Origin of the sequence: Cupriavidus necator (assembly GCF_013141915.1) — a bacterium.
Lineage (GTDB): Bacteria > Pseudomonadota > Gammaproteobacteria > Burkholderiales > Burkholderiaceae > Cupriavidus > Cupriavidus necator_B.
Genome location: NZ_SROX01000017.1, coordinates 57,227 through 113,821, shown reverse-complemented (window position 1 = coordinate 113,821; position 56,595 = coordinate 57,227). Strand labels below are relative to the sequence as shown.

Genomic DNA, 56,595 nt, shown 5'->3' with positions numbered 1-56,595 from the left:
CGAAGGCGATGCCCACCGGGATCTGCGCCACGGCGAAGGCCAGGAAGAACGAAGAGGACAGCGCGCCGAAGCCCGCCGGCGACAAGCCGAAATCGTGCTGCAACTCGGGTGCCATCACCGCCAGGCACGAGCGGAAGAACTGGCTGAGCGCGAACGCGAAGGTCAGGATGGCGATGCCGCGCACGGCATACGTCGCCGGGGCGCGCGCGGGCAGGGCGCTGGCGCCGGGAGGCGATCCGGAAGGGGGGATATTGCTGGGGGTCACGGCGTCAGTGGCGCTATCTCTGCAGCGAGTGTAGGGCCTGCGCGCGTTGCCGGATCAACGGTTGGCCGGTGTTCGCCCAGATTGCGCGGGCTTAGCGTATCCGCGCTGATGGGGTGCTCCCTCGCCCGCTTGCGGGAGAGGGTTGGGGAGAGGGCGGGAATATCCACGAAGCGCAGGCCAGTGGTATGCCTGGCGCCTGCCCTCTCCCCCAGCCCCTCTCCCGCAAGCGGGAGAGGGGAGCAAGCCGTCGCGGGATTTACCGCATCACCCGGGCAGCGCGTCGTACGTCAGCAAAAACACCTGCTCATCGCCCGCGCTGACCGGCAGCCACACGATCTCCAGCTCCGGGAAGGCGGCCTCCACGTTGGCATGCTCGTTGCCGATCTCCACCACCAGCACGCCGCCCGGATTCAGCCGCGCCTTGGCGCCGGCGATGATCCGCCGCACCACATCCATGCCGTCGTCGCCGCCGGCCAGGGCGATGCGCGGCTCGGCCAGGTATTCCGGCGGCAGCGCCTGCATCGAGCCTTCATTGACGTAGGGCGGGTTGGTCAGGATCACGTCGTAGGTGGCGCCGTGCGGCAACGGCGCGTACAGGTCGCCTTCATAGAGCCGGATGCGGTCGTCCAGCTTGTAGTCGGCCACATTGCGGCGGGCCACGGCGAGCGCGTCGGGCGAGATGTCGACGGCGTCGATCTTCGCATGCGGCCAGACGTGCGCCACCACGATCGGCAGGCAGCCGGAGCCGGTGCACAGCTCCAGCACCGGGCCGATGCTGTCGGTCTCGCCGACCCACGGCTCCAGCCCTTCCTGCAGCAGTTCGCCGATAAAGCTGCGCGGCACGATCACGCGCGAGTCGACGTAGAAGCGCAGGCCGTGCATGTAGGCTTCGTGCGTGATGTAGGCGGCCGGCACGCGCTCGTTGACGCGGCGGTCGATGACCTTCAGCACCGCTTCGACTTCGTCGGGCAGCAGGCGCGCATCAAGGAAGGGGTCGAGCGTATCGAGCGGCAGGTTCAGCGTATGCAGCACCAGGTAGGCCGCCTCGTCATAGGCGTTGGCGCTGCCGTGGCCGAAGGACAGGCGCGCGGCGGTAAAGCGCGACACGGCCAGGCGCAGCAGGTCGCGCACGGTGCGCAGGGGAGAGGGCGTTGCCATGGAGGGTGTTCTTTCGGAAATAATCAGGCGATCAGGCGTTCGAGCACGCCGCGGTAAACGTTCTTCAGCGGCTCGATAAAGCGCACTTCGACGTGCTCGTCGATCTTGTGGATGCTGGCGTTGGGCGGGCCGAACTCGATCACCTGCGGGCAGATCCTGGCGATGAAGCGGCCGTCGGAGGTGCCGCCGGTGGTCGACAGCTCGGTGTCGAAGCCGGTCTCGGCCTTGATCGCCGACGACAGTGCCTCGGACAAGTCGCCGCGCGGGGTCAGGAAGGGCTCGCCGCCAAGCGTCCAGTCGAGCGTGTATTCGAGGCTGTGGCGGTCCAGGATCGCATGCACGCGCGCCTTCAGCTCTTCGGGCGTGCTGGCCGTCGAGAAGCGGAAGTTGAAGTCGATGGTGACATGGCCCGGGATCACGTTGGTGGCGCCGGTGCCGCCGTGGATGTTCGACATCTGCCAGCTGGTCGGCGGAAAGTACTCGTTGCCTTCGTCCCACACTTCGGCGGCCAGTGCGGCCAGCGCCGGGGCGGCGTCATGGATCGGGTTGCGGCCCAGGTGGGGGTAGGCGATATGGCACTGGATGCCCTTCACCGTGAGCTTGCCCGACAGCGAGCCGCGGCGGCCGTTCTTGACCATGTCGCCGAGCGCGTTGACCGAGGTGGGCTCGCCGATCACGCAGTAGTCCAGCCGCTCGCCGCGCGCGGCCAGCGCCTCGACCACCTTGATGGTGCCGTCGTGCGCCGGGCCTTCCTCGTCGCTGGTGATCAGGAAGCCGATCGAGCCGGCGTGCGCGGGGTGGGCCTTGATGAATTCCTCGACCGCCACCACGAAGCCGGCGATCGAGGTCTTCATGTCGGCGGCGCCGCGGCCGTACAGCTTGCCGTCGCGGTGGGTCGGCTCGAACGGGTCCGAGTGCCACTGCTCCAGCGGGCCGGTCGGCACCACGTCGGTATGGCCGGCGAATACCAGCAGCTTGCCGTCCTTGCCCTGGGTGCCGCGCTTCACCGCCCACAGGTTGGTCACGCGGAAATCGTCGGGGCCGCTGACCAGCGCTTCGCAATCGAAGCCGAGCGCCTTCAGGCGGGTTTCCAGGATGGCCTGGCAGCCTTCGTCGGCGGGCGTGACGGAGCGGCGGCGGATCAGGTCTTCAGTGAGGGCGAGGGTGGGGTTCATCGGACGGCGGAATGGGGAAATCAGAACTGGCTGGCGTACTGGTCGGCGGAGAAGCCGACCATCACCTTGCCATCGTGGGCCAGCACCGGGCGCTTGATCAGCGACGGGCTCTGCTGCATCAGCGCGATCGCGCCGGCTTCTTCGTCGGCGCGGGCCTTGTCGGCGTCGGACAGCGCGCGCCACGTGGTGCCCTTGCGGTTGAGCAGCGTGGCCAGCGGCACGTGCCGCAGCCAGCCGCGCAGCATGGCCTCATCCACGCCCTGTTTCTTGAAGTCGTGGAAGGTATAGGCCACGCCGTTGGCATCCAGCCAGGTGCGGGCTTTCTTGACGGTGTCGCAGTTGGGAATGCCGTAGAGCAGGACGGTCATGGCAAGTCTTGAGGAAAGGCGAGAAATTCAGCGCAACAGCAGGTTCAGCGCGATCACCAGGCCGCCCAGGCCCAGCGCCACGCCGCCCATCGCCACCGCGGTCATCAGGCGCAGGCGGCGGTCGAGCCGGGCAGCTTCCTTGCGCAGCGCATCGATGGTGATGGCGTGCTGCTCGGCCAGCAGCTTGACGGCCTCGGCCTGCTGCACCACCACGGCTTCCAGCTCGGCGATGCGGGCCGCGGGATCGCGCGCGTCGGCCACCGCGCCTTCGGGGGTACCGTCCTTGCGCTTGTTCTTCTTCAGCTTCTCGAGGGTCTTGTTGGCCTGCTCGAGAATGGTGGGCAGCAGGGAGAGCACGGTGCTGACGGTGGTGGGGTCCAGGGCCATGAGTCGCTTGCGGAGGGAGGGCATGTTCAGCCTGGCCAGGCGGGGGGCAGCGGCAAGACTGCCCCGGGGCCCGGCCCCGGGGCGGCGCAGCCGGTGCGGGCTGCGCCAGGCGCGCTCAGTCGCCGCGCAGCAGGTCGTTCAGGCTGGTCTTGGCGCGGGTCTGGGCGTCGACCTTCTTTACGATCACGGCGCAGTACAGGCTGTACTTGCCGTCCTTGGACGGCAGGTTGCCCGCCACCACCACCGAGCCGGCCGGCACGCGGCCATAGTGGATCTCGCCGGTTTCGCGGTCGTAGATCTTGGTCGACTGGCCCAGGTACACGCCCATCGAGATCACCGAGTTTTCTTCGACGATCACGCCCTCGACCACTTCCGAGCGCGCGCCGATGAAGCAGTTGTCTTCGATGATCACGGGGTTGGCCTGCAGCGGCTCCAGCACGCCGCCGATGCCCACGCCGCCCGACAGGTGGACGTTCTTGCCGATCTGCGCGCACGAACCGACCGTGGCCCAGGTGTCGACCATGGTGCCTTCATCGACATAGGCGCCGATGTTGACGTACGACGGCATCAGCACCGCGTTCTTCGCGATGAACGAACCACGGCGCGCCACGGCGGGCGGCACCACGCGGAAGCCGGCCTTGGCGAAGTCGTCGCCGCTCCAGTTGGCGAACTTGGTCGGGACCTTGTCGTAGAACTGGGCAAAGCCGCCGGCGCTCATCGGCGCGTTGTCTTCCAGGCGGAACGACAGCAGCACGGCCTTCTTGACCCACTGGTTGACGATCCAGTCCTTGCCTTGCTTCTCGGCCACGCGCAGGGCGCCCGAATCGAGCTGGCCGATGACGTTGGCGACGGCCTCGCGGATGTCGTTGGGGGCGGACTTCGGCGACAGGCTGGTGCGGTCTTCCCAGGCCTGGTCGATCAGGGCTTGCAGAGCTTGCGTCATGTTTGGTTTCTCAGGTGGTGAATGTTGATATTCGGCCAATTGTGTTCTCCCTCTCCCCTTAGCGGGAGAGGGGAGCAAACAGTGGCCAAGGCCAAAGCCTCAGGCCAGCGATTTGCAAAATTCCACGATCCGTCGCGCTCCCTCCAGGCATTCCTCGGGCGTAGCCACCAGCGCCATGCGCACGCGGTTGGCGCCGGGATTGATGCCATCGGCCTCGCGGGCCAGGTAGCTGCCGGGCAGCACGGTGACGTTCTGCTCCGCCAGCAGCCGCGCGGCGAATTCCGTATCGGAGAGGCCGGTGCGGGAAACGTCGGCCCACAGGTAGAAGCCGGCATCGGGCAGCGCCACGTCGAGCACCTCGGCCAGCATCGGCGTGACTTCGCTGAACTTGCGCACATAGGCGGCGCGGTTCTCGCGCACATGCGACTCGTCGTTCCACGCGGCAATGCTGGCGCTCTGCACCGCCGGGTTCATGGCGCCGCCGTGGTAGGTGCGGTAGAGCAGGAACTGCTTGAGCAGCGCGGCGTCGCCCGCGACGAAGCCCGAGCGCAGGCCCGGCACGTTGGAGCGCTTGGACAGGCTCGAGAACATCACCAGCCGCTCAAAGCCGCGGCCGAGCTTGTGCGCGGCCTCCAGCGCACCCAGCGGCGCGCGGCCTTCGTCGAAATAGATTTCGGAATAGCACTCGTCCGAGGCGATCACGAAGCCATAGCGGTCGGACAGCGCAAACAGCTGCTGCCAGTCTTCCAGCGACAGCACCGCACCGGTCGGGTTGCCGGGCGTGCAGACAAAGAGCAACTGCACCTTCTGCCAGACCGCGTCGGCAATGCGGTCGAACGCCGGCGCGAAATTGCGGGCCGGGTCGCTGTTGGCGAACACCGGGGTCGCGCCGGCCAGCAGCGCCGCGCCTTCATAGATCTGGTAGAACGGGTTGGGGCACAGCACCAGCGCGCCCGGCCGGGTGCCGTCGACCACGGTCTGGGCAAAGGCGAAGAGCGCCTCGCGCGAGCCGGTCACGGGCAGCACTTCGGTGGCGGCGTTGACCGTGGGCAGGCCGTAGCGGCGCTCCAGCCAGCTCGCGATGCACTGCCGCAGTGCCTCGGAACCGGCCGTTGTGGGATAATTCGCCAGCCCCGCAAGCGACTCTGCCAGCGCTTGCTTGATGAAGGCAGGCGTCGGATGCTTGGGTTCGCCGATGCCGAAGCTGATGGCCGGCTTGTCGGCCGCCTTTACTTGCGCAAAGAGCACCCGCAGTTTCTCGAACGGGTAGGGCTGGAGCAGGTCGAGGCGCGGATTCACGGTGTCAGTCGGGGCCGGTTAAAACGACGCATTATAGAGGAACGGCGCGGGATTCCGTGCGCGCTCCCGGCCCGCCAGGCGGTCTTTGGCGAGGTTGGGCCGGCACGGATGGCGGGCATCACGCCATGGTGATGCCGCCGGCGCCGTCCGGACGCTGCCTGCCGCGCCTGGCGGGCGGCCGGCTCGCCTCGCACCGATTCCCTTTATGAGCACAAATATCGTGACGGCGCCGCTGGCGCCGGCCGACCGGCATGCGGTCAAGGCATCGCTTTCCATCCTGATCGGCGCCTCGGTGTGGGGCATCGCCTGGTTCCCATACCGTGTGCTGGCCGGCTGGGGCCTGGGCGGCATGCATGCCGCGGCGCTGGTCAGCGCGGTCGCGGCGGTGCTGTCGCTGCTGGCCTTCCGCCGCCACCTGACCGGACTGCGGCCGCACTGGTTGTTCGTCGCGATCGGCCTGGCGGCGGGCGTGACCAACGCCGGCTTTGTCTGGGGCAGCGTCAACGGGCATGTGATGCGCGTGCTGCTGCTGTTCTACCTGACCCCGGTCTGGACCGCGCTGTTCGCGCGGCTGTTCCTGGGCGAGCGCTTGTCCGCAGCCGGCCTGTCGCTGGTGGGGCTGGCGCTGTTCGGCGCCGGGCTGATGCTGTGGACCCCCGCGGTCGGCGTGCCGCTGCCGGGCTCCGCCGCGGAATGGTCGGGGCTGATCGGCGGCATGGGCTTTGCCGTCAACAACGTGCTGTCGCGCCGCGCCGGACAGCGCTTTCCGGACACCGACGCACGCGTGCGCACGGTGGTGGTCTATCTCGGCTGCACCGTGGTGGGCGTGCCCGCCGCGCTGCTGCTCGATGGCCCGTCGGTGGCCATCGTCCCCGGTGCGCAGGTCAGCGCGGCCATGCTGGTGCTGGGGCTGGCGGCGGTGCTGGTGGTCAGCAACTCGGTGGTCCAGTACGGGCTGCAGCGGCTGCCGGCCAACCGCGTGTCGCTGCTGATGCTGTTCGAGATCGTTATCGCCGCGGTGTCGTCGTGGTGGCTGGCGACCGAAATGCTGAGCTGGAAGGAGGCTGCGGGCGGCCTGTGCATCATCGCGGCCGGGGCCTTGTCCGGGCTGGTGCACCGCAGCCGCGCCGCGCCCGCGGCGGCCGGCGCCGAGGCGGCGGCTTGCCCTTAGCCCGGCGCGGGTCAGTGCAGCATGACCCGCGACACCATCGCCACCAGCGGCGCCCGCACCGCAAGCTCGACGCCGCGGTGCAGGTGCAGCGGCCGCAGCAGCATCTTCACCGTCATCTCGATGGGGATGTTGCGGCGGATCACGCCTGACACGCGCGTATTGAGCGCGCGCACTTCCGCCTCCGAGACCGACTCGACGCCGCGTTCCATGCGCAGCACATTGCGCAGCGCGATCGCCGCGTCCTCGTTCTTGATCTCCAGCAGCCGGCGCGCCAGGGCGCCCAGCACGCGCAGCCGGCCCACGCGCTCGGCTGCGGCGAAGCGGTTGAAGAAGCGGAAGAAGTGCTTGTAGTGCCGCACCTCGTCGTTGGAGATGCGCCGCGTCAGGTCGCGCAGCACCGGTTCGTCGCTGGCCTGCTCGAGCGCGCGGTAGTAGGCCGCGGTGCCGGTCTCCACCACGCAGCGGGCCGCCATCTCCAGCGCCTCGGTGGGCTCGAACTGGTCGATCGAGCAGGTCTTGCTGTACTCGTCGAAGAAGCGCGCATAGCCGCGCGCCCAGTCGAATTCGGGCCAGACCTGCTCGACATAGCGCCGCAGCGCCAGCCCGTGCTGCAGTTCCTCGGCTTCCCAGTGCTCGGCCAGCCAGCCGGCCGCGTCCGGCTCGCCGGCGTAGTAGGTGGCGAGGTTGCCGGCATAGGTGTCGGAGCCGCTCTCGATGAACGAGGCCGACACCAGCAGGTAGAACAGGTCGCGATCGCCGCGCACGCGTTCGACGTCGATCGCCTCGTAGTTGATGTCGCTGACAGACCACGGCCGGGCGGCCGCTGACGGTTCACTCATGCTCTGTCCTCCTGGTTGGCCATAGGCGCGAGGGGCGTTCATGGTGCGCGGCTCCGAGGGCATCCCGAGTCACGCCGACAGAGCAGAGACTAGCATTTACCCTGATTAGTTTCCCAGCCGCCGCGCATCGGCGGCGGCCGACAGCGCATGCCGGGCCTGCCAAAGTGCTTGCGGAATGGCTTGTAAGGGGCGGAAATGCAAGGGAAATCGACGCGCCGACCCGTACTCCGGACCACCCCCAAACGGGCCGGCGAAGGCATCTGCGATGGTATGATTAGCCCCAATTCTCGGGCTGGAGGGGTGTTTTGAGGTGCTGGCGTCACGCCGGGCCGGCTCCCGCGCAGCCTGGCTTTCCTGAATAGTGCAATAGCCCCGATACCAGGCCGCCGCCGCGCTCATGCCGGAGTGGCCGATACCACACGAGAAACCGTGCGACTATCCTCGATCAAGCTGGCGGGCTTCAAGTCATTCGTCGATCCCACCAATTTCCAGGTGCCAGGCCAACTGGTCGGCATCGTCGGTCCCAACGGCTGCGGCAAATCCAACATCATCGACGCGGTGCGCTGGGTGCTGGGCGAGTCACGTGCCTCCGAGCTGCGTGGCGAATCCATGCAGGACGTCATCTTTAACGGCTCCACCGCGCGCAAGCAGGCCGGCCGCGCCAGCGTCGAACTGGTGTTCGACAATGCCGAAGGCCGCGCCGCCGGCCAGTGGAGCCAGTACGCCGAAGTCGCGGTCAAGCGCGTGCTGACTCGCGACGGCACCTCGTCCTACTACATCAACAACCAGCCGGTGCGCCGGCGCGACATCCAGGACATTTTCCTCGGCACCGGCCTGGGCCCGCGCGCCTACGCCATCATCGGCCAGGGCATGATCTCGCGCATCATCGAGGCCAAGCCCGATGACATGCGCATCTTCCTGGAAGAGGCGGCGGGCGTGTCCAAGTACAAGGAACGTCGCCGCGAGACCGAGAACCGGCTGTCCGATACCCGCGAAAACCTGACCCGCGTCGAAGACATCCTGCGCGAACTCGGCAGCAACCTCGAAAAGCTCGAAGGCCAGGCCGAAGTGGCGCAGCGCTTCAAGACGCTGCAGGCCGACGGCGAAGAAAAGCAGCACCTGCTGTGGCTGCTGCGCAAGCGCGAGGCCCAGCAGGAGCAGGAACGCCACCAGCGCGCCATCGAGCAGGCCCAGATCGACCTGGAAGCGCAGACCGCGCAGCTGCGCCACGTCGAGGCCGAGCTTGAAACCTTGCGCGCGGCGCACTATGCCGCGTCCGACGGCATGCACGCCGCGCAAGGCTCGCTGTACGAGGCCAATGCCGAAGTCAGCAAGCTGGAAGCCGAGATCCGCTACGTGGTGGAATCGCGCAACCGCGTGCAGGCCCAGATCGCGGCACTGACCACCCAGCGCGAGCAGTGGCAGGGCAAGGCGGAACAGGCCACCGACGAACTCGCGCAGGCCGAGGAAAACCTCGCCGTGGCCGAAGGCCGCACGGTCGAGGCGCAAGAGGCCGTGGCCCAGCAGAACGACGAACTGCCGACGCTGGAAGCGCAATGGCGCGACGCCCAGCAGCTGCTCAACGAGCAGCGCGCCGGCATCATGCAGGCCGAGCAGGCGCTGAAGCTGGAAGCCGCGCAGCAGCGCAGCGCCGACCAGATGCTGCAGCAGCTGGAACAGCGCCGCGAACGGCTGTCGGCGGAAGACAAGGGCCTGGACCGTCCCGACGAAACCCGCCTGGAGCAGGCCCGCGCCGAACTGGCCGAGCAGGAGGCGCTGGTCGAGGAAGCCCAGGCCGTGCTGGCCGATGCCGAAGACAGCGTGCCGCGCCTGGATGAAGCGCGCCGCGCCGCGCAGGCGCGCGTGCACAGCGAAGCCGCCGCCATTGCCACGCTCGAGGCCCGCCTGGCGGCGCTGCGCCAGCTGCAGGAAAACGTGCAGACCGACGGCAAGGTGCAGCCGTGGCTGGCCCGGCATGAGCTGGCCGAGCTGCCGCGCCTGTGGAAGAAGGTCCATATCGAGCCGGGCTGGGAAAACGCGCTCGAATCCGTGCTGCGCGAAAAACTGGCCGCGCTGGAAGTGTCGAACCTTGACTGGGTCAAGGCCTTCCTGTCGGACGCGCCGCCGGCCAAGCTGGCGTTCTACTCGCCGCCGGCCGCGGCCCGTCCGCTGGAAACGCCCGCCGGCCTGCGCCCGCTGATGGCGCTGGTGCAGATCACCGAGCCCGGCATCCGCGCGGTGATGCAGGACTGGCTGGCCGATGTCTATGTCGCCACCGACATGGCGCAGGCGCTGGCCGCGCGCAACACGCTGCCGGATGGCGCCTCGTTCGTGGTGGCCGAGGGTCATCTGGTGGGCCGCAACGCTATCCAGATCTACGCCGCCGATTCCGAGCAGGCCGGCATGCTGGCGCGCGAGCAGGAAATCGAAAACCTGCAGAAGCAGGCGCGCGCGCAGTTGCTGCTGTCCGACCAGGCCAAGACCGACGCGGTGCGCGCCGAAGCGGCCTACACGCAGGCCAGCCAGGGTTTGGGCGAGGCCCGCGCCCGCGCCGAGCAGGCCACCCGCCGCGTGCATGCGCTGCAGATGGACGTGCTCAAGCTGTCGCAGGCGATGGAACGCTATGCCGCCCGCAGCGGCCAGATCCGCGAGGAACTGGAAGAGATCCACGCGCAGATCGACGAGCAGCGTGCGATCCGTGCCGAATCCGAAGCCAGCTTCGAACAGCACGACGCCGCGCTGGCCGAAATGCAGGCCACCCATGAAGACCAGCAGATGGCCTTCGAGGCGCTGGACAGCAAGCTCTCGGGCGCGCGCCACCAATTGCGCGACCTGGAGCGCGCCGCGCAGGAAGCGCTGTTTGCCGAGCGCAACCTGGCCAGCCGCATCGACGAACTGCGCCGCAATATCCAGGTGGCCGCCGACCAGGCCGAGCGTATCGCCGAATCGCTCGAGAACGCCCGCGCCGAGCTCGAGACCATCAACGAGCAGACCGCGCATACCGGCCTGCAGGAAGCGCTGGAACGCCGCGCCGAGAAGGAAGAAAAGCTCACCATCGCGCGTACCGAGCTCGATGCGCTGTCGGCCCAGCTGCGCCAGCACGACGAGCAGCGCCTGGCCGCCGAACGCAGCCTGCAGCCGCTGCGCGACCGCATCACCGAGCTGCAGCTCAAGGAACAGGCCGCGCGCCTGAACCAGGAGCAGTTCAGCGAGCAACTGGCCACGGCCGAGGTGGACGAGGCCGCGCTGGCCGACAAGCTGACCGGCGACCTGAAGCCGTCGTACCTGCAGGGCGAAGTCACGCGCATCAACAACGCCATCAACGCGCTGGGCCCGGTCAACATGGCCGCGCTCGACGAGCTGGCCGCGGCGCGCGAGCGCAAGACCTTCCTCGACGCGCAGTCGGCCGACCTGAACGATGCCATCGGCACGCTCGAGGACGCGATCGCCAAGATCGACCAGGAGACCCGCGCGCTGCTGCAGGGCACCTTCGACCAGGTCAACCATCATTTCGGCGAGCTGTTCCCGTCGCTGTTCGGCGGTGGCCAGGCGCGCCTGATCATGACCGGCGAGGAGATCCTCGACGCCGGCGTGCAGGTGATGGCGCAGCCGCCGGGCAAGAAGAACTCGACCATCCACCTGCTGTCGGGCGGCGAAAAAGCGCTGACTGCGATCGCGCTGGTGTTTGCCATGTTCCAGCTGAACCCGGCGCCGTTCTGCCTGCTGGACGAGGTCGACGCGCCGCTGGACGACGCCAACACCGAGCGCTACGCCAATATGGTGGCGCGCATGTCGGACAAGACCCAATTCGTTTTCATCTCACATAACAAGATCGCCATGGAAATGGCTCATCAACTCATTGGCGTGACCATGCAGGAGCAAGGCGTTTCGCGGATCGTGGCCGTGGATATGGACGCGGCGGTTTCGATGGCGGAGGCAGCATGAGCAGTAGGCAGGAGCCCCGCGCAGCGGGGCGGCGCACGTCCGCGCATGCTGCGGGCAACCGACACCACCGTGCTGTGATCAATATGGGCGCTTTGGAGATTGCAGCATGAAGCTCAACATGGACCTGCAGACCGCGCTGATCGTCGCGGGCCTGGTTTTCGTGGTACTGGTGTTCGGCTACAACCAGTGGCAGATCCGCAAGGCGCGCCGCCCGCGGGCGCTGAGCCCGGAAGACGACGTGGCGCCGATGCGCGAGCCGGTGGTCGGCCAGAGCACCGCGCCGGAGACCGCCGCGCGCCTGCACGAAGCCACCGCCGAACAGCCGCCGCGGCGCGAGCCCACGCTGTCGCAGGCGCCGGCCAGGGCCGGCGCCACGGCGGTCAGTGACAACAACCACGCCGCCGCGGCCGCTGCCGCCGCCGCAAGCACGGCCGATGCCGACGAAGCCGTCGCCGAGGAAGTCGCCGTCGCGGCCGCGTCGCATGCGCCTGAAGCCGACGAGGCCGAAGCCGAGCTGACGCCGGCACCGGCGCCCGCGCCTGTCCCCGCTCCGGCTCCGGCTCCGGTCGCGGCAGTACCGGATGGCCAGCCCGCACCGGCGGTGGTCGATCCGCTGATCGACTGCATCGTGCCGCTGCACCTGGAGCGCAAGGCCTCCGGCGACCGCATCCTGCCGCTGACCGGCCGGCTGCGCCGCGCCGGCACCAAGCCGGTCCATATCGAAGGCCTGCGCGCCGAAGCCAACGCCTGGGAACCCGTCACCGCCGGCCATCAGTACGAAGACCTTCAGGTCGGCGTGCAGCTGGCCAACCGCGGCGGCCCGCTCAACGCGCTGGAGTTCTCGGAATTCGTCACCGCGGTGGAGTCGCTGGCGGAGTCGCTCGACGCCTCCGCCGACCTGCCGGACATGGCCGAGACCGTGGCCAACGCGCGCGAGCTGGATAGCTTTGCCGCCGGTTGCGACGTGCAGCTGGGCGTCAATGTGATCTCCGACGGCGCGCCGTGGTCGGCGGCCTATGTGCAGAACGTGGCGACGCAGGACGGGCTGGTGCTGTCGCGCGACGGCACCCGCTTTATCCGCTACCAGGCCAATGCCGAGGGCGTGCAGCGCCCGCTGTTCACGCTCCAGTTCGGCGACACCAACTTCCTGCGCGACGACCTGACCGTCAAGGCCGGCCGCCAGATCACACTGCTGCTCGACGTGCCGGTGGCCGACCAGGCCGCCAGGCCGTTCAAGACGGTGTGCGAGTACGGCCACACGCTGGCCCAGCGCATGGGCGCGCAACTGGTCGACGACAATATGCGGCCGCTGACCGAAGCCTCGTTCGTCGCCATCTTCAGCCAGCTTGAAACGCTGTACAACAAGCTGGAAGCGCGCGGCATGCCGGCCGGGTCGTCGGTGGCGCTGCGCCTGTTCAGCCACTAGCCGGAGGCTGCCATGACCGCAACACACCGCGGCGCGCAGGCAGATGCCTCCGCGCCCGTCGGCGCCTTGCCGCCCGCGGCCGCCGCCAAACGCGTGGCCTGGCTGCGCGACGAACTGGACCGCCACAACTACCAGTATTACGTGCTGGATGCGCCCACCGTTCCCGATTCGGAATACGACGCGCTGTTCAGCGAACTGCAGGCGCTGGAGCTCGAGCATCCCGAGTTGCAGACGCCGGACTCTCCGACCCAGCGCGTCGGCGGCGAGCCGCTGTCAGCGTTCGACTCGGTGCGGCACCGCGTGCCGATGCTGTCGCTCAACAATGCCTTCGCCGACGAAGACGTACTGAGCTTCGACCGCCGCTGCGCGCAAGGCCTGGGTCGCAGCGCGCCCGCGGCGGGCGAGGCCGACCTGTTCAGCGCCGCCGACGCGGTCGAGTACGCCTGCGAACTGAAGTTCGACGGCCTAGCCATGTCGCTGCGCTATGAGGATGGCCGCCTGGTGCAGGCCGCCACGCGCGGCGATGGCGAGACCGGCGAGGACGTCACCGTCAACGTGCGCACCATCAAGGCGATCCCGCTCAAGCTGCGCGGCCAGGCGCCCGCGGTGCTGGAAGTGCGCGGCGAGGTCTTCATGTTCCGCCGCGATTTCGACAAGCTCAACGCGCGCCAGGCCGAGGCCGGCGAGAAGACTTTCGTCAATCCGCGCAACGCCGCCGCCGGCAGCCTGCGCCAGCTCGATCCGCGCATCACCGCGAAGCGACCGCTGTCGTTCTTTGCCTACGGCCTGGGCGAACTGCAGGGCGTGGAGCGGCCGCCGACCCACGGCGCCATGCTCGATGGCTTTGCCGCGCTGGGTTTGCCGGTGTGCAAGGACCGCGCGGTGGTGAAGGGCGCGCAGGGCCTGCTCGATTTCTACCGCGATATCGGCAAGCGCCGCGACGACCTGCCGTACGACATCGACGGCGTGGTCTACAAGGTCAATGCGCTGGCCGAGCAGGAGCGGCTGGGCTTCGTCTCGCGCGCGCCGCGCTTTGCGCTGGCGCACAAGTTCCCGGCGCAGGAGATGACCACCATCGTCGAGGACATCGAGGTGCAGGTCGGCCGCACCGGCGCGATCACGCCGGTGGCGCGGCTCAAGCCGGTGTTTGTCGGCGGCGTGACCGTGACCAATGCCACGCTGCACAACGAGGACGAGATCCGCCGCAAGGACGTGCATGTCGGCGACACCGTGATCGTGCGCCGCGCCGGCGACGTGATCCCCGAAGTGGTCGCGGTGGTGACCGAGCGCCGCCCGGCGGATGCCCGCGCCTTTGTGATGCCGACCGCCTGCCCGGTGTGCGGCTCGCATATCGAAAAGCTCGAGGACGAAGCCATTGCCCGTTGCACCGGCGGCCTGATCTGCGCGGCGCAGCGCAAGCAGTCGCTGCTGCATTTCGCGCAGCGGCGCGCCATGGATATCGAAGGCCTGGGCGACAAGCTGGTCGAGCAATTGGTCGACCACGGCATCGTGCGCACGCCGGCCGACCTGTACAAGCTGGGCGTGGTCAAGCTGGCCGCGCTGGAGCGCATGGCGGACAAGTCGGCGGCCAACCTGGTCGCGGCGATCGACAAGTCGCGCGCGACCACCATGAACCGCTTTATCTTCGCGCTCGGCATCCGCCACGTGGGCGAAGCCACCGCCAAGGACCTGGCCAAACACTTCGGCAAGCTGGATGCGCTGATGGCGGCGGACGAAGCTGCGCTGCTCGAGGTCAACGATGTCGGCCCGGTGGTGGCGCAGTCGATCGCCAACTTCCTGGCCGAGCCGCACAACGTCGAGGTCATCGAGCAGCTGCGCGCCGCCGGCGTACACTGGGCGGAAAGCGAGCCGGTGGCGCGGGCGCCAGCGCCGCTGTCGGGCAAGACCTTTGTCCTGACCGGCACGCTGCCGACGCTGTCGCGCGAAGACGCCAAGGAACTGCTGGAAGCCGCCGGCGCCAAGGTGGCGGGGTCGGTCTCGAAGAAGACCGACTATGTGATCGCCGGCGCCGAGGCCGGCAGCAAGCTCGACAAGGCCGAGGCACTGGGCGTGCCAGTGCTGGACGAGGCGGGCATGCTCGCGCTGCTGGCTGAAGTGGGCGCGGCGCGAGCCCAAGACTAACCGGGGGACACGACATGATCCGCGAGATTCTCAAGATGGGCGATCCGCGCCTGCTGCAGGTGGCGCGGCCGGTGGAGCGCTTCAACACGCCGGAGCTGCGCACGCTGATCGAAGACATGTTCGACACCATGGACCACGCCAGCGGCGCGGGCCTGGCGGCGCCGCAGATCGGCGTGGACCTGCAGGTGGTGATCTTCGGCTTTGACCGCAACCCGCGCTATCCGGACGCGCCCACCGTGCCCAAGACCGTGCTGATCAACCCGTTGCTGGACATGGCGTCAGACGAGATGGAAGACGGCTGGGAGGGTTGCCTGTCGGTGCCGGGGGTGCGCGGCGTGGTACCGCGGCACCTGCGGCTGAAGTACAGCGGCTACGACCTGATGGGCAACCGCATCGAACGCGTGGCCGAAGGCTTCCATGCGCGCGTGGTGCAGCATGAGTGCGACCATTTGCAGGGCATTCTCTATCCGATGCGGATCAGGGATTTCCGGCAGTTCGGGTTTACCGAGGTGCTGTTTCCCGAGCTGCCGGCGAACAGCGACGATTGACGCCTGGCGATGGTTGGCTCCCTCTCCCGCTCGCGGGAGAGGGAGCACGCAATCGGTACGGGATGAGGTTGTGGCGACTGACTTGCCACGACCCCTCAAAAAAAAGCGGCCATCCCGGCCGCTTTTTCACATCAGAACTTCTCGAACTGCCCCAGGAACCGCCACTTGCCCGGCGGCAGGTCCCCCAGCACCACACGCCCCATGCGCACGCGCTTGAGGCCCACCACCTGCAGCCCCACCTGTTCGCACATGCGGCGGATCTGGCGCTTGCGGCCTTCACGCAGCACGAAGCGCAACTGCTCTTCGTTCTGCCAGCTGACCTTGGCGGGCTTGAGCGGGACGCCGTCGAGCGACAGGCCGTGGCGCAGCAGTTCCAGGTCATCGGCGGGGAATTCCGCGCTGATGTTGCGCTCGACCGGACCTTGCGGCGAGTGCCAGACCACGCGCACCAGGTATTCTTTCTCGACATTCGAATCCTCGCCGATCAGCGTGCGCGCGACGCGGCCGTCCTGCGTCAGCACCAGCAGCCCGGTCGAGTCGATGTCGAGGCGGCCCGCGGGTGCCAGGTTCTTGCGCTGCCACGGCGCAAAACGCTTGCGCGTGGGATCGCCTTCCCACTGGTTCTCGGGGGTAAACAGTGCCGCGGCGGGCTCGTAGCCGTCCTCGGCCTGCCCGGAAACATAGCCCACCGGCTTGTTCAGCAGCACGGTGACGCGCTCGCCTTGCTCGGAGCGCGCTTCCTGCAGGATCTCGATCTCGGCGTCGGGGCGGATGCGGCTGCCCAGTTCGGTCACGGGCTTGCCGTCGACCAGCACCCAGCCGCGTGGGATCCATTCGTCGGCCTCGCGGCGCGAGCACAGGCCAAGCTCGGACATGCGCTTGGACAGGCGCACCAGGCCATCGTCGTGGCTGGATTCGTCGCGCTGCGCCGGTGCTGTGTCGCGGCGCGGAGCCGGCGCTTGCGGGCGGGCCGGACCAGCGGGGCGGATGCGGTCGGCGGTGTCGCTGAAGCGGCGTGCCGGGGCCGTGCCCTCGCGGCGGCGCTCGCCCGACGGCGCGGGGCGAGGGCGCCTGTCGTCGCCCTCGAAGCGGCGCGGGCGGTTGTCGTCATCGCCGAAGCGGCGCGGCGGGCGCGACTCGGCGCCTTCGAAGCGGCGCGGACGCGCCTCTCCGCGGTCGTCGCCAGTGCGGCGAGGGCGGTTGTCGTCCTCGCCAAAGCGGCGCGGCGGGCGCGAGTCGGCGCCTTCGAAACGGCGCGGACGGGCTTCCCCGCGGTCGTCGCCAGTGCGACGCGGGCGGTTGTCGTCCTCGCCGAAACGTCGGGGCGGGCGCGACTCGCTACCTTCGAAACGGCGCGGACGGTTGTCGTCGTTGCCAAAGCGTCGCGGCGGGCGCGCTTCGTCGCCTTCGAAGCGGCGCGGACGGGCTTCGCCGCGATCGTCGCCGGTGCGGCGCGGACGGTTGTCGTCGTTGCCAAAGCGTCGCGGCGGGCGCGCTTCGCCGCCTTCGAAGCGGCGCGGACGGGCTTCGCCGCGATCGTCGCCAGTGCGGCGCGGACGGTTGTCGTCGTCGCCGAAACGTCGCGGCGGGCGCGCTTCGCCGCCTTCGAAACGGCGCGGACGGGCTTCGCCGCGATCGTCGCCATAGCGGCGCGGACGGTTGTCGTCATCGCCGAAACGGCGGGGGCGCGCCTCGCCACCTTCGGGGCGGCGCGGGCGTGCCTGGCGTTCGGCGTCAGCGGGGCGCGGCGGGCGCGGCTTGCGCGGCTGGCCCTGCGCTTCGCCCTGGGCCGCGCCGCTGCCGGTCTTGCCGCCGGCACGATGCTGGGCGCGCTTGATCCCTTCGGAAACGGCCTGTACGCGCTTGCGGTTCAGGTCGGACACGCGCACGGGGCGGGTGCCGGTCTTGCGCGCGGCCGTGCCGGTATCGCTGGCGGCCTTGATGCCTAGCGTCTTGCGCTTCGGCGAATTGCTGTCGGTCATAGGTTGATGCTGGCCCGCCGCCTCAGATCGCGAGGGCGGCGAGCAAGTCCTGTTCAAGCTGAATCTGCAATCGGTTGTCGGCGGCCAGGCGGCTGCCGTCGACCAGGAACACGTCTTCGACGCGTTCGCCCAGGGTGTTGATGCGTGCCGTGTGCACGGACACGCGATGCCGTGCCAGTACGCGGGCGATGGCGTACAGCAGGCCGGTGCGGTCGTTGGCGGACAGCGACAGCAGGTAATACTGCCCGCGCTCGTCCGGGCGCAGGTCGACGCGCGGCTTGATCGGGAAGCTACGCGATTGGCGCGACAGCCGTCCCTGCGTGGGCTCGGGCAGCGCGCCTTGCAGGCGCAGCCGCTCGCACAGCTCGTGCTCCACCAGCGCGATGATGTCGCGATAGTTGCCGCCGTCGCCGGCCATGCCGGGATCGGTGACCTGGAACGTGTCCAGCGCATAGCCGTGGCGCGTGGTGTGGATCTTGGCGTCCTGGATCGAGAACGCCTTGCGCTCGAAGTAGCCGCAGATGCGCGCGAACAGGTCGGGCTGGTCCTTGATGTACACCGCCACCTGCAAGCCTTCGCCGGCAGGCGACACGCGCGCCTTGACCACCGGCACGGGGCTGTCCACCTTGTTGTACAGGTGGCGCGTCAGCCAGGCGATATCGTGCGAATCGTGGCGCAGGAAGAAGGCCACGTCCAGCTGCGCCCACAGCGACTTGCCCAGCGCCGGGTCGAAGGCTTTCAGGCGCAGTTCCGAGATGGTGTCTGCCTTGCGCTGCGACCAGAGCGAATGCGAATCGACGCGCGCGCCGCCCAGCACGCGCAGCGTGATGTGGTACAGGTCTTCCAGCAGCTTGCCCTTCCAGGCATTCCACACCTTGGGGCTGGTGCCGCGGATATCGGCCACGGTCAGCAGGTAGAGCGCGGTCAGGTAGCGTTCGCTGCCGACCACTTCGGCAAAGGCGTGGACCACGTCCGGATCGGTCAGGTCCTGCTTCTGCGCGACGTGGCTCATGGTGAGGTGGTGCTCGACCAGCCAGCAGATCAGGTCGGCATCTTCGCGCGCAATGCCGTGCTGCTTGCAGAAGCGGCGCGCATCGACGGTGCCGAGCCGGGAATGGTCGCCGCCGCGGCCCTTGGCGATGTCATGGAACAGCGCCGCCACCCACAGCACCCAGGGCTTGTCGAAACTGGCCATCAGCTGGCTGCAGAACGGGAACTCGTGGGTGTGCTCGACGATGGCGAAACGGCGCATGTTGCGCACCACCATCAGGATGTGCTGGTCCACCGTATAGACGTGGAACAGGTCGTGCTGCATCTGGCCGACGATGCGGCGGAAGTTGATCAGGTAGCGGCCCAGCACGCTGGTCTGGTTCATCAGTCGCAGCGCGTGGGTGATGCCCTGCGGCTCCTGCATGATGGCCAGGAACAGGCGGCGGTTCTCGGCGTCGTTGCGCCAGTGCACATTCATCACCGTGCGCGCGTTGTACAGCCCGCGCAGCGTGCGCGGCGCGAGGCCCTTCACGCCGGGGGTGCGCTGGTACAGCAGGAAGGTTTCGAGGATGGCGTGCGGGTCGCGCTCGTACACGTCATCGCTGGTGATCTCCAGCATGCCCTGGCGCTCGACGAAGCGTTCGTTGAGCACGCGCGTCACCTGCGACTCGCTCGGGAACAGCATGGCCTCGATATTGAGCAGCAGCACGCTGTTGAGCTGCGTGACCGCCTTGGCGGCCCAGTAATAGCGGCGCATCAGCTGTTCGCTGGCGCGCTTGTTGTTGTTCTGGCGGTAGCCGAAGGACTCGGCCAGCGCGGTCTGCAGGTCGAACACCAGCACGTCCTGGCGGCGCCCGGCCACCAGGTGCAGGCGCGCGCGGATGATCTTCAGCAGGCGCTCGTTGCGGGCCAGTTCCTGGGCCTCGCGGCGCGTCAGCAGGCCCTTCTCGAACAATTCCTTCCAGCTGTCGCCGAGGCCCGCGGCCTTGGTCATCCACAGGATCACCTGCAGGTCGCGCAGGCCCCCCGGGCTTTCCTTGCAGTTGGGCTCGAGCGCATAGGGCGTGTCCTGGTACTTGGCGTGGCGCTGGCGCATTTCCAGCAGCTTGGCCTGGAAGAACGCAGCCGGGTCCAGGTTGGCCTGGTAGCGGCTGCGCAGCGCCTCGAACAGCTTGCGGTTGCCGGTCAGCAGCCGTGCTTCCAGCAACGAGGTCTGGATGGTCACGTCCTGGCGCGATTCGCGGATGCAGTCGTCCACCGTGCGCACGGCCGAGCCGATTTCCAGCCCCAGGTCCCAGCACAGTCCGATAAAGCGTTCCAGCTTGCCGGCGGTGTCGCGGTCGGGCTCGGCCGGCAGCAACAGCAGCACGTCGACGTCCGAATACGGGAACAGTTCGCCGCGGCCGTAGCCGCCCACCGCCACCAGCGCCGCGTCCGCGGGCATGGCCAGCCCGCGCCATGCCTCGCTCAGCGCGCCATCGACGGCGCGGCGCAGCCGCGTGGTCAGCGTGGCGGCGTTGGCGCTGGCGTTGAAGTCCGCAAACAGCGCCTGCTTGTCGGCTTTGAGCTGGTCGCGCACGCGCGCGGCCAGCAGCAGTTCCGGCGTGGTGTCCATGGAGGTGGCGGGATGGTTCGTGGGCACGGCTGGAAAAAGAAGGGCGCCCGGTCAGGCGCCCTGGCTTCGGTGCGGCATCAGGCCGCCACGGAATCGGTAATGAACGCCGGCGGCGCCGGGGTGCCGGCGGACACCGTCAGCACCTCGTAGCCGGTCTCGGTGACCAGCACCGTGTGCTCCCACTGCGCCGACAGGCTGCGGTCGCGGGTCTTTACGGTCCACTGGTCGGGCATGGTGCGGATCTCGCGCTTGCCGGCGTTGATCATCGGCTCCACCGTGAAGATCATGCCAGCTTTGATCTCGGCGCCGGTGCCGGGGCGGCCATAGTGCAGGATCTGCGGGTCCTCATGGAAGTTCTTGCCGATGCCATGGCCGCAGTACTCGCGCACCACGCTGTAGCCGGCGGCTTCCGCATGCACCTGGATGGCATGGCCGATATCGCCGAGGCGCGCACCATGGCGCACTTGCGCGATGCCCTTCCACATGCATTCATACGTCACCTGCGCCAGGCGCTTGGCCAGGATCGAGCCCTCGCCGACGATGAACATGCGGCTGGTGTCGCCGTAGTACCCGTCCTTGGTGATGACGGTGATGTCCAGGTTAATGGCGTCGCCGCTCTTGAGCACGCGCTCGCCCGGAATGCCGTGGCAGATCACGTCGTTGACCGAAGTGCAGATCGCGCCGGGGAAGGGCGGGTAGCCCGGAGGCGCATAATTCAGCGGCGCCGGCACCGTGCCCTGCACGTCGCGCATGTAGGCGTGGCACAGGCGGTCGAGTTCGCCGGTAGTGACGCCGGGTTGCACGAAGGGCGTGATGTAGTCGAGGACTTCGGAGGCAAGGCGGCAAGCCACGCGCATGTGGGCGATGTCTTCGGCGGTGTTCAGGTAAATGCTCATGCTGCGTCGCCAGAAAAAGTGATGACGTGGCCACTGGCCACGCCGGAATCGAAGGATCAAAGTGGGATTATCGCACCATCGAGGCCGGATCGCAGCCTGTTCCGGCCGCCGGGGACGAGGGCGCCAGAGGCGGGAGAGGCCGGGGCCGGCTTGAGCCGGCGGCACTTTTGTTGCTACAATAGCGGGCTGATCTGGTTGCGTCGCAGCAATTGCGCCGCCCGGTTCAGTTATTTGGCAGGGCCTTTCCTGCCGCTTGAAATCGCTGGCCCGCCTATCCGGGGTGTTCCTTTTCAGGAATGTCGGGGCGGGCTTCAGACCTAACCCTTTGGAGATTTACATGTCCGTGACCATGCGCGAAATGCTGGAAGCCGGTTGCCACTTCGGCCACCAGACCCGCTTCTGGAACCCGAAGATGGCCCCCTTCATCTTCGGCCATCGCAACAAGATCCACATCATCAACCTCGAAAAGACGCTGCCGATGTTCCAGGACGCCATGAAGTACGTGCGTCAGCTGGCGGCCAATCGCGGCACCATCCTTTTCGTGGGCACCAAGCGCCAATCGCGCGAAATCCTGGCTGAAGAAGCTGGCCGTGCCGGCATGCCCTACGTCGACGCCCGCTGGCTCGGCGGCATGCTGACCAACTTCAAGACGGTCAAGATCTCGATCAAGCGCCTGAAGGACATGGAAGCCGCCAAGGAAGCCGGCGCGCTGGAAACCATGAGCAAGAAGGAAGCGCTGATGTTCGAGCGCGAGATGATGAAGCTGGAGAAGTCGATCGGCGGCATCAAGGACATGGGCGGCGTGCCTGACGCGATCTTCGTGGTCGACGTCGGCTACCACAAGATTGCCGTGACCGAAGCCAACAAGCTGGGCATCCCCGTGATCGGCGTGGTCGATACCAACCACTCGCCGGAAGGCATCGATTACGTGATCCCGGGCAACGACGACTCGAGCAAGGCCGTGGCCCTGTACGTGCGCGGCGTGGCTGACGCCATCCTGGAAGGCCGTGCCAACGCCGTGCAGGAAGTGGTTGAAGCCGCCCGCGGCGACGACGAATTCGTCGAAGTGCAGGAAGGCTGATCGCCCCGCGCCCCGCTGCCGGAAAGGAAACCCTAGCGCGCATCGTCACCAGACCGATAAGCAACGCTTGCCGCCCGCCACCGCGGGCTGCGCGCAAGGCCAAAGCCGGGGGACGCCGGCAGCCGGCAGGAAGGGCAATAGAAGGGGGCACATCTGGCGCCCCCTTTTTTTGAATGTTGAATTGTTGTCATCCGCCGCAGGCAGCATCTGCCGCGGGTGCGCTGTAGACCCACCGACCGGGTGCCGCGGGCGACTGCCGGCAGCCGGCGCGAACCATTCAAGGAGTGACAAATGGCGGCAATTACCGCAAGCATGGTTGCAGAACTGCGCGCGAAGACCGACGCGCCGATGATGGAATGCAAGAAGGCCCTGACCGAGGCCGACGGCGACCTGAACAAGGCCGAAGAGCTGCTGCGCGTCAAGCTCGGCAACAAGGCCAGCAAGGCCGCCTCGCGCGTGACCGCCGAAGGCGTGGTCGCTTCGTTCATCGACGGCACCACCGGCGTGCTGGTCGAACTGAACTGCGAGACCGATTTCGTCTCCAAGAACGACGACTTCCTGGCCTTCTCGGCCAAGGTCGCCGAACTGATCGCCAAGCAGAACCCGGCCGACGTGGCCGCGCTGTCGGCGCTGGAAATCGACGGCGTCAGCGTTGAAGCGACCCGTACCGCGCTGATCGGCAAGATCGGCGAGAACCTGACGATCCGCCGCTTTGTCCGCTACGCCAATGGCGGCAAGCTGGTTTCGTACCTGCACGGCACCCGCATCGGCGTGATGGTCGAGTTCGACGGCGACGAAGCCGCCGCCAAGGACGTCGCCATGCACGTGGCCGCGATGAAGCCGGTGTCGCTGTCGGCCGAGCAGGTCCCCGCCGACCTGATCGCCAAGGAGCGCAGCATCGCCGAGCAGAAGGCTGCCGAGTCGGGCAAGCCGGCCGAGATCGTCGCCAAGATGGTCGAGGGTTCGGTGCAGAAGTACCTGAAGGAGGTCTCGCTGTTCAACCAGCCGTTCGTGAAGAACGACAAGCAGACCGTCGAGCAGATGCTGAAGGCCGCCAACACGACCGTGAAGGGCTTCACGCTCTACGTCGTGGGCGAAGGCATCGAGAAGAAGCAGGACGACTTCGCCGCTGAAGTGGCCGCCCAGGTGGCCGCTGCCCAGAAGGGCTGAGGTCCGGGGCGCCGCGGACTGCCCGTCGGGGCGGGTCCGGGCGCCTATAATGCCGCAGGGGCGCCGCAAGGTGCCCCTCTGCATAAGTAGTGCAGCGCGGCGCAGCCGCCGTTGCACTGCAACAGTCCGTTTCCGCGGTGGTCCGGTCCAGGCCGGGGCACCCCGAAAACCGGCTTTCTCCTGCCGGCGGCACCATGACCCGTGCCGCCGGTGCCAAAACATACGTCTCAGTATCGTCTCAACCGAGCGAACTGCTCCTTCCGAGGGTGAACATGCCAGCCTACAAGCGCGTCCTTCTGAAACTGTCCGGTGAAGCCCTGATGGGCGACGATGCCTTCGGCATCAACCGCTCCACCATCGAGGCGATGGTGAACGACATTGCCGAGATCGTGAAGCTCGGCGTGCAGGTGGCGGTGGTGATCGGCGGCGGCAATATCTTCCGCGGCGTCGCGGGCGGCGCGGCCGGCATGGATCGCGCGACCGCCGACTACATGGGCATGCTGGCCACCATGATGAACGCGCTGGCACTGCAAGATGCAATGCGCCACGCCAATATCGAAGGCCGCGTGCAGTCGGCGCTGCGCATGGACCAGGTGGTCGAGCCCTATATCCGCCCGCGCGCGATCCGCCAGCTGGAAGAGGGCAAGGTGGTGATCTTCGCCGCCGGCACCGGCAATCCCTTCTTCACTACCGACACCGCGGCCGCGCTGCGCGGCTCCGAGATCGGCGCCGAGATCGTGCTGAAGGCGACCAAGGTCGACGGCGTGTACACCGCCGACCCGAAGAAGGATCCCAGCGCCACGCGCTACACCACCATCAGCTTCGACGAGGCCATCTCGCGCAACCTGCAGGTGATGGACGCCACCGCCTTTGCGCTGTGCCGCGACCAGAAGCTGCCGATCAAGGTGTTCTCGATCGTGAAGCCCGGCGCGCTCAAGCGCGTCATCCTGGGCGAGGACGAAGGTACCCTGGTGCATGTGTGAGTCCGATAACGGATGCCGCGCCGCGGCGCTGGTATCCGGCCGGGCAAAGAGTAGAATGATTCATTTTCGATCCCCACCAGAGGGGATCTTGGTTGGCTGATTTCCGGAGGTAAAAATGAGCGTCGCCGACACAAAGAAGAGCGCCGAGCAGAAAATGCAGAAGTCGATCGATGCCTTCAAGGCCGATCTGGCTAAGATCCGCACCGGCCGTGCCCATACCGGCCTGCTCGACCACGTTCAGGTGGATTACTACGGCTCGATGGTGCCGATCAGCCAGGTGGCGGCGATCGGCCTGGCCGATGCCCGTACCATCACGGTGCAGCCGTGGGAAAAGAAAATGGTGGGCGCGGTCGAGAAGGCGATCCGCGATTGCGACCTTGGCCTGAATCCGGCCACCATGGGCGAAGTGATCCGTGTGCCGATGCCGGCACTGACCGAAGAGCGCCGCAAGGAGCTGACCAAGGTCGTGAAGGGCGAGGCCGAGGGTGCCAAGGTGGCGGTGCGCAACCTGCGCCGCGATGCCAACGAGCAGTTCAAGAAGCTGGTCAAGGACAAGACCATTTCCGAAGACGACGAGCGCCGCGGCCAGGACGAGGTGCAGAAACTGACCGACAAGTACGTGGCCGAGATCGACAAGATGGTCGCCGAAAAAGAGAAGGAGATCATGACGGTCTGACGCCCGTCCCGGCCTTGCCGGGACTGTCAGCGACCGTCTCACGCCCATGCAGCACATCAGCTCGACGCTTGCCGTACCCGATACTTCCTACGTGCCCAGGCACCTTGCCATCATCATGGACGGCAACGGCCGCTGGGCGACCCAGCGGCATCTGCCGCGCGTGGCGGGACACAGCCGGGGGCTGGACGCTGTGCGCGCGGTGGTGGAAGCCTGCGCCGCCCGGGGCGTGCAGTACCTGACGCTGTTCGCGTTCAGCTCCGAGAACTGGCGCCGTCCGGCGGACGAGGTCACGTTCCTGATGCGGCTGTTCATGATGTCGCTGCGGCGCGAAGTGGTGAAGATGCACGCCAACAACATCCGGCTGCGGGTGGTGGGTGACCTGAGCCGCTTCAGCCCGCGCATCCAGCGGCTGATCCGCGATGCCGAGGCGCGCACCGCCGGCAATACCGGCCTGACCGTCACCATCGCCGCCAACTACGGTGGGCGCTGGGACCTGCTGCAGGCCATGCGCAAGATGCTGGCGCGCTCGCCCATGCTCGATCCCGAAACCATCGACGAATCGATGCTGGCACCGCACCTGGCCATGGCCTATGCGCCGGAGCCGGACCTGTTCATCCGTACCGGCGGCGAACAGCGCATCAGCAATTTCCTGCTGTGGCAGCTCGCCTATTCCGAGCTGTATTTCACCGACGTCTACTGGCCGGATTTCGACGCCGCGGAACTCGACAAGGCCTTCGCCTCGTACCGCCAGCGCGAACGCCGCTTCGGCCGCACCAGCGCGCAGCTGGTCGCGCCGGGACTTTCGGGTACCGCCTGAGACCGGCTACTCCAACCTTTCACGGGACCGCAGCGCATGCTCCTCACCCGCGTCATCACCGCCCTGTGCCTGTTGCTGCTGATCCTGCCGATCCTGTTCCTGGCGCCGCCGGCGGGCCTGGCGGGACTGCTCGGCGTGATCGTGCTGCTGGCCGGCTGGGAATTCGGCCGCCTGATCGGACTGCGCGGGCCGTGGCCCTATGTCTATGCGCTGGCCTGCCTGATCGCCACCATCGCCTGGCATGACCTGCCGCTGCGCCACGCCACGACTTGGCTGCTGGAGGCCGCGGTAGTGTGCTGGGGCGTGGCGGTGATGCTGCTGGCGCGCGGCGTGCGCACCGCCACCCCGGCCTTCACGGCGCTGGGCGTGGTGCTGGGGCTGGTGATGCTGCCCGCGTTTGCCCATGCCACCATGATCCTGCGCGGCGCCGGCATCGGCGTGCTGCTGACCGCCGCCGTGCTGGTATGGGCCGCCGATATCGGCGCGTATTTCACCGGCAAGGCGATCGGCCGGCGCAAGCTGGCGCCCGGGATCAGCCCGGGCAAGTCCTGGGAGGGCGCCATTGGCGGCTGGGTGCTGGCGCTGGCGATCGGCCTCGCGCTGGCCGCCACCCACGCCTTTGCCCCGACCTGGTTTTCCGCGATGGGCGACCGCGGCGGCCTCGGCTTCGTCGCGGCGCTGACCACGCTGCTGGTCGCGGCGAGCGTGGTCGGCGACCTGTTCGAATCCCTGCTCAAGCGCCAGGTCGGCAAGAAGGACAGCAGCCGCCTGCTGCCTGGCCACGGTGGCGTGCTGGACCGCATCGACGCCTTGCTGCCGGTATTCCCGCTGGCCGCCCTGATGCTGATTTTTCTCTGAAGCCGTCTGCCATGCATCGCATCACCATCCTGGGCGCCACCGGCTCCATCGGAGAAAGCACGCTCGACGTGATCCGGCGCCATCCCGGCCGTTACGCGGCGCATGCGCTCAGCGCCCACCGACAGGTGCGCAAGCTGGCCGACCAGTGCATCGAGTTCCGCCCGGCGCGCGCCGTGGTGGGAACGGCCGCGGCGGCGCAGGAGCTGGAAACGCTGCTGCGCGCTGCGGGCGTGGCCACCGAGGTCAGCTACGGCGAAGCCGCGCTGGAAGCCATCGCTGCCGATGCGCAGGTCGATGCGGTGATGGCCGCGATCGTCGGCGCGGCGGGCCTGCGCCCGACGCTGGCGGCCGCGCGCGCGGGCAAGCGCGTGCTGCTGGCCAACAAGGAAGCGCTGGTGATGTCCGGCCGCATCTTCATGGACGCGGTGCGCGAGCATGGCGCCACGCTGCTGCCGATCGACAGCGAGCACAACGCCATCTTCCAGTGCCTGCCCGCCGACGACCCGCGCTATGGGCGCGGCGTGGCCAAGGTGCTGCTGACCGCCTCGGGCGGGCCCTTCCGCACGCGCGATCCGGCCACGCTGCACGATATCTCGCCCGACCAGGCCTGCGCCCACCCCAACTGGGTCATGGGCCGCAAGATCTCGGTGGATTCGGCCACCATGATGAACAAGGGCCTCGAGGTGATCGAGGCGCATTGGCTGTTCGGCGCCCCGGCCGAGCGTATCGAGGTGCTGATCCACCCGCAGAGCATCGTGCATTCGATGGTGGCCTACGCCGATGGCTCGGTGCTGGCGCAGCTGGGCAACCCGGACATGCGCACGCCGATTGCCTATGGCCTGGCCTATCCGGAACGGATCGACGCGGGCGTGACTCCGCTCGACCTGACCAGCGCCGGCGGCCTGCATTTCGAGAAGCCGGACCTGGTGCGGTTCCCGTGCCTGGGATTGGCCTTCGACGCGTTGCGGGCGGCGGGAGTGGCGCCGGCGGTGCTCAACGCCGCCAATGAGGTAGCGGTTGAGGCATTTTTAACCGGTCAGGTACGCTTTACCGATATCGCCGGCATCGTGCGACAAGTGCTGGAGCAAGCACCGGGCGGATCCGCCGATACGCTCGAGGCCGTGCTCTCGGCCGACGCGCTGGCGCGCGCGGCTGCCAGGGTCGCCGTAGCCGCACGGGCCACCGCCCGCTGATGCGGCGGGCCGGTCTGCCGCATCTGCGACAATAGCGGCTGCGCCGGCCGGTCTCCCGCGGACCGCGCATGCCGCCCCAGCGATCTTACCGACGTCCCGCACCATGCAAACCGTACTCGCTTTCATCGTTGCCCTGTGCGTGCTGATCTACGTGCACGAGATGGGTCACTACCTGGCCGCGCGCGCCTGCGGCGTGAAGGTGCTGCGTTTTTCCATCGGCTTCGGGCGGCCGCTGCTGCGCTGGATCTCGAAAAGCCGCGACCGCACCGAGTGGACGGTGGCGGCGATCCCGCTGGGTGGTTACGTCAAGATGCTCGACGAGCGCGAGCTCGATCCCGCGCGCGACGCCCCCATCGACGCGGCCGACCTGCCGCGCGCCTTCAACCGCCAGCCGGTGGGCAAGCGCTTTGCGATCGTCGCTGCCGGTCCGCTGGCCAATTTCGCGCTGGCGATCGTGCTGTATTTCGCGCTGTTCGCTGGCGGCATGCGCGAACCCGTGCCGGTGGTGGCGGCGCCTGCGGCCGGCACCATGGCGGCGCAGGCCGGCGTGCGCGACGGCGACCGGGTGCTGTCCCTGACCGCCAACGACCACACCGAGCCGGTCCGCTCCTGGAACGACCTGCGCATGGCGGTGTTTGCCGAAGGTTTCGGCGATGCGCGCGCGGTGCTGCACGTGCGCGGTGCCGACGGCGCCGAGCGCGATGTCACGCTGCCGCGCCTGCCAAATACCGGCGGCAATCCCGAGCAGGATCCGCTGGCCACGCTGGGCCTGAACCTGAAGGGCGGACCGGTGACGATCACCGAGGTGCTGCCGGATTCGGCGGCGGAGCGCGCCGGGCTGCGCAAGGGCGACCGCATCGTGGCCTGGCAGGGCAGTCCGCTGACGCAGGCCAGCGCCCTGATCAAGGCGGTGCGCAGCCAGCCGGGGCAGGCCGTGACGCTCGGCATCGAGCGCAACGGCCAGCGCCTGGAGGTGCCGGTCACGCTCGACACCGCCGCGCCGCGCTACGGCGCCAAGGACGCGAGCGGCGCCAGCGCGGCGCCTTCGGGCAAGCTGGGCGCGGCGCTCAGCCAGGCGGTGCAGATGGAGACCGTGCGCTACCGGCCGGACCAGGCGCTGGCGCGCGCGGTGGGGCAGGTCTGGGACACCAGCGCGCTGTCGCTCAAGCTGCTGGGCAAGATGCTGGTGGGGCAGGCATCGCTGCAGAACCTGAGCGGGCCGCTGACCGTGGCGGACTACGCCGGGCGTGCCGCAAACCTCGGCATACAAGCCTTTGTCGGCTTCCTGGCGCTGGTCAGCGTTAGTCTCGGCGTACTCAATTTGTTACCCATTCCGGTTCTGGATGGGGGGCATTTGCTGTATTATTGCGTGGAATTTTTGACTGGCCGGCCCGTCCCAGACCACTGGCAGGCAATGCTGCAGAAGGTTGGCATTGCTTGCATCTTGCTCCTGACTTCGCTCGCTTTGTTCAATGACGTCAGCCGAATGTTTCTGGCGAACGGCTAGAAACGTGTGTCGGCAAGGGGTGGTGGTGTCGTCGGACACCGTCGCCGGGGACGCCATTTGCCAGGCGCAGTCCAATGAGGCATCGGAGCGCAATCCTGGATGGAATCAAAGAGGGGATCAACATTGATCAGACATAAGCGCATTTCGCTGGGCTTGCTGGCGAGTGCCGTTATTGCAGCCTGGAGCCCGGCGGGCTGGGCTGCCGATCCGTTCGTCGTCAGGGACATCCGCGTTGAGGGACTGCAACGCGTCGAACCGGGTACCGTGTTTGGCTACCTGCCGGTGCGGGTCGGTGAAACCTTCACCGATGACAAGGGCGCCGACGCGATCCGTGCCCTCTACAATACCGGCTTCTTCAAGGACGTGCAGATCCGCGCCGAGGAAGGCGTGCTGGTGGTGCAGGTCGAAGAGCGTCCGGCGATTTCGCAGCTCGAGTTCGTCGGCATCAAGGAATTCGACAAGGACACGCTGCGCCGCTCGCTGCGCGCGGTCGGCGTGGCCGAAGCCCGCTACTACGACAAGGCACTGATCGACAAGGCCGAGCAGGAGCTCAAGCGCCAGTACGTCGCGCGCGGCTACTATGCCGCCGACGTGCAGACCACGATCACGCCGGTGGACCGCAACCGCGTCTCGGTGGTGTTCAACGTCGACGAGGGTCCGGTCGCCAAGATCCGCCAGATCAATATCGTCGGCAACAAGGCGTTCAAGGAAAGCACGCTGCGCGACGAGATGCAGCTGTCCACCCCCAACTGGCTGTCGTGGTACACCAAGAACGACCTGTACTCGAAGCAGAAGCTGACCGCCGACCTGGAAGCGCTGCGCTCGTACTACCTGAACCGCGGCTACCTGGAATTCGCGATCGAGTCGACCCAAGTTTCCATCACGCCCGACAAGAAAGACATCTTCCTGACGCTGAACATCAAGGAAGGCGACCAGTACAAGGTGTCCGAGGTGCGCCTGGCGGGCGAACTGCTGGGCAAGCAGGAGGAAATGGAAAAGCTGCTGCAGCTGAAGAAGGGCGATATTTTCTCGTCCGAGAAGCTGACGCAGAGCACCAAGGCCATTACCGACCTGCTCGGCACCTATGGCTACGCGTTCACCACCATCAACCCGCAACCGCAGATCGACAAGGAAAAGCGTGAAGTCGCGCTGACCCTGATGGTCGATCCGGGCCGCCGCGTCTACGTGCGCCGCGTCAACGTGGTGGGCAACAGCAAGACCCGCGACGAAGTGGTGCGGCGCGAGATGCGCCAGATGGAAAGCTCGTGGTTCGACAGCGAAAAGCTGACGCAGTCGCAGGCGCGTATCAACCGTACCGGCTACTTCACCGACACCAACATCACCACCGAGGACGTGCCCGGCGCGCCCGACCAGGTCGATGTCAACGTCAACGTGACCGAAAAGCCGACTGGCCAGATCAGCCTTGGCGTGGGCTTTTCGTCCACCGACAAGCTGGTGCTGCAGGCCGGCCTGCGCCAGGACAACGTGTTCGGCTCGGGCACCAGCCTGGGCCTGGACGTGAACACCGCCAAGTCGTTCCGTACCATCGCGCTGACGCAGTACGACCCGTACTTCACGGTGGACGGCATCAGCCGCTCGACCGATATCTACTACCGTACCTCGCGCCCGCTGTACTACACCGGCGACCAGGACTACAAGATCGTGTCGGCTGGCGGCGGCTTCAAGTTCGGCGTGCCGTTCTCGGAAGTCGACACCGTGTTCTTCGGCATCGGCTACGAACGTACCCAGGTGTACACCTCGGTCAACACGCCGACCCAGTACACCGACTGGCTCAACAAGATCGGCAAGAGCTCGGGCGACGGCATCAACAACTTCCCGTTCACGATCGGCTGGGCGCGCGACCGCCGCGACAGCGCGCTGGTCCCGACCAAGGGCCCGTACACCCAGGCCAACCTGGAAGTCGGCCTGCCGGGCGGCGATACGCAGTATTACCGCGCCAGCGTGCAGCAGCAGTACTTCTACCCGATCTCGAAGGCTTTCACCCTGGCGCTGAATGGTGAAGTCGCCTACGGCCACGGCTACGGCAACACGCCGTTCCCGGTGTTCAAGTACTTCTACGCGGGTGGTATCGGCTCGGTGCGCGGCTACCAGACCAGCACGCTCGGCCCCAAGGACCAGAACGGCAACCCGGTGGGCGGCGCCTCGAAGATGATCGGCAACGTCGAGTTCATCTTCCCGCTGCCGGGCTCCGGCGTGGACCGCACGCTGCGCCTGTTCACCTTCTTTGACTTCGGTAACGTCTATCAGGAAGGCCAGCCGCTCAGCTTCAGCGAACTGAAGTACTCGACCGGCTTCGGCATGTCGTGGCTGTCGCCAATCGGGCCGCTGAAGATCAGCATGGGCTTCCCGCTCAAGCGCGACGACAACGACAAGGTCCAGCGCTTCCAGTTCCAGATCGGCACGGCATTCTGATTCTGAAAAAGGATCTGTTTTCATGACTACAACATTCAAACTGGTCAAGTCCCTGGGCGCCGCCGCGCTCGCTACCGCGGCGATCTGCGCCGCGATGCCGGCCTCGGCCCAGGAAGCGCGCATCGCCGCGGTCAATTCCGAACGCATCCTGCGCGATTCGCAGCCGGCCAAGGCGGCGCAAGTCAAGCTGGAGCAGGAGTTCTCCAAGCGCGATCGCGAACTGCAGGACATGGCCCAGAAGATCAAGGGCATGGCTGACAAGCTGGACAAGGACACGGCCGTGCTGGCCGACTCCGACCGCCAGCGCCGCCAGCGCGAAGTGGCTGATCTGGACCGCGAGTTCCAGCGCAAGCAGCGCGAATTCCGCGAGGACCTGAACCAGCGCCGCAACGAGGAGCTGGCCCAGGTGCTGGAGCGCGCCAACCGCGTGATCCGCCAGCTCGCCGAACAGCGCAAGTACGACCTGATCGTGCAGGAAGCCGTGTACGTGAATCCGCGCATCGATATCACCGACGACGTGATGAAGGTGCTGAACGCCGGCGGCAAGTAAGCCGCCGCCGTTTCGTTCGTTCTTCGTTCGTTTTTCCATCAGGAAGTACCGCCATGCAGACACCCACACTGGGTCAGCTCGCCACCGAGAACGGCGCGCAGGTTGTGGGTGACCCCGACCTGGCGATCACTGGCCTGGCCCCCCTGGACCAGGCCGGCCCGGACGAGCTCTCGTTCCTGTCCAACCCGCTCTACCTGCAGCAGGCGCTCGATGCGAAGGCCGCCGCCGTGATCGTCTCGGCCGCCGACCTCGAGCGCGTGCGCGCCGAAGGCAAGGCCGACGGCCGCAACTGGCTGGTGGCGCGCAATCCCTACGTCTGCTTTGCCCGCGTGGCGCAGCGTTTCGACCGCGCCGCCAATACCGATGCGCGCACCGGCATCGATGCGCGCGCCACCGTGGCGCCCGACGCGGTGGTGCCGGCCTCGTGCTACATCGGCCCCAACGTGGTCATCGAAGCCGGCGCGCGCCTGGGCGAGCGCGTGCGCATCCTGGCCAACGGCTATGTCGGCGCGCACGCCGAGATCGGTGACGATTCACTGCTGTATGCCAACGTATCGGTCTACCACCACTGCGTGGTCGGCGCGCGCGCCATCCTGCATAGCGGCGTGGTGATCGGCGCCGATGGCTTCGGCTTTGCGCCGGACATCAGCGCGACCGGCGTGGAATACGTGAAGATCCCGCAAACCGGGCGCGCGGTGCTGGGCAATGACGTCGAGGTCGGCGCCAATACCGCGATCGACCGCGGCGCGATGGCCGACACCGTGATCGAGGACGGCTGCAAGATCGACAACCAGGTCCAGATCGCGCACAACGTGCGGGTCGGGGCTCACACGGTGATCGCCGGCTGCGCGGCGGTGTCGGGCAGCACGCGCATCGGGCGCTTCTGCGTGATCGGCGGTGCGGCCAACTTTGCCGGCCACCTGACCATTGCCGACCGCACCACGGTGTCGGGCGGCACCTCGATCACCAAATCCATTACCAAGCCCGGCGGGCACTTCACCAGCGTGTTCCCGTTCCTGCCGCACGGCGAGTGGGAGCGCAACGCAGCCATCGTACGCGGCCTGAGCAAGCTGCGCGAACGGGTGGTGGCGCTGGAACGCCGCCTGCGCGGCCAGGCCGCCGGGTCCCAACCCTCACAAGACTAAAGAGAAATCATCATGAGCGCGGCCGAAATCGATATCCGCAAGATCCTCAAGCTGCTGCCGCACCGGTACCCGTTCCTGCTGGTCGACCGCGTGCTGGAGTTCGAAGCGCAGAAGCGGATCAAGACCCTGAAGAACGTCACCATCAACGAGCCGTACTTCCAGGGCCATTTCCCCGAGCAGCCGGTGATGCCGGGCGTGATGATCCTGGAAGCGCTGGCGCAGTCGGCCGGCCTGCTGACCTTTGGCGCCGACATGGAGCGCAAGGAAGGGGCGCTGTACTACTTCGTCGGCATCGATGGCGCGCGCTTCAAGCAGGTGGTGTACCCGGGCGACCAGCTGCACATGAACGTGACGGTCGAGCGCTATATCCGCGGCATCTGGAAGTTCAAGGCGTTCGCCACGGTCGACGACAAGGTGGCCTGCGAGGCGGAGTTGATGTGCACCGTGAAGCAGGCCGAGTGAGGCCGCGCACGGCCCGCGGCGCTGCCGCGGGCTGGCTGCCGTGCCCCTGCGCCGCCGCGCTTTCGGGGCAGACGGCCCGGACGGGAACCTTTGCCCGGCGCATTGGCCCATCCTTCACCAGACCCACCACAGGACAGTACGCATGACGCAAATCCACCCCACCGCACTGGTCGACCCGAAGGCAGAGCTGGCCGCCGACGTGAGTGTCGGCCCGTTCTCCATCGTCGGTCCGAACGTGCGGGTCGGCAGCGGCACCCGGATCGGCTCGCATACGACGGTCGAAGGCCATACCACGATCGGCGAAGGCAACCAGATCGGTCCCTATGCGTCGGTCGGCGGCATGCCGCAGGACATGAAATACCGCAACGAGCCGACCCGGCTCGAGATCGGCGACCGCAACACCATCCGCGAATTCACCACGATCCACACCGGCACGGTGCAGGACCGCGGCCTGACCAGCATCGGCAACGACAACTGGATCATGGCCTACGTCCATATCGCCCATGACTGCATGGTCGGCAACCACACCGTGTTTTCCAGCAACGCGCAGATTGCCGGCCACGTCGAGGTGGGCGACTGGGCCATCCTCGGTGGCATGAGCGGCGTGCACCAGTTTGTGCGCATCGGCGCCCACGCGATGCTGGGCGGCGCCTCGGCGCTGGTGCAGGATGTGCCGCCGTTCGTGATCGCGGCCAGCGACAAGAGCGGCAACAAGGCCACGCCGCACGGCATCAACGTCGAAGGGCTGCGCCGCCGCGGCTTCGACGCCGGCCAGATCGCCGCGCTGCGCCAGGCCTACAAGCTGCTTTACAAGTCCGACCTCAGCTTCGACGAGGCCCGCAACGAGATTTCCGCATTGCTGGCCCAGGTGGACGCCGGCACCGCGGCGCCGCTGCAGGCCTTTGTCGAGTTCCTTGCCGCCACCCAGCGCGGCATCGTGCGCTGAGACCGGACCCACATGGCAGACGCCGCGATTCGGAAAGACTTGCCCGCGGGCAACCGTAGCGCCGCGGGCAAGCGCGGCACCATCGCCATGGTGGCCGGCGAGGCCTCGGGCGACCTGCTGGCTTCGCTGATGATGGGCGGGCTGCAAGCCCGCCTGGCCGAGACCGGCGAGGTGGTCGACTACGCCGGCATCGGCGGCAGGCGCATGATGGCGCAGGGCTTTACCTCGCGCTGGCCGATGGAAACGCTGTCAGTCAACGGCTATGTCGAGGTGCTGGGCTCGCTGCGCGAGATCCTGGCCACGCGGCGCGCGGTGCGCGACTGGCTGCTGGCCGACCCGCCGCTGTGCTTTATCGGGGTTGACGCCCCGGACTTCAATTTCGGCCTGGAAGTGCCGCTGCGCCGCGCCGGCATTCCGGTGGTGCATTTCGTCAGCCCGTCGATCTGGGCCTGGCGTGGCGGTCGCATCCGCACCATCGCGCGCGCGGTCGACCACATCCTGTGCCTGTTCCCGTTCGAGCCCGAGATCTACGCCAAGGCCGGCATTCCAGCCACCTACGTGGGCCACCCGCTCGCCGACGTGATCCCGATGGTGCCCGATGTGGCCGGTGCGCGCGCCGCGCTGGGACTGCCCGCCGGGCACCGCGTGGTGGCGGTGCTGCCGGGCAGCCGCCAGTCCGAGGTGCGCAACCTCGGCGCCACCTTTTTCGCAGCGATGGCTCGCATGCAGCGCATGGACCCGAACCTGGCGTTCGTGCTGCCGGCGGCGAGCGCGCCGCTGCGCGCCATCGTCGAAGACCTGCACGCGCAGTATCCCGAACTGCGCCTGACCATCGTCGACGGCAAATCGCACCAGGCCATGGAAGCGGCCGACGTGGTGCTGCTGGCCAGCGGTACCGCCACGCTGGAAGCGGCGCTATACAAGAAGCCGATGGTGATCTCGTACAAGGTGCCCTGGCTGACCGCGCAGATCATGAAGCGACAGGGTTATCTGCCCTACGTGGGATTGCCTAATATCCTTTCAGGGCGCTTTGTCGTGCCCGAGTTGCTGCAGGACGACGCCACGCCCGAGGCCCTGGCCCGTGAGACCCTGCTGCAGCTCAATGACGAAGGCAATACCGCCTTCCTGTACGAGCATTTCACCCGCATGCACGAGACGCTCAAGTGCAATACCGCGCAACTGGCAGCCGATGTGGTGGTGGACCTGATGCACAGTCGGGGGACGGTCTGATGGCGCGCCGAAATGCCGCCTCGCCGCAGCTGGGCCTGGACCTGGCGCCGGCCGCTTCCGCGATCCAGCGCCTGTGCGGCGTCGACGAAGCGGGCCGTGGCCCGCTGGCCGGGCCGGTCTATGCCGCCGCGGTGGTGCTGGACCCGAAGCGCCCGATCCGCGGCCTGGCCGATTCCAAGATCCTGACCGCCGCCAAGCGCGAGGCGCTGTACGAGAAAATCTGCGAGCGCGCGCTGGGCTGGCATATCGCCTTCGCCACGGTCGAGGAAATCGACACCATCAACATCCTGCACGCCAGCATGCTGGCGATGCAGCGCGCCGTGCAGGGGCTGGCGGCCAGCGGCGTGGTGCCGGACCTGGTCCAGGTCGATGGCAACCGCTGCCCTCAGGTGGCATTCCCGGTCGAAGCCATCGTCAAGGGCGATGCGCTGGTCAAGGCGATCTCGGCCGCGTCGATCCTGGCCAAGGTGGCGCGCGACCGCGCCCTGTTGGAACTGCACGCGGCCTATCCGCAGTACGGCTTCGATTCGCACGTGGGCTACGGCACGCCGCAGCATATGGCCGCGCTGGCCGAGTTCGGCGCGACCCCGCACCATCGCCGCTCGTTCGCGCCCGTGCGCGAGGCGCTGGCGCAGCGGCCGATGTTTACCGCGGTGAGCGCCGTGGCGGAAGTCATCGAGGTCACGCCGCTTGCCAACACCGGCGCCTTGCTACCGGCCGCGCAATGCGGCACGTCCTTGCCATCCGAAGCATCGTGAAGCACGTCACCTCGCGCGACAACGCGCTGTTCAAGCACCTGAAGGCGCTTGCCGGTTCCACGCACCAGCGCCGCAAGGCGGGCCAGTCGCTGCTCGACGGCGTGCACCTGGCGCAGGCCTACGTGGCCGCGCGCGGCCAGCCCGTCACCTGCCTGGTGTCGGAGCGCCACTATGACCATGCCGAAGTGGCGCCGCTGCTGGCCCAGGTCGACGCCGAGCGCGTGGTGGTGCTGGCCGATGCGCTGTTTACGCAGATCAGCGGCGTGGTCAACGGCATCGACCTGATGCTGGTGATCGAGACCCCGGCGGGCCACCTGCCGGCGCGCATCGAGCAGGACTGCATCATCCTGGACGGGGTGCAGGACGCCGGCAATGTCGGCTCGATCCTGCGCAGCGCGGCCGCGGCGGGCATCCGCGATGCCTTCCTTGCCACCGGCTGCGCTTTCGCATGGTCGATCAAGACCCTGCGCGCCGGCATGGGGGCGAACTTCCACCTGAATATCGTCGAGCATTGCACGCTCGACGCGCTCGCGCCGCGCCTGGCGGTGCCGTTGCTGGCAACCTCGTCGCACGCCGAGGCCGCCGTGTTCGACACCGACCTGCGCGGACCGGTGGCGTGGGTGGTGGGCAATGAAGGGGCAGGGGTCAGCGAGGGCTGGATGGCGCATGTCACGCGCAAGGTCGGCATTCCGCAGCCGGGCGGCATGGAATCGCTGAACGTGGCCGCGGCGACCGCGATCTGCCTGTTCGAGGCGGTGCGCCAGCGGCGCGCCGGCTGAAGCGCCGGCGCGACCAAAGAGAAAGCGGCCTGTGCGGCCGCTTTTTTATTGCTTCAGTAGTTGTCGCGATCGACCTTGATCTCCTGCAGGATCGTGGTCGCGATCTCTTCGATCGACTTGTGCGTCGACGACAGCCACTTGATGCCTTCGCGGCGCATCATCGCCTCGGCCTCGTTGACTTCGTAGCGGCAGTTTTCCAGCGCGGCGTACTTGCTGCCGGGGCGGCGTTCGTTGCGGATCTCGGTCAGGCGCTGCGGATCGATCGACAGGCCGAAGATCTTGGGCTTGAACGCATAGAGCGCCGACGGCAGTCGGCCGCGCTCGAAGTCGTCGGGGATGAGCGGATAGTTGGCCGCCTTCAGCCCGTACTGCATGGCCAGGTAAAGGCTGGTCGGGGTCTTGCCGCTGCGCGACACGCCCACCAGGATCACATCGGCTTCTTCCAGGTTCTTGTGTGACTGGCCGTCATCATGTGCCAGCGAGAAGTTGATCGCCTCGATCCGGTTCTTGTAGGCCTCGGTGTCCGCATTCTGGTGGAAGCGGCCGATCGCATGCGTGGACTTCAGCCCAAGTTCTTTCTCGAGCGGCTCGATGAAGGTCTGGAACATGTCCAGGATCATCGCCTTGGCGCGGCGCAGTGCCTTGTTCGCTTCCTGGTTGACCAGCGTGGTGAAGACGATCGGCGGCACGCCTTCGCTATGGAATGCCTCGTTGATCTTGCCGACGGCAATATGTGCCTTTTCCGGGGTGTCAACGAAGGGCATGCGCACCTTGCGGAAGCGCATTTCGAATTGGGCCAGGATGGAATGGCTGAACGTCTCCGCAGTGATGCCGGTGCCATCCGAGACGATGAACACGGTGCGGACCGCGGGGCGCTCGGCCGCCTGGGTGGCGGGTGCGGCAGGGGTTGCGGGCTGCGTTCCAGGCTGGGACCCGGGTGTCGCCGTTCCGGGCGCTTCTGGCTGGGACATGGGGATGGCGCACGCGATGGCGCAATAAATAGATTCAATCTTCCGCAGAAAAGTGCGGCGCAGCACGGTAGAATAGCGGCGATCTTTTCGCTAAGCAATTCCACAGGGTAGCCACCCCCGCAACAATGCGCACCCGGGATTGTCGACAATGCGCGCTACGCGATGAGAGCCGTAGCGCCAGGTCCGCAGCGCCAGTTCGGGGTTGCTTAGCCAAGCGATCCGTCCGGGAACAGAACACCAAGAACATACCGGGCATGCGCAACCAGTTTTCTACTTTGTTTTGAGGCTCTCATGACTAACCAGGCAGATAACGGCGCCTATGTGCTGCCGTTCGAGCAGTTGCGCATGGCTGACGTGGAAACCGTCGGCGGCAAGAATTCGTCGCTGGGCGAGATGATCTCCCAGCTGGCGGAGGCCGGCGTCCGGGTTCCGGGCGGCTTTGCCACCACCGCGCTCGCCTTCCGCGACTTCCTCGCCCACAACAACCTGACCGAGCGCATCTCGCAGCGCCTGAAGACCCTGAACGTCGACGACGTCAAGGCCCTGGCCGAGGCCGGCGCCGAGATCCGCGAGTGGGTCGCCAGCGCGCCGTTCCAGCCGCGCCTGGAACAGGAAATCCGTGAATTCTATGCCCGCGTGGCCGAGCGCGAAGGCGCCGAGGCCTCGTTCGCGGTGCGTTCGTCGGCCACGGCCGAAGACCTGCCCGATGCCTCCTTCGCCGGCCAGCAGGAGTCCTACCTGAACGTCAGCGGCATCGACGACGTGCTCGACAAGATCAAGCACGTGTTCGCCTCGCTGTACAACGACCGCGCCATCTCCTACCGCGTGCACAAGGGCTTTGCCCACGACGTGGTGGCGCTGTCCGCCGGCATCCAGCGCATGGTCCGTTCGGACCTGGCCGCTTCCGGCGTGATGTTCACCATCGACACCGAATCGGGTTTCCCTGACGTGGTCTTCATCACCTCCAGCTACGGCCTGGGCGAAACGGTGGTGCAGGGCGCGGTCAACCCGGACGAGTTCTACGTCTTCAAGCCGACGCTGCAAGCCGGCAAGTACCCGATCATCCGCCGCTCGATCGGCTCCAAGCTGATCAAGATGGAGTTCACCAAGCCGGGCGAAGCCGGCCGCGTGAAGACCGTCGACGTGCCGGGCGAACTGCGCAACCGCTACTCGATCACCGACGAAGACGTGACCGAGCTGGCGCGCTACGCGATGATCATCGAGAAGCACTATGGCCGCCCGATGGACATCGAGTGGGGCAAGGACGGCAAGGACGGCAAGATCTACATCCTGCAGGCCCGCCCGGAGACGGTGAAGAGCCAGTCCGCCGGCAAGGCCGAGCAGCGCTTCAAGCTCAAGGGCACCGCCCCGGTGCTGACCAGCGGCCGCGCCATCGGCCAGAAGATCGGCACCGGCCCGGTGCGCGTGATCAACGACCCGTCCGAGATGGAACGCGTGCAGCCCGGCGACGTGCTGGTGGCCGACATGACCGACCCGAACTGGGAGCCGGTGATGAAGCGCGCCTCGGCCATCGTCACCAACCGTGGCGGCCGTACCTGCCATGCCGCGATCATCGCGCGTGAACTGGGCGTGCCGGCGGTGGTCGGCTGCGGCGATGCCACCGACATCCTGAAGGATGGCACGCTGGTCACCGTATCGTGCGCCGAGGGCGACGAAGGCCGTATCTACGACGGCCTGCTGGAAACCGAGGTGACCGAAGTCCAGCGCGGCGAGATGCCCCAGATCGACGTCAAGCTGATGATGAACGTCGGCAACCCGCAACTGGCGTTCGACTTCGCGCAGATCCCGAACAACGGTGTCGGCCTGGCCCGCCTGGAATTCATCATCAACAACAATATCGGCGTCCACCCGAAGGCCATCCTCGACTACCCGCAGGTCGACGCTGACCTGAAAAAGGCCGTGGAAAGCGTGGCCCGCGGCCATGCCAGCCCGCGCGCGTTCTATGTCGACAAGCTGGCCGAGGGGATTGCCACCATCGGCGCGGCGTTCTACCCGAAGCCCGTGATCGTGCGCCTGTCGGACTTCAAGTCGAACGAGTACAAGAAGCTGATCGGCGGTTCGCGCTATGAGCCGGACGAAGAGAACCCGATGCTGGGCTTCCGTGGCGCCTCGCGCTACATCGCCGAAGACTTTGCCGAAGCGTTCGAGATGGAATGCAAGGCCATGAAGCGCGTGCGCGACGAAATGGGCCTGACCAACGTCGAGATCATGGTGCCGTTCGTGCGCACGCTGGGCCAGGCCGAGAAGGTCATCGGGCTGCTGGCCAAGCACGGCCTGAAGCGCGGCGAGAACGGCCTGCGCATCATCATGATGTGCGAGGTGCCGTCCAACGCGATCCTGGCCGAAGAGTTCCTGCAGTTCTTCGATGGCTTCTCGATCGGCTCGAACGACCTGACCCAGCTGACGCTGGGCCTGGACCGCGATTCCGGCATGGAGCTGCTGGCCAAGGACTTCGACGAACGCGATCCGGCGGTGTGCTTCATGCTGTCGCGCGCGATTGCGGCGTGCATCCGCCTGGACAAGTACGTCGGCATCTGCGGCCAGGGTCCTTCGGATCATCCGGACTTTGCCGCGTGGCTGGCCAAGGAAGGCATCAAGTCGATCTCGCTGAACCCGGACTCGGTGATCGAGACCTGGCGACAGCTGGCTTCCTGAGGCATTTGACGTCACAATAACGATTGCCGGCGCCTTCGGGCAGCCGGCGGAAGCACCGGCCCTGCGTCAGGTGTTGCAAAGCCCCGCAGACGCTCAACGGCGCTGCGGGGTTTTTACTTTTTCGGGAAGTCCCTGGACGAACGGGAGCTTGGATGGCGTATTACATCTGGTTCGTGGCAGCGGTGGTGCTGGTGATCGTCGAACTGAACACCGGCACGTTCTATCTGCTGATGGTGGCGGTGGGCTTCGCCGCCGCCGGGGTGGCGGCCTTGCTCGGTGCATCGCCGGCGGCGCAGGCACTGATCGGGGCGCTGGTCGCGACGGTGCTGATCGCCGGGCTGCGCCGCACCCGCTTCGGCAAGCTGCGGCGCGGCAATGCCGCGGCCGATCCCAACGTCAACCTCGATATCGGCGAGGAGCTCGACGTGCCCGCGTGGGACGCCAACCGGCGCGCGCGCGTGCCGTACCGCGGCGCGGACTGGACCGTCGAGCTGGCGCCCGATTGCCCCCCTGACCGCGCCCTGGCGCCGGGCCGCTACCGCATCGTCGCGGTGCGCGGCAGCACGCTGGTGGTATTGCCTCGCTGAAGCGCCGCTGCAGCCCGGTCTTGCCCGTCTTCTTGCGCCTCGCGGCTGCGGCCGCGGTGTGTTCCGCCTGCCGCCGCCCGGCGGCGCCGTACCGATGTGTTCTGCCTGGAGAATCGTTACATGCTCGCTTTTCAGCTTGGTCTGTTGCCGCTGATCATCCTTATTGCCGTTATCGTGCTGATTGCCAAGGGCATCAAGATCGTGCCGCAGCAGCATGCCTGGGTGCTGGAGCGCCTGGGCCGCTATCACGCCACCCTGACGCCCGGGTTGTCGATCGTGGTGCCGTTCGTCGATCGCGTCGCCTACAAGCACGTGCTCAAGGAAATCCCGCTGGACGTGCCCAGCCAGGTCTGCATTACCAAGGACAATACGCAGCTGCAGGTGGATGGCGTGCTGTACTTCCAGGTGACCGACCCGATGAAGGCGTCGTACGGTTCCAGCAATTTCGTGGTGGCGATCACGCAGCTGTCGCAGACCACGCTGCGTTCGGTGATCGGCAAGCTCGAACTGGACAAGACCTTCGAGGAGCGCGAGTTCATCAACCACAGCGTGGTCAATGCGCTGGACGAGGCCGCCGCCAACTGGGGCGTGAAGGTGCTGCGCTATGAGATCAAGGACTTGACCCCGCCCAAGGAAATCCTGCATGCGATGCAGGCGCAGATCACCGCCGAGCGCGAGAAGCGCGCGCTGATCGCGGCTTCCGAGGGCAAGCGCCAGGAGCAGATCAACCTGGCCACCGGCGCGCGCGAGGCGGCGATCCAGAAGTCTGAGGGCGAGCGCCAGGCGGCCATCAACAAGGCCCAGGGCGAAGCCAGCGCGATCCTGGCGGTGGCCGAGGCCAATGCGCAGGCGATCCAGAAGATCGGCAACGCGATCCGCACCGAAGGCGGCATGGATGCGGTCAACCTGAAGGTGGCCGAGGAGTACGTGGCCGCGTTCGGCAACCTGGCCAAGCAGGGCAATACGCTGATCGTGCCGGGCAATATGGGCGACATGAGCAGCATGATCGCTTCTGCGCTGCAGATCGTGAAGGGGCAGAAGGCTGCTTGATGCGGCAGGGCGGCGGCCGGAGGTTTAGCCCTTGGTGTCGCCCTTCATGATGCGGGCCTTCTCGCGCTGCCAGTCGCGCTGCTTTTCGGTCTCACGCTTGTCGAACTGCTTCTTGCCCTTGGCCAGGCCGATTTCGCATTTCACGCGGCCGCGCGTGTAATGCAGGTTCAGCGGCACCAGCGTGTAGCCGCGCTGTTCGACCTTGCCGATCAGCTTCTTGATTTCGTCGGCCTTGAGCAGCAGCTTGCGCGTGCGTACCGGATCGGGCGTGACGTGGGTGGAGGCGCTTTGCAGCGGGCTGATATGGGCGCCGATCAGGAACATCTCGGCGTCGCGCACCACCACGTAGCCTTCCTTGATCTGTACCCGCCCGGCGCGGATCGCCTTGACCTCCCAGCCTTCCAGCACGATCCCGGCCTCGTATCGTTCCTCGATGAAATAGTCGAAGAAGGCCTTCTTGTTATCTGCAATGGTCATGCGTGCGGGTAGGGTGCGGTAGGGTGGATTCTGGCCGGTTCGCTGCAGCGCCGCATGGCGGGATGCCGCGGAACGCGCGTGTCGGCTAAAATCGGGATTCTAGCAAACCAGCCCCGGCACAGGCGCATGCCTGCCGCGCACCGAGCGCGGCATGGCCGCAAGCCAGATTTCCCCATTCATGGCAGACGTCCATAAATCCGTCCTGCTCGGTTACTCCGCCGCGCAGATGTACGACCTGGTCACCCGCGTGGAGGACTATCCCAAGTTCCTGCCATGGTGCGGCGGGGTGGAGGTGTTCGAGCAGACCGAGACCATGCTCGACGCCAAGATCCATATCCACTTCAAGGGCATCCAGCAGTTCTTCCATACGCGCAATACCCAGGAGCGTCCCACGCGTATCGACATGACCTTTGCCGACGGGCCGTTCAAGACGTTCAACGGCTCATGGCGCTTTACGCCGCTGCGCGAAGACGCCTGCAAGATCGAGTTCCACCTGCACTATGAGTTTTCCAGCCTGCTGCTGGAAAAGCTCATTGGCCCGGTCTTCAGCATGATCGCCAATACCTTTGTCGATGCCTTCGTCAAGCGTGCCGAGGTGGTGTATGGCACCAGCTGAACGCAGCGCCGGCTCGGCGCATATCGTGGTCTGCTACGCGCGGCCGGATGCCGTATTCCTGAAAGACATCGACGTCCCCGAGGGCACCACGATTGCCGCGGCGATCGTCGGCTCCGGGCTGCAGCAGGCTTGCCCGGAGGTCGACCCCGCCACCATGAGGGTGGGCATCTTCGGCAAGCTCAAGACCCCGGAAACGGTGGTGCGCGACGGCGATCGCATCGAGGTCTACCGGCCGTTGACGGCGGATCCGAAGCAGGCTCGCCGCAAGCGGGTCCAGAAGCAGCGTGCCAGCGGCACGCGCGAGGGCCAGAAATGGTTGCGCGGCAGCAGCTGAGCCGCGCATCGCCGCCAAAGCACACGGGGCCAACGCGGCCCCGTTTTTGTTGCTTCAGCTGCAGTGTTTCTCGAGGTTGGCGCTGGTCTTGAGGATTTCCGCCTGGCGTTGCTCGCTGTTCAGGTGCTGCAGCGAACCATCCGGGCCGGCGACCGCGGCGCGCATGCCCTGTTGCAGTCCGGTGGCGTAGTTGCGCAATTGCGCGCAGCGGGCGGCGCGCTCGGCCGCCTCGGTTTCCATGCGGGCGTCTTCGGCGGCGGCTTTCAGGGTGGCTTCGCGGCGCTTCTGGAACGCTTCTTCGGGTGTCGGCGCGGCGACGGCGGGCTTGGCCGATGCCTTGGACGGAGCCGGCGTGGCGACGTCCGCCGACTGGGCTGCTGCCTGGGCGGGCTGGAATTCGCCGGCATGGCGCCCGGGCGCGTGCAGGATCCTGGCCGCTGCGGCGGACGGCGGCACGTCGCTGTAGACCATGTGCCCGTTGGCGTCGCGCCACTGCCAGTAGGCAAGGGCCGGCGCAGGCACCGCCAGGTTGGCGGCAAGGGCAGCGGCAAGCAGGCACGGCGCGGACGATCGAAGCATGGCGAGACGTCTCAAAGTGGCTCTGGAAGCACGGGCCGCCGGCTGCTTGCATGGCCATTGCCGCGGCAGGACAGCCGCGGCAATAGCGGGGCGCCCGCCTGCAAGGCAATGCGTAGCGCCGGGTTGACCCTGGAATGCGTTGTATAAATGCGTTGTATTTTTCCGCCGGCGCGTGTGACCCCCGCGCCATGGTTCGCTAGTCTACGCAGACTTGTCGGTGGCGTGCAAGCGCACCGACCAGGCCACGCCGATCATCAGCAACGCGATGGCGGCGATTTCCAGCGGCCGGGGCCAGCGCTGGTCGAAGACGAAGCCATAGGCCAGTGCGAACAGCGTTTCGAACACGATCATCTGCCCCGATAGCGTCAGCGGCAGGCGGCGGCTGGCGATATTCCACAGGTTGTTGCCGATCAGCGAAGCGCCCAGCGCCACCGCGGCGTTGACCATCCAGAACCACTGCCAGTCGCGGCCGCTGTCGGCGGCGCTCAGGGTTTCGCCGACCAGCATCCAGCCGACCGCCGCCAGCACCGCGGACACCGCGCCGGTCGACAGCCCGTACAGCGCCGACCATTCATTGCCGCTGTAATGCGGGTTGCGCTGCAGGTAGCGCGCGTTATCGACCGCATAGAGGGTCCAGCAGACCAGCGCGCCGGCGGCGCAACAGACCCCTGCCAGCTTTTGCCACACCGGCCGCGCCACGGCGCCGGCCGCCGCCGCATGGGCGCTCTGGCCGCCGCCGAACAGGTCGATATTGATGCAGGCAATGCCGGCGGCCACCACCAGCAACGGCCACAGCAGCCGCGACAGCGGCACCGCGCCGTGGTCGCGCCGGCCCATGATGGTGACCGAGATCGGCAGGATGCCGATGATCAGCGAAGTCGGGCCGACCCCGGCCAGTTGCACGCCGAAGGCCAGCAGCACGTAGTAGAGCAGGTTGCCGGTAAAGGCCTGGCGCAGCAGCGCCACGCAGTCGGCCCGGGTCAGCTTGCGCGCGATACGGCGCACCAGCGGCAGCGCGGCCACGCAGGCCACCAGCCCGTAGGCCAGGTAGCGGCCAATGGCCAGTTCCCACGGCGAAAACACGGGCAGCAGCTTGGGGGCGATGAAGACCATGCCCCAGAACGCGCCAGCCAGCAGCCCGCACAATACGCCGATTCCCATACTTCGCCGTGCCCGGATAAAAAGACAACGAGCATAGCAGACGGCACCTCGGAAAGGCCGTTGCCGGGCATCAGCAAATCGCGCATTCCTGTATAATTCGCTTTTGCGCCTAGAGGAATTGCTATGCGTCTTGTCCAGAAAGCACTCACATTCGATGACGTGCTGCTCGTCCCGGCCTATTCGGCCGTCCTTCCCCGGGATGTTTCCCTCCGCACCAGCCTGACCCGCTCCATTGAACTGAACATCCCGCTGGTCTCCGCGGCGATGGACACAGTGACCGAGGCTCGCCTGGCGATTTCCATGGCGCAGGCCGGCGGCATCGGCATCGTCCACAAGAACCTGAAGCCCGCCGACCAGGCCCGCGAGGTCGCGCGCGTGAAGCGCTATGAGTCGGGTGTGCTGCGTGATCCGATCACCATTTCGCCGGAGATGAAGATCCGCGATGTGATCGCGCTGTCGCAGCAACACGGCATTTCCGGTTTCCCGGTGGTCGAGGGCAAGGCCGTGGTCGGCATCATCACCAACCGCGACCTGCGCTTCGAGGAAGAACTCGACGCCCCGGTGCGCGCCAAGATGACGCCGCGCGAGAAGCTGGTGACCGTGGCCGAGGGCGCGCCGCTGGAAGAAGCCAAGCGGCTGATGAACCGCCACCGCCTCGAGCGCGTGGTGGTGGTGAACCAGGCCTTCGAACTGCGCGGCCTGATCACCGTGAAGGACATCCAGAAGGCGGTGGACAACCCGCTGGCCAGCAAGGACGACCACGGCCAGCTGCGCGTAGGCGCCGCCGTCGGCGTGGGCCCGGACAACGATGAGCGCGTCGAGCTGCTGGTCAAGGCCGGTGTCGACGTGATTGTGGTGGATACGGCGCACGGCCACAGCCAGGGCGTGCTGGACCGCGTGCGCTGGGTCAAGCAGAACTTCCCGCAGGTACAGGTGGTGGGCGGCAATATCGCCACCGGCGAGGCCGCGCGCGCGCTGGTCGAGCATGGCGCCGATGGCGTCAAGGTCGGCATCGGCCCGGGCTCGATCTGCACCACGCGTATCGTTGCCGGCGTGGGCGTGCCGCAGATTACCGCGGTGTCCAACGTGGCCGAGGCGCTCAAGGGCACCGGCGTGCCGCTGATCGCCGACGGCGGCGTGCGTTATTCCGGCGATGTGGCCAAGGCCCTGGCGGCCGGCGCGCACACCGTGATGATGGGCGGCATGTTTTCGGGTACCGAGGAAGCGCCGGGCGAAACCTTCCTGTTCCAGGGCCGTTCGTTCAAGAGCTATCGCGGCATGGGTTCGGTCGGGGCGATGAAGGATGGCGCGGCGGACCGCTACTTCCAGGAAGACAACACCGCCAACGTCGACAAGCTCGTGCCCGAAGGGATTGAAGGGCGCGTGCCGTACAAGGGCTCGGTGATGGCGATCATCCACCAGCTGACCGGCGGCGTGCGGGCCTCGATGGGCTATTGCGGCAGCAAGTCGATTGCCGACTGGCATGAGAGCGCGCAGTTCGTCCAGATCACGGCAGCCGGCATGCGTGAATCGCACGTGCACGACGTGCAGATCACCAAGGAAGCGCCGAACTACCATATCGACTGATGCCCTGAAGCCGCGCACCGTCCCTGCAGGCGGTGCGTGGCCGCGGCATCGGGGCAAGGGCGCGCCAGCGCGTGCTTGCGCCCGACCCGCCATCCCATCCGAACCTGGCCGCGCGCCATGCAGGCGTTGTCCTGATGCCCGCCGCACCACCGGCCGGGGCCAAGACGAGGAGCGCCAATGAAGGTGTTGCTGCGAGCCGTGCTGTTTTTCGATGCCCTGGTGGACCTGCTGCTTGGCATCCTGCTGCTGATGTCCCCGTTCACCACGCTGTATGCCGCGCTGCAGTTGCCGCAGCCACAGCCGGCGCTGTTCGGTCAGCTGCTGGGCGTGGCGCTGGTGGGGCTGTCGGTGCTGCTGTGGCAGGCCGCCTTCAATGGCCAGTTGACGGTGCCGGTGGCCCGCACGGCTGGCTACGTCAACCTCGCCAGCGCGGTGCTGATCATCGCCTGGATGGTGTTCCTGGAGCTGCCGCTGGAAGGCGCCGGCAAGATCTGGGTGCCGACCATGGCGGTAGTGCTGCTGTTCTTTGCCGTGGTGCAGATCCCGGCGGCCAAGCGCGTGCGCGTGCGCGAACAGCAACGGAAGATGGAACGCGCACTGCAGGAGCAGGAAAGCAGGAAGGAACCCGGCGTTGCCCCCGCGGCGCGCCCAACGAATACCCCAGAATACCGGCGCGAGCCGGTCATCACGCCGCCGCCGGGCTATGGCCCCGGCACGGAAGTCGTGACCGAGCCCATCCCGGAAGACACGCCATCGGCCCATCATGCACGACAAAATCCTCATTCTTGATTTCGGCTCGCAGGTCACGCAGCTGATCGCCCGCCGCGTCCGCGAGGCGCACGTCTATTGCGAGATCCACCCGAACGACGTCACCGACGCCTTCGTGCGCGAATTCGCCCCCAAGGCCATCATCCTGTCGGGCAGCCACGCCAGCACCTATGAAGACCACCAGCTGCGCGCGCCGCAGGCGGTGTGGGACCTGGGCGTGCCGGTGCTGGGCATCTGCTACGGCATGCAGACCATGGCGGTGCAGCTGGGCGGCAAGGTCGAGTGGAGCGACCACCGTGAATTCGGCTACGCCGAGATGCGTGCCCACGGCCATACCGAACTGCTCAAGGACATCGAGGACTTCCGCACGCCGGAAGGCCACGGCATGCTCAAGGTCTGGATGAGCCATGGCGACAAGGTCACCGGCCTGCCGCCCGGCTTCAAGCTGATGGCGTCGACGCCCAGCTGCCCGATCGCCGGCATGGCCGACGAAACGCGCCACTATTACGCCGTGCAGTTCCATCCCGAGGTCACGCACACGGTCAAGGGCCGCCAGATGCTGGAGCGCTTCGTGCTGCAGATCGCGGGCTGCAAGCCTGACTGGGTCATGCGCGACCATATCGAGGAGGCGGTGGCCAAGATCCGCGAACAGGTCGGCGATGAAGAAGTCATCCTGGGCCTGTCCGGCGGCGTTGATTCGTCGGTGGCCGCGGCGCTGATCCATCGTGCCATTGGCGACCAGCTCACCTGCGTGTTCGTCGACCACGGCCTGCTGCGCCAGGACGAAGGCAAGCTGGTAATGGAAATGTTTGTGGGCCGCCTGCACGCCAAGGTGATCCATGTCGACGCCTCGGACCAGTTCCTGGGGCATCTGTCCGGCGTCACCGATCCCGAGCAGAAGCGCAAGATCATCGGCCGCGAATTCGTCGAGGTGTTCCAGACCGAGGCCGGCAAGCTGACCAACGCCAAGTGGCTGGCCCAGGGCACGATCTACCCCGACGTCGTCGAGTCGGGCGGCACCAAGACCAAGAAGGCCACCACCATCAAGAGCCACCACAACGTCGGCGGCCTGCCCGAGACTCTGGGCCTGAAGCTGCTGGAGCCGCTGCGCGACCTGTTCAAGGACGAAGTGCGCGAGCTGGGCGTGGCCCTGGGCCTGCCGCCCGAAATGGTCTACCGCCACCCGTTCCCTGGCCCGGGCCTGGGCGTGCGCATCCTGGGCGAAGTCAAGCGCGACTACGCCGACCTGCTGCGCCGCGCCGATGCCATCTTCATCGAAGAGCTGCGCAAGACCATCGCCACCGAACAGGACGCCGCAGCCGGCCTGTGCGAGCCCGAGCACGTCGGCAAGAGCTGGTACGACCTGACCAGCCAGGCCTTCGCCGTGTTCCTGCCGGTCAAGTCGGTCGGCGTGATGGGCGACGGCCGCACCTATGACTACGTCGTTGCGCTGCGCGCCGTGCAGACCACCGACTTCATGACCGCGCACTGGGCGCACCTGCCGTATGCGCTGCTGGGGCGTTGCTCGAACCGCATCATCAACGAAGTCCGGGGTTTGAACCGGGTGGTGTATGACGTGTCGGGGAAACCGCCGGCGACGATCGAGTGGGAGTGAAGCCGGGACCTGCCGGGACTATCGCCAGCTATCGGAAGCTGCCATAACGTGTTGAATTAGCAGAAAATACGTTGTGGCAACCGGATTTCGATCTGATCGGACTTCAGCATGCGCCGCACTGACGGCATGGTCCCGTAAACTCATCCCGAGCGATAGCGGAGGAGGGCAGGCCTGGCGGGGCGAGGGCGGCCGCGACCGTCCAGTGCCGCCAGGCGCCTGCCACGCGGCGGCGTTGCTGCCATTCAATATCGAGAAACACAAGCCCAGCGCGCTGGCCCTGAGGGCAGGCTGAACAAGACCCCGGAGATTCCCTATCAGCAATGAGGCAGACCCTGGGGACATTCCATCCCATTTTCGCCTACTCTGACAGTAGCGTCGGACCGGGCAGACGCCCGCTTGGGCAGGTCGCTCGAGGCGATTTTCGGAACCGCCATTCCGCCGTGCAACTCGCCGAACCAGTCTCGCTGTCGAGCCACGAAAATGCTGGCCACCTCAGGTTGTCATGGTCCAGGGAACAATGACCGAACCCTGCTGTACTTCGGTTGCCTGACCCTGTGCATCGCCCTGGGGACACCGGCCGGTTACCTGGTCGATATACAGACCTCGTACATACTGAAGAACCAGCTGAATGCGACGGCGACGCAGATCTCGGTATTCCGACTGGTGACCGGCATCCCGGTGTATGTTGCGTTCGCTTTCGGCCTTGCGCGCGACCAATGGGACCCGCTGGGATTGCGGGATCGCGGCTTCTTCCTGATTTTTGCTCCGGCAACCGCGGCAGCATTCATCTGGATCGCATTTTCCGGTTTCTCATACGCGGGACTGGTGATCGGGATGCTGCTGGCGATGGTCTCGTCCCGCTTCGTCGCCGCGGCCTTTCAGGGGTTGATCGCGCTGGTGGGCCAGGAAAAGCGCATGTCAGGCCGCCTCAGCGCTCTGTTGAACGTGGTCGGCTCCGTCCCGGTGGTGGCGGGAGCCTTCGCTTCCGGGTACATCTCCGATCATCTTGCTGCAAGAGAAGCGTTCCTGCTGGTGGCGATGGCGGCTTTATTGGTGGCCGGGCTAGGGCTGTGGAAGCCCGTTTCCGTCTTCGACCATATCTATGAGAAGCCGTCCGCCAGAGGTGCGGATTTCCTTGGCAACGTCCGGCGGCTGGTCAGGCATAAGGCCGTTTATCCGGCGGTGCTGATCTGCTTCCTGTGGAACTTTGCGCCAGGCTCGGCCACGCCCTTGCAGTTCTACCTGGCCAATGAACTGCATGCGTCGGATTCGGTTTACTCGTTCTATAACGGGATCTTTGCCGCTGCCTTTATCCCGACTTTCTTGCTGTATGGCTTCCTGTGCAAGAAAGTCGCGCTGAACAAGTTGCTGTGGTGGGGAACGGTCATCGCTGTGCCACAGATGATTCCGCTGGCATTCATTCAGTCGGCCGACCTCGCTCTTGCATTGGCAGCGCCGATCGGGCTGATGGGCGGTGTAGCTACCGCGGCATACTTCGATCTTGCCATGCGGTCGTGTCCGCCAGGCTTGCAAGGCACCTTGATGATGCTGGTGGACGGCGTGCTCGCGTTGTCGGCAAGGGCCGGCGATCTGCTGGGCTCAGCGATCTACAGCAGCAGTCCAGCGCATGGTTTCACATATTGCGTGATCGCTACCACCGTGGTCTACGCCCTGATCCTGCCTTTGATCGCGCTGACGCCGAAAGCGTTGATCGCCACCCGGGACGGCGAACCCAATCCTGAGGTCGAGGCCGCGGGGCTCGACGACGTCCGGCGCGCGGAGCGCACCTAGCCACCCGTGTCTTGGGCGAGCGTCGCAGCCATGCAGAAGGGCGCCGCCGCAAAGCGGGCGGCACCCCGGCGCCGGGACCCGTCACTGCACAGAACGACTCCGGTTTCGCTGACCAGGCGTGCCTACGAGAGCTTGCGGCCGAGCGTCTCCGGTACCATGGCCAAGCCGACCAGCGATAGCACGCCGCAGCCAATCAGGTAGAACGCCGGTGCATTCGGGCTGCCCGTCAGGTGGATCAGCCCGGTCGAGAACAGCTGGGCAAAGCCGCCGAATACCGCAATGGCCACGTAATAGGTGACGGCCATGCCGGTGGCGCGCAGTCGCTGCGGCAAGACCTCGCTCACCAGCACCAGCGTCGCGGGAGAGGTCATGGCCATGGGAATGGCCAGACAGCCGACCACCAGCAGCAGGCAAGTCAGCGACGGCAGAGCATTGAGTACGAAGCATCCCTCCGAGCCACGCGTGCTGGCCGTGCTGGACTGGGAGCTGTCGACCCTTGGCGATCCCCTTGCCGACTTTGCTTACCACGCCATGATGTTCCGCATGCCCCCCGAAATCCTGGGCGGTATCGCGGGGCGGGACCTGGCGGCCGAGGGACTGCCGGACGAAGCGGCTTATGTCGAGGCATATTGCCGCCGTACCGGGCGCGCCGACCTCGGCAGCCTCGATTTCTACATCGCCTTCAACATGTTCCGCTTCGCGGCGATCCTCCATGGCATCAAGGGCCGCGTTGCGCGCGGCACGGCTTCCAGCGCCGACGCGCACGCCATGGGCGAGCGCTTCGCGCGGGTGGCCGATCTCGCCTGGGCGCAGGCGCAGCGCGTGGACGTGCGGATGACTTTTGCGTAATTCCTGGCGTGCCCGAGCGTCAAATCAGGCGGGCATTAGGGATAACCACCAGATGTCTGCTAATTGTATTGAATTGTTGATGGCCAGTGCCTAGGATGACTGTTCGGAGCAAAGGAAATCGCTCCGGCCAGACCTCGCATCCGAGGTGGACCTATGGATTGCGTCCACCCTGTCCCGGATGGCAGTGAAGTCCCGTAGCAAAAATAGATCTATAGCTTAGGAGACAACTGTGCTGAGTCATCATGAGTTTGCCACCCTGGTGCTGCTGAACGACAGCGCCGAATCGACAGAACTTGACCTCGCGGATGTCGAGGCGCTGCGGGCGCAGCAGCTGGTTGCGCTCGAGCATTGGGGCCAGGACCAGACCAGGGCCCGGGTCACAACCCGGGGCTACGCCTTGCTCCAGGCGTTCGGGCGTGTTCCCGCTCGGGATTGTCGCGCACGCCCGGCTTCTCGATGAGCCGCTTGCATGAATCCCGGGGGCACGGGCATTCGCCGCGTCCCCCGGGGTTGCATTCGGCGTCGCCCGGCAACGGCCGCGGCAACGCCGTCTTCATTGATCCCAGTCCCGCGCCAAGGTGCATTCCCAGAATTGCCCGGGTGGTGGGTCGCCTCCAGGAGATGAAAGATGACTCAGTGGTCCCCCGAGCACTTCACCAAAGCGCAGCTTGCAGGCATCGAAGCCCTGGTCGGCCTGACCGGCAAGGCCTTTGAGTGCTTCCAGCATGTGACGGAGCTGAACCTGCAGACGATGAAGGCCACGCTGGCAGAGACACAGGAAGGCCTGGAGAAAGTCCTGTCTGTTTCGAACCCGCAAGACCTTCTGGCATTGCAGATGGAATCCATTCCACCCGCCACTGAGCGGGCGTTGGCATATCGTCGCCAACTGATCGAAATTCTGGCCGCGACCCGTACCGAGTTCGACAAGGTTGGCGAGGTCCAGTACACGGCAGGCAAGCAGGGCCTGCATGACTTCATTGCAAGCGTCACGAGCAAAACGCAAGCCGGGCCGACGGCGCCACTGGCGGCCTGGCAGGAGGCCCTGAACGCGACCACCATGTTCTACGAGTCTTTGCACGCGACGGCAAAGCAGGCCGCGCAGGCAGCCGAGAGCAGTTTCAATACTGTGTCGCAAGCGGCCTCGCCGGGCGCGCGACGGCGCACCGCGCAGCATTCCCAGGCAGCGGCAAAGTAGTAGCCCCTGTTGTTGGAGTGGGCGTGAATTGACGTCCTTCCGGGGACGCTCGCCAGCGAGCGGATAACTGCTGTGACGTGATGCTTTGGAAGGAATACGTCGCGGCAGTTATTCGGCTATCGCCGGCAGCAAACATCGCGTCTGGCGCTTACAGCGAAGGCACCGCGCTCACCCCCGCAATCACTACCCCCAGCGCAATCCGATACCAGGCAAACACGCGCAGCGAATGCCGCGCCACCAGCCGCACCAGCGCATTGACGACAAAAAGCGCGGAGAGGAAGGCCGCGCTGAAGCCGGCGGCAATGGCCCAGAAGTCGGCCATGCTGAGCAAGTGGTAGTGCCGCACGGCGTCGTAGCTGGCGGCGCCAAGCATGGTGGGGATGGCCAGGAAGAAAGAAAATTCGGTCGCCGCTTGCCGCGATACGCCGGACAGCATGCCGCCGACGATGGTGGCGCCCGAGCGCGACGTGCCGGGAATCATCGCCACGCACTGCGCAAAGCCGATGCCGATGGCCTGCTTCCAGCCGAAATCTTCGATGGCGTGGATGCGCGGCACGGCGCTGCGCCGCTCTGCCCAGAGGATGACCAGCCCGCCCGCGATCAAGGCCGCGGCGACCACGGCCGGATCGAAGAGGTGGTGCTTGATGGGGCCGATGAGCAGCGCGCCGATGACCGCGGCTGGCAGGAAGGCGACCAGAACCGCGGTGGCGAAGCGCAGCGCATCCGGCTCGCGCCGCACCACGCCGTCGCACAGGGCCGTGATCTTGGCACGGTATAGCCAGCACACGGCCAGGATGGCGCCCAGCTGGATCACCACGTCAAACACGCGCGCTTCATGGGATGCGAAGTCGATCCAATCGCCGACCAGGATCAGGTGCCCGGTGCTCGAAATGGGCAGGAATTCCGTCAGGCCCTCGAGCAGGCCGAGAAAGAATGCCTTGCCCAGGTGGATCCAGTCGATCATGTGGCGGCTGCCTTGTGGTTGCTGTGCGGTTCGAAGGGGCGCGGAGCAGGAGAGCGTCAGGCCGCCAGGCTGTGGAGCAGTTGAGGCTCGCGCTGTTCCAGATAGCTGCGGAAATGCGCGCCGGTCTCCTGGTGCTTGAGCGCGAACTCGACGGTGGCCTTCAGGTAGCCGAGCTTGCTGCCGCAGTCATAGCGCGTGCCGTGGTAGCGATAGGCCAGCACCTGCTCCTGGCTGAGCAGCGACTGGATCGCGTCGGTCAGCTGGAATTCGCCGCCGGCGCCGGGCTTCAGTGCGCGCAGGTGGTCAAAGATGCGCGGCGTCAGGATGTAGCGCCCGACCACGCCCAGGTTGGACGGAGCCTCTTCCGGCGCCGGCTTTTCGACGATGCCCGAGACCTTGATCACCCCCTCGGCCCACTCGCGGCCGTCGACCACGCCGTAGGACCGGCTCTGCTCGGGCAGGATTTCTTCCACACCCAGCACCGAGCAGTTGTAGTGGTCGTAGGCGTCCACCATCTGCTTCATCACCGGCGGGTTGCCGTCGATCAGGTCGTCGGCCAGCATCACCGCGAACGGGCTGTCGCCCACCAGCTTGGCCGCGCACAGCACCGCGTGGCCCAGGCCCAGCGCTTCGGACTGGCGCACGTAGAAGCATTCGACGTTGGCCGGCTTGATCGAGCGCACCACATCCAGCAGGGCGCGCTTGTTCTTGGCCTCGAGCTCCACCTCCAGCTCGAAGGCCTTGTCGAAATGGTCCTCGATGGCGCGCTTGGAGCGGCCGGTGACGAAGATCATCTCGGTGATGCCGGCGGCCATGGCTTCTTCCACGGCGTACTGGATCAGCGGCTTGTCCACCACCGGCAGCATTTCCTTGGGGCTGGCCTTGGTGGCGGGCAGGAAGCGGGTGCCCAGGCCTGCGACCGGGAAGACGGCCTTGCTAACGCGACTTGTCATTTCAGTGGTTCCCTTCAAAGGTTTGGGCACAGCTTGGGGCGATGGCGACCATGACGGCGTCAGGCCTGGATCGGCCGTCAAAGAAAGAGGGTGTAGGCGCAACAGGGAATCAATCGCCTACACCCTTAAGGCGGCACGGGGTGCCACCCGCGATTGTGCTGCGTCGCACCACCCACGGTACCCCTCGGGGGTTGGGACGGAATTCGCTTCCACTCCGATGGGGGGATCGGAAACTTGGTAAAAACGCCGCCCGCGCCTTGAAGATGTAGTCCCGCGAGCCATAAACTTCGCCGGTCATTTGCGTATGACGCAGTGCAGAAAAGAACGCGCCAAGCGCGTCGGTGCACGACCAGTCAACACCGCCAGGTTCCGTTCCGCAGCCGTGCAAAAAAGCGGAAGCACCCCCGGGTGCCATGTCGAACCAGCGGAGTCACCGCTGCCATGGGGGCAGGTGACGGCGGGCCATGCGGGTCTTCTTGCAAACAAGGGAATCATCGAGACGTGCTAAAGCTTTCAAGCAGCTTGAGGTTTGGCAGGGCCGTTATGTGCCTGGGGATCGTTCCGTTGCTGGCATCCTGCGCACTGGCGCCAGGCATGCGCTTCGACCCGCAGCGCCCACTCGATCCGGAGGATCCGGATTCGGTGCCCAAAATCACGCAGATCACGCCGACGCTGTTGCGTGCGC

At 66.7% G+C, this 56,595-nt stretch carries 50 protein-coding genes and 2 pseudogenes (2 of these 52 only partly in view); 34 read left to right on the top strand and 18 right to left on the bottom strand.

Annotated features, from left to right (window positions below):
- The 7 genes from E5S69_RS25235 to dapC form a co-directional block, all read right to left on the bottom strand.
- Positions 1 to 265, bottom strand: the beginning of a protein-coding gene (locus E5S69_RS25235) for an MFS transporter (protein ID WP_171517187.1). Its footprint begins 1,007 nt before the window's first position; 265 of the gene's 1,272 nt are visible here — the first part of the coding sequence; the start codon lies at positions 263 to 265; its stop codon lies beyond the left edge, outside the window.
- 264 nt (positions 266 to 529) lie between these two features.
- Complete coding sequence (prmB, locus tag E5S69_RS25230) at positions 530 to 1,423, bottom strand: 50S ribosomal protein L3 N(5)-glutamine methyltransferase (protein ID WP_171517186.1); 894 nt, start codon at positions 1,421 to 1,423, stop codon at positions 530 to 532.
- A gap of 23 nt (positions 1,424 to 1,446) precedes the next feature.
- The gene (gene dapE, locus E5S69_RS25225; RefSeq protein ID WP_171517185.1) at positions 1,447 to 2,598 is read right to left on the bottom strand and encodes a succinyl-diaminopimelate desuccinylase; all 1,152 of its coding nucleotides are present in this window, start codon (positions 2,596 to 2,598) and stop codon (positions 1,447 to 1,449) included.
- A 20-nt stretch (positions 2,599 to 2,618) separates the two neighbouring features.
- Entirely contained in the window at positions 2,619 to 2,966 is a 348-nt protein-coding gene (locus E5S69_RS25220; RefSeq protein WP_025584560.1) for an ArsC family reductase, read from the bottom strand.
- 27 nt (positions 2,967 to 2,993) lie between these two features.
- The gene (locus tag E5S69_RS25215) at positions 2,994 to 3,377 is read right to left on the bottom strand and encodes a hypothetical protein (protein WP_171517184.1); all 384 of its coding nucleotides are present in this window, start codon (positions 3,375 to 3,377) and stop codon (positions 2,994 to 2,996) included.
- Positions 3,378 to 3,468: 91 nt separating this feature from the next.
- Entirely contained in the window at positions 3,469 to 4,296 is an 828-nt protein-coding gene (gene dapD / locus E5S69_RS25210) for a 2,3,4,5-tetrahydropyridine-2,6-dicarboxylate N-succinyltransferase (RefSeq protein ID WP_171517183.1), read from the bottom strand.
- Positions 4,297 to 4,395: 99 nt separating this feature from the next.
- Positions 4,396 to 5,595, bottom strand: a complete 1,200-nt coding sequence (gene dapC, locus E5S69_RS25205; protein ID WP_171517182.1) for a succinyldiaminopimelate transaminase — start codon at positions 5,593 to 5,595, stop codon at positions 4,396 to 4,398.
- 205 nt (positions 5,596 to 5,800) lie between these two features.
- On the opposite strand from dapC, the gene E5S69_RS25200 reads away from it, so the two are divergent.
- Entirely contained in the window at positions 5,801 to 6,766 is a 966-nt protein-coding gene (locus E5S69_RS25200; RefSeq protein ID WP_171517181.1) for a DMT family transporter, read from the top strand.
- Between the two features lie 11 nt (positions 6,767 to 6,777).
- Here the strand turns inward: E5S69_RS25200 and E5S69_RS25195 are convergent, their stop codons facing one another.
- Positions 6,778 to 7,605 (bottom strand): ferritin-like domain-containing protein, encoded by an 828-nt coding sequence (locus E5S69_RS25195; protein WP_171517180.1) that lies wholly within the window; start codon positions 7,603 to 7,605, stop codon positions 6,778 to 6,780.
- 429 nt (positions 7,606 to 8,034) lie between these two features.
- On the opposite strand from E5S69_RS25195, the gene smc reads away from it, so the two are divergent.
- The 4 genes from smc to def all read left to right on the top strand — a co-directional run bounded on the left by smc (position 8,035) and on the right by def (position 15,666).
- Positions 8,035 to 11,550, top strand: coding sequence for a chromosome segregation protein SMC (smc, locus tag E5S69_RS25190; protein ID WP_171517179.1), 3,516 nt, complete (start codon positions 8,035 to 8,037; stop codon positions 11,548 to 11,550).
- Positions 11,551 to 11,656: 106 nt separating this feature from the next.
- Positions 11,657 to 12,976 (top strand): cell division protein ZipA C-terminal FtsZ-binding domain-containing protein, encoded by a 1,320-nt coding sequence (locus E5S69_RS25185; RefSeq protein ID WP_171517178.1) that lies wholly within the window; start codon positions 11,657 to 11,659, stop codon positions 12,974 to 12,976.
- A 12-nt stretch (positions 12,977 to 12,988) separates the two neighbouring features.
- Positions 12,989 to 15,118 (top strand): NAD-dependent DNA ligase LigA, encoded by a 2,130-nt coding sequence (ligA, locus tag E5S69_RS25180; protein ID WP_171517177.1) that lies wholly within the window; start codon positions 12,989 to 12,991, stop codon positions 15,116 to 15,118.
- Positions 15,119 to 15,132: 14 nt separating this feature from the next.
- The gene (gene def / locus E5S69_RS25175) at positions 15,133 to 15,666 is read left to right on the top strand and encodes a peptide deformylase (RefSeq protein WP_171517176.1); all 534 of its coding nucleotides are present in this window, start codon (positions 15,133 to 15,135) and stop codon (positions 15,664 to 15,666) included.
- Between the two features lie 131 nt (positions 15,667 to 15,797).
- On the opposite strand, the gene E5S69_RS25170 is transcribed toward def, so the two are convergent.
- The 3 genes from E5S69_RS25170 to map form a co-directional block, all read right to left on the bottom strand.
- A complete protein-coding gene (locus E5S69_RS25170) occupies positions 15,798 to 17,648 on the bottom strand; it encodes a pseudouridine synthase (RefSeq protein ID WP_171517175.1) in 1,851 nt (616 codons plus the stop codon).
- Between the two features lie 22 nt (positions 17,649 to 17,670).
- Positions 17,671 to 20,253 carry a [protein-PII] uridylyltransferase gene (locus tag E5S69_RS25165; protein ID WP_171517174.1) on the bottom strand — a complete coding sequence of 861 codons (2,583 nt, stop codon included), beginning with the start codon at positions 20,251 to 20,253 and terminating at the stop codon, positions 17,671 to 17,673.
- A gap of 77 nt (positions 20,254 to 20,330) precedes the next feature.
- Positions 20,331 to 21,149: a type I methionyl aminopeptidase gene (map, locus tag E5S69_RS25160; RefSeq protein WP_171517173.1), complete on the bottom strand. Its 819-nt coding sequence runs from the start codon at positions 21,147 to 21,149 to the stop codon at positions 20,331 to 20,333.
- Positions 21,150 to 21,486: 337 nt separating this feature from the next.
- On the opposite strand from map, the gene rpsB reads away from it, so the two are divergent.
- From rpsB to E5S69_RS25080, 16 genes are all read left to right on the top strand, one after another.
- The gene (gene rpsB, locus E5S69_RS25155) at positions 21,487 to 22,230 is read left to right on the top strand and encodes a 30S ribosomal protein S2 (protein ID WP_116356606.1); all 744 of its coding nucleotides are present in this window, start codon (positions 21,487 to 21,489) and stop codon (positions 22,228 to 22,230) included.
- A 291-nt stretch (positions 22,231 to 22,521) separates the two neighbouring features.
- Positions 22,522 to 23,400, top strand: a complete 879-nt coding sequence (gene tsf, locus E5S69_RS25150; protein ID WP_171517172.1) for a translation elongation factor Ts — start codon at positions 22,522 to 22,524, stop codon at positions 23,398 to 23,400.
- 272 nt (positions 23,401 to 23,672) lie between these two features.
- The gene (gene pyrH, locus E5S69_RS25145) at positions 23,673 to 24,383 is read left to right on the top strand and encodes a UMP kinase (protein ID WP_012352952.1); all 711 of its coding nucleotides are present in this window, start codon (positions 23,673 to 23,675) and stop codon (positions 24,381 to 24,383) included.
- Positions 24,384 to 24,498: 115 nt separating this feature from the next.
- On the top strand, positions 24,499 to 25,059 hold the full coding sequence (frr, locus tag E5S69_RS25140; protein WP_171517171.1) for a ribosome recycling factor: 561 nt from the start codon (positions 24,499 to 24,501) through the stop codon (positions 25,057 to 25,059).
- 46 nt (positions 25,060 to 25,105) lie between these two features.
- Entirely contained in the window at positions 25,106 to 25,876 is a 771-nt protein-coding gene (locus E5S69_RS25135) for an isoprenyl transferase (RefSeq protein ID WP_171517170.1), read from the top strand.
- A 36-nt stretch (positions 25,877 to 25,912) separates the two neighbouring features.
- On the top strand, positions 25,913 to 26,734 hold the full coding sequence (locus E5S69_RS25130; RefSeq protein WP_171517169.1) for a phosphatidate cytidylyltransferase: 822 nt from the start codon (positions 25,913 to 25,915) through the stop codon (positions 26,732 to 26,734).
- Positions 26,735 to 26,745: 11 nt separating this feature from the next.
- Positions 26,746 to 27,927 carry a 1-deoxy-D-xylulose-5-phosphate reductoisomerase gene (gene ispC, locus E5S69_RS25125; RefSeq protein ID WP_171517168.1) on the top strand — a complete coding sequence of 394 codons (1,182 nt, stop codon included), beginning with the start codon at positions 26,746 to 26,748 and terminating at the stop codon, positions 27,925 to 27,927.
- 103 nt (positions 27,928 to 28,030) lie between these two features.
- Complete coding sequence (gene rseP / locus E5S69_RS25120; protein WP_171517167.1) at positions 28,031 to 29,434, top strand: RIP metalloprotease RseP; 1,404 nt, start codon at positions 28,031 to 28,033, stop codon at positions 29,432 to 29,434.
- 99 nt (positions 29,435 to 29,533) lie between these two features.
- Positions 29,534 to 31,867 carry an outer membrane protein assembly factor BamA gene (bamA, locus tag E5S69_RS25115; RefSeq protein WP_171517166.1) on the top strand — a complete coding sequence of 778 codons (2,334 nt, stop codon included), beginning with the start codon at positions 29,534 to 29,536 and terminating at the stop codon, positions 31,865 to 31,867.
- Positions 31,868 to 31,889: 22 nt separating this feature from the next.
- Positions 31,890 to 32,417 carry an OmpH family outer membrane protein gene (locus E5S69_RS25110; protein ID WP_171517165.1) on the top strand — a complete coding sequence of 176 codons (528 nt, stop codon included), beginning with the start codon at positions 31,890 to 31,892 and terminating at the stop codon, positions 32,415 to 32,417.
- A 53-nt stretch (positions 32,418 to 32,470) separates the two neighbouring features.
- Positions 32,471 to 33,562, top strand: coding sequence for a UDP-3-O-(3-hydroxymyristoyl)glucosamine N-acyltransferase (gene lpxD, locus E5S69_RS25105; protein ID WP_171517164.1), 1,092 nt, complete (start codon positions 32,471 to 32,473; stop codon positions 33,560 to 33,562).
- A 12-nt stretch (positions 33,563 to 33,574) separates the two neighbouring features.
- Positions 33,575 to 34,024, top strand: coding sequence for a 3-hydroxyacyl-ACP dehydratase FabZ (gene fabZ / locus E5S69_RS25100; protein ID WP_010809590.1), 450 nt, complete (start codon positions 33,575 to 33,577; stop codon positions 34,022 to 34,024).
- Positions 34,025 to 34,166: 142 nt separating this feature from the next.
- Positions 34,167 to 34,970: an acyl-ACP--UDP-N-acetylglucosamine O-acyltransferase gene (lpxA, locus tag E5S69_RS25095; RefSeq protein ID WP_171517163.1), complete on the top strand. Its 804-nt coding sequence runs from the start codon at positions 34,167 to 34,169 to the stop codon at positions 34,968 to 34,970.
- Positions 34,971 to 35,057: 87 nt separating this feature from the next.
- Entirely contained in the window at positions 35,058 to 36,200 is a 1,143-nt protein-coding gene (lpxB, locus tag E5S69_RS25090; protein ID WP_423766665.1) for a lipid-A-disaccharide synthase, read from the top strand.
- On the top strand, positions 36,200 to 36,958 hold the full coding sequence (rnhB, locus tag E5S69_RS25085) for a ribonuclease HII (protein WP_171517161.1): 759 nt from the start codon (positions 36,200 to 36,202) through the stop codon (positions 36,956 to 36,958). Before lpxB ends, rnhB begins: the two co-directional genes overlap by 1 nt.
- Positions 36,955 to 37,737 (top strand): RNA methyltransferase, encoded by a 783-nt coding sequence (locus tag E5S69_RS25080; protein ID WP_171517160.1) that lies wholly within the window; start codon positions 36,955 to 36,957, stop codon positions 37,735 to 37,737. The genes rnhB and E5S69_RS25080 overlap by 4 nt, the downstream gene beginning before the upstream one ends.
- 53 nt (positions 37,738 to 37,790) lie before the next feature.
- On the opposite strand, the gene ppsR is transcribed toward E5S69_RS25080, so the two are convergent.
- Positions 37,791 to 38,594, bottom strand: a complete 804-nt coding sequence (gene ppsR / locus E5S69_RS25075; RefSeq protein ID WP_171517230.1) for a posphoenolpyruvate synthetase regulatory kinase/phosphorylase PpsR — start codon at positions 38,592 to 38,594, stop codon at positions 37,791 to 37,793.
- Between the two features lie 405 nt (positions 38,595 to 38,999).
- Here ppsR and ppsA point away from each other — a divergent pair, with 405 nt between their 5' ends.
- From ppsA to E5S69_RS25060, 3 genes are all read left to right on the top strand, one after another.
- Positions 39,000 to 41,384: a phosphoenolpyruvate synthase gene (ppsA, locus tag E5S69_RS25070; RefSeq protein ID WP_171517159.1), complete on the top strand. Its 2,385-nt coding sequence runs from the start codon at positions 39,000 to 39,002 to the stop codon at positions 41,382 to 41,384.
- 152 nt (positions 41,385 to 41,536) lie between these two features.
- Complete coding sequence (locus E5S69_RS25065; RefSeq protein WP_171517158.1) at positions 41,537 to 41,971, top strand: NfeD family protein; 435 nt, start codon at positions 41,537 to 41,539, stop codon at positions 41,969 to 41,971.
- A gap of 120 nt (positions 41,972 to 42,091) precedes the next feature.
- Complete coding sequence (locus E5S69_RS25060) at positions 42,092 to 43,021, top strand: SPFH domain-containing protein (RefSeq protein WP_171517157.1); 930 nt, start codon at positions 42,092 to 42,094, stop codon at positions 43,019 to 43,021.
- 24 nt (positions 43,022 to 43,045) lie between these two features.
- On the opposite strand, the gene smpB is transcribed toward E5S69_RS25060, so the two are convergent.
- On the bottom strand, positions 43,046 to 43,498 hold the full coding sequence (smpB, locus tag E5S69_RS25055; protein ID WP_171517156.1) for an SsrA-binding protein SmpB: 453 nt from the start codon (positions 43,496 to 43,498) through the stop codon (positions 43,046 to 43,048).
- A 178-nt stretch (positions 43,499 to 43,676) separates the two neighbouring features.
- Between smpB and E5S69_RS25050 the strand changes: the two genes are divergently transcribed.
- Positions 43,677 to 44,114, top strand: coding sequence for a type II toxin-antitoxin system RatA family toxin (locus E5S69_RS25050; protein ID WP_116356588.1), 438 nt, complete (start codon positions 43,677 to 43,679; stop codon positions 44,112 to 44,114).
- A complete protein-coding gene (locus E5S69_RS25045) occupies positions 44,101 to 44,448 on the top strand; it encodes an RnfH family protein (RefSeq protein ID WP_171517155.1) in 348 nt (115 codons plus the stop codon). The genes E5S69_RS25050 and E5S69_RS25045 overlap by 14 nt, the downstream gene beginning before the upstream one ends.
- 54 nt (positions 44,449 to 44,502) lie before the next feature.
- Here the strand turns inward: E5S69_RS25045 and E5S69_RS25040 are convergent, their stop codons facing one another.
- The gene (locus E5S69_RS25040) at positions 44,503 to 45,027 is read right to left on the bottom strand and encodes a DUF4124 domain-containing protein (RefSeq protein WP_171517154.1); all 525 of its coding nucleotides are present in this window, start codon (positions 45,025 to 45,027) and stop codon (positions 44,503 to 44,505) included.
- Between the two features lie 201 nt (positions 45,028 to 45,228).
- Positions 45,229 to 46,188: a DMT family transporter gene (locus E5S69_RS25035; protein WP_171517153.1), complete on the bottom strand. Its 960-nt coding sequence runs from the start codon at positions 46,186 to 46,188 to the stop codon at positions 45,229 to 45,231.
- A gap of 123 nt (positions 46,189 to 46,311) precedes the next feature.
- Between E5S69_RS25035 and guaB the strand changes: the two genes are divergently transcribed.
- The 4 genes from guaB (at position 46,312) to E5S69_RS25015 (ending at position 51,949) form a co-directional block, all read left to right on the top strand.
- A complete protein-coding gene (gene guaB, locus E5S69_RS25030; protein ID WP_171517152.1) occupies positions 46,312 to 47,775 on the top strand; it encodes an IMP dehydrogenase in 1,464 nt (487 codons plus the stop codon).
- A 177-nt stretch (positions 47,776 to 47,952) separates the two neighbouring features.
- Positions 47,953 to 48,564: a hypothetical protein gene (locus E5S69_RS25025; RefSeq protein ID WP_171517151.1), complete on the top strand. Its 612-nt coding sequence runs from the start codon at positions 47,953 to 47,955 to the stop codon at positions 48,562 to 48,564.
- Positions 48,539 to 50,158, top strand: coding sequence for a glutamine-hydrolyzing GMP synthase (gene guaA, locus E5S69_RS25020; protein ID WP_171517150.1), 1,620 nt, complete (start codon positions 48,539 to 48,541; stop codon positions 50,156 to 50,158). Before E5S69_RS25025 ends, guaA begins: the two co-directional genes overlap by 26 nt.
- 480 nt (positions 50,159 to 50,638) lie before the next feature.
- Entirely contained in the window at positions 50,639 to 51,949 is a 1,311-nt protein-coding gene (locus E5S69_RS25015; protein ID WP_171517149.1) for an MFS transporter, read from the top strand.
- A 122-nt stretch (positions 51,950 to 52,071) separates the two neighbouring features.
- On the opposite strand, the pseudogene E5S69_RS25010 reads toward E5S69_RS25015, so the two are convergent.
- Positions 52,072 to 52,389, bottom strand: a pseudogene (locus E5S69_RS25010) (MFS transporter); the annotation flags it as partial.
- Positions 52,390 to 52,393: 4 nt separating this feature from the next.
- Between E5S69_RS25010 and E5S69_RS25005 the strand changes: the two are divergent.
- From E5S69_RS25005 to E5S69_RS24995, 3 genes and pseudogenes are all read left to right on the top strand, one after another.
- Positions 52,394 to 52,798 (top strand): annotated as a pseudogene (locus tag E5S69_RS25005) (phosphotransferase); the annotation flags it as partial.
- Between the two features lie 229 nt (positions 52,799 to 53,027).
- Entirely contained in the window at positions 53,028 to 53,258 is a 231-nt protein-coding gene (locus E5S69_RS25000) for a hypothetical protein (protein WP_171517148.1), read from the top strand.
- Positions 53,259 to 53,426: 168 nt separating this feature from the next.
- On the top strand, positions 53,427 to 53,993 hold the full coding sequence (locus tag E5S69_RS24995) for a phasin family protein (protein WP_171517147.1): 567 nt from the start codon (positions 53,427 to 53,429) through the stop codon (positions 53,991 to 53,993).
- Between the two features lie 148 nt (positions 53,994 to 54,141).
- Here the strand turns inward: E5S69_RS24995 and E5S69_RS24990 are convergent, their stop codons facing one another.
- Positions 54,142 to 54,957, bottom strand: coding sequence for an undecaprenyl-diphosphate phosphatase (locus E5S69_RS24990; RefSeq protein ID WP_171517146.1), 816 nt, complete (start codon positions 54,955 to 54,957; stop codon positions 54,142 to 54,144).
- 56 nt (positions 54,958 to 55,013) lie between these two features.
- Positions 55,014 to 55,910 (bottom strand): UTP--glucose-1-phosphate uridylyltransferase GalU, encoded by an 897-nt coding sequence (galU, locus tag E5S69_RS24985; RefSeq protein WP_171517145.1) that lies wholly within the window; start codon positions 55,908 to 55,910, stop codon positions 55,014 to 55,016.
- A 501-nt stretch (positions 55,911 to 56,411) separates the two neighbouring features.
- On the opposite strand from galU, the gene E5S69_RS24980 reads away from it, so the two are divergent.
- Positions 56,412 to 56,595, top strand: the beginning of a protein-coding gene (locus E5S69_RS24980) for a polysaccharide biosynthesis/export family protein (protein WP_171517144.1). 956 nt of this gene lie beyond the right edge of the window; 184 of the gene's 1,140 nt are visible here — the first part of the coding sequence; it begins with the start codon at positions 56,412 to 56,414; the stop codon falls past the right edge of the window.

What these genes read in the sequence shown, in the direction of transcription:
- lpxA (WP_171517163.1), top strand. Translation starts at nt 34,167, where the DNA reads ATGACGCAAATCCACCCCACCGCACTGGTCGACCCGAAGGCAGAGCTG.
- E5S69_RS25170 (WP_171517175.1), bottom strand. Translation starts at nt 17,648, where the DNA reads ATGACCGACAGCAATTCGCCGAAGCGCAAGACGCTAGGCATCAAGGCC.
- lpxD (WP_171517164.1), top strand. Translation starts at nt 32,471, where the DNA reads ATGCAGACACCCACACTGGGTCAGCTCGCCACCGAGAACGGCGCGCAG.
- E5S69_RS25050 (WP_116356588.1), top strand. Translation starts at nt 43,677, where the DNA reads ATGGCAGACGTCCATAAATCCGTCCTGCTCGGTTACTCCGCCGCGCAG.
- E5S69_RS25220 (WP_025584560.1), bottom strand. Translation starts at nt 2,966, where the DNA reads ATGACCGTCCTGCTCTACGGCATTCCCAACTGCGACACCGTCAAGAAA.
- def (WP_171517176.1), top strand. Translation starts at nt 15,133, where the DNA reads ATGATCCGCGAGATTCTCAAGATGGGCGATCCGCGCCTGCTGCAGGTG.
- E5S69_RS24990 (WP_171517146.1), bottom strand. Translation starts at nt 54,957, where the DNA reads ATGATCGACTGGATCCACCTGGGCAAGGCATTCTTTCTCGGCCTGCTC.
- tsf (WP_171517172.1), top strand. Translation starts at nt 22,522, where the DNA reads ATGGCGGCAATTACCGCAAGCATGGTTGCAGAACTGCGCGCGAAGACC.
- guaB (WP_171517152.1), top strand. Translation starts at nt 46,312, where the DNA reads ATGCGTCTTGTCCAGAAAGCACTCACATTCGATGACGTGCTGCTCGTC.
- rseP (WP_171517167.1), top strand. Translation starts at nt 28,031, where the DNA reads ATGCAAACCGTACTCGCTTTCATCGTTGCCCTGTGCGTGCTGATCTAC.
- E5S69_RS25215 (WP_171517184.1), bottom strand. Translation starts at nt 3,377, where the DNA reads ATGCCCTCCCTCCGCAAGCGACTCATGGCCCTGGACCCCACCACCGTC.
- E5S69_RS25200 (WP_171517181.1), top strand. Translation starts at nt 5,801, where the DNA reads ATGAGCACAAATATCGTGACGGCGCCGCTGGCGCCGGCCGACCGGCAT.
- E5S69_RS25195 (WP_171517180.1), bottom strand. Translation starts at nt 7,605, where the DNA reads ATGAGTGAACCGTCAGCGGCCGCCCGGCCGTGGTCTGTCAGCGACATC.
- E5S69_RS24995 (WP_171517147.1), top strand. Translation starts at nt 53,427, where the DNA reads ATGACTCAGTGGTCCCCCGAGCACTTCACCAAAGCGCAGCTTGCAGGC.
- galU (WP_171517145.1), bottom strand. Translation starts at nt 55,910, where the DNA reads ATGACAAGTCGCGTTAGCAAGGCCGTCTTCCCGGTCGCAGGCCTGGGC.
- guaA (WP_171517150.1), top strand. Translation starts at nt 48,539, where the DNA reads ATGCACGACAAAATCCTCATTCTTGATTTCGGCTCGCAGGTCACGCAG.
- rpsB (WP_116356606.1), top strand. Translation starts at nt 21,487, where the DNA reads ATGTCCGTGACCATGCGCGAAATGCTGGAAGCCGGTTGCCACTTCGGC.
- bamA (WP_171517166.1), top strand. Translation starts at nt 29,534, where the DNA reads ATGGAATCAAAGAGGGGATCAACATTGATCAGACATAAGCGCATTTCG.
- E5S69_RS25110 (WP_171517165.1), top strand. Translation starts at nt 31,890, where the DNA reads ATGACTACAACATTCAAACTGGTCAAGTCCCTGGGCGCCGCCGCGCTC.
- ppsA (WP_171517159.1), top strand. Translation starts at nt 39,000, where the DNA reads ATGACTAACCAGGCAGATAACGGCGCCTATGTGCTGCCGTTCGAGCAG.
- E5S69_RS25135 (WP_171517170.1), top strand. Translation starts at nt 25,106, where the DNA reads ATGCAGCACATCAGCTCGACGCTTGCCGTACCCGATACTTCCTACGTG.
- E5S69_RS25130 (WP_171517169.1), top strand. Translation starts at nt 25,913, where the DNA reads ATGCTCCTCACCCGCGTCATCACCGCCCTGTGCCTGTTGCTGCTGATC.
- E5S69_RS25035 (WP_171517153.1), bottom strand. Translation starts at nt 46,188, where the DNA reads ATGGGAATCGGCGTATTGTGCGGGCTGCTGGCTGGCGCGTTCTGGGGC.
- dapD (WP_171517183.1), bottom strand. Translation starts at nt 4,296, where the DNA reads ATGACGCAAGCTCTGCAAGCCCTGATCGACCAGGCCTGGGAAGACCGC.
- ligA (WP_171517177.1), top strand. Translation starts at nt 12,989, where the DNA reads ATGACCGCAACACACCGCGGCGCGCAGGCAGATGCCTCCGCGCCCGTC.
- E5S69_RS25185 (WP_171517178.1), top strand. Translation starts at nt 11,657, where the DNA reads ATGAAGCTCAACATGGACCTGCAGACCGCGCTGATCGTCGCGGGCCTG.
- frr (WP_171517171.1), top strand. Translation starts at nt 24,499, where the DNA reads ATGAGCGTCGCCGACACAAAGAAGAGCGCCGAGCAGAAAATGCAGAAG.
- E5S69_RS25165 (WP_171517174.1), bottom strand. Translation starts at nt 20,253, where the DNA reads ATGGACACCACGCCGGAACTGCTGCTGGCCGCGCGCGTGCGCGACCAG.
- ispC (WP_171517168.1), top strand. Translation starts at nt 26,746, where the DNA reads ATGCATCGCATCACCATCCTGGGCGCCACCGGCTCCATCGGAGAAAGC.
- map (WP_171517173.1), bottom strand. Translation starts at nt 21,149, where the DNA reads ATGAGCATTTACCTGAACACCGCCGAAGACATCGCCCACATGCGCGTG.
- E5S69_RS25040 (WP_171517154.1), bottom strand. Translation starts at nt 45,027, where the DNA reads ATGCTTCGATCGTCCGCGCCGTGCCTGCTTGCCGCTGCCCTTGCCGCC.
- E5S69_RS25060 (WP_171517157.1), top strand. Translation starts at nt 42,092, where the DNA reads ATGCTCGCTTTTCAGCTTGGTCTGTTGCCGCTGATCATCCTTATTGCC.
- rnhB (WP_171517161.1), top strand. Translation starts at nt 36,200, where the DNA reads ATGGCGCGCCGAAATGCCGCCTCGCCGCAGCTGGGCCTGGACCTGGCG.
- lpxB (WP_423766665.1), top strand. Translation starts at nt 35,058, where the DNA reads ATGGTGGCCGGCGAGGCCTCGGGCGACCTGCTGGCTTCGCTGATGATG.
- pyrH (WP_012352952.1), top strand. Translation starts at nt 23,673, where the DNA reads ATGCCAGCCTACAAGCGCGTCCTTCTGAAACTGTCCGGTGAAGCCCTG.
- smpB (WP_171517156.1), bottom strand. Translation starts at nt 43,498, where the DNA reads ATGACCATTGCAGATAACAAGAAGGCCTTCTTCGACTATTTCATCGAG.
- E5S69_RS25015 (WP_171517149.1), top strand. Translation starts at nt 50,639, where the DNA reads ATGCTGGCCACCTCAGGTTGTCATGGTCCAGGGAACAATGACCGAACC.
- prmB (WP_171517186.1), bottom strand. Translation starts at nt 1,423, where the DNA reads ATGGCAACGCCCTCTCCCCTGCGCACCGTGCGCGACCTGCTGCGCCTG.
- E5S69_RS25065 (WP_171517158.1), top strand. Translation starts at nt 41,537, where the DNA reads ATGGCGTATTACATCTGGTTCGTGGCAGCGGTGGTGCTGGTGATCGTC.
- E5S69_RS25025 (WP_171517151.1), top strand. Translation starts at nt 47,953, where the DNA reads ATGAAGGTGTTGCTGCGAGCCGTGCTGTTTTTCGATGCCCTGGTGGAC.
- fabZ (WP_010809590.1), top strand. Translation starts at nt 33,575, where the DNA reads ATGAGCGCGGCCGAAATCGATATCCGCAAGATCCTCAAGCTGCTGCCG.
- dapE (WP_171517185.1), bottom strand. Translation starts at nt 2,598, where the DNA reads ATGAACCCCACCCTCGCCCTCACTGAAGACCTGATCCGCCGCCGCTCC.
- E5S69_RS25045 (WP_171517155.1), top strand. Translation starts at nt 44,101, where the DNA reads ATGGCACCAGCTGAACGCAGCGCCGGCTCGGCGCATATCGTGGTCTGC.